48 protein-coding genes are annotated in these 46869 nt (G+C 33.2%); 19 read left to right on the forward strand and 29 right to left on the reverse strand.

Translation table 11 applies throughout. From position 1 onward, the window contains the following. The 7 genes from ACQY56_RS11675 to ACQY56_RS11705 all read right to left on the reverse strand — a co-directional run. Nucleotides 1–816: hypothetical protein (locus ACQY56_RS11675; RefSeq protein WP_428743769.1), on the reverse strand; the 816-nt coding region annotated here is incomplete at its 3' end. A 129-nt stretch (nt 817–945) separates the two neighbouring features. Then, nucleotides 946–1632, reverse strand: a complete 687-nt coding sequence (locus tag ACQY56_RS11680; RefSeq protein WP_428739335.1) for a TonB family protein — start codon at nt 1630–1632, stop codon at nt 946–948. Beyond that, nucleotides 1625–4708 carry an efflux RND transporter permease subunit gene (locus tag ACQY56_RS11685; protein WP_428739334.1) on the reverse strand — a complete coding sequence of 1028 codons (3084 nt, stop codon included), beginning with the start codon at nt 4706–4708 and terminating at the stop codon, nt 1625–1627. Before ACQY56_RS11685 ends, ACQY56_RS11680 begins: the two co-directional genes overlap by 8 nt. Nucleotides 4709–4722: 14 nt before the next feature. Then, the gene (locus ACQY56_RS11690; RefSeq protein WP_428739333.1) at nt 4723–5109 is read right to left on the reverse strand and encodes an ExbD/TolR family protein; all 387 of its coding nucleotides are present in this window, start codon (nt 5107–5109) and stop codon (nt 4723–4725) included. After that, nucleotides 5099–5542, reverse strand: coding sequence for a TonB-system energizer ExbB (exbB, locus tag ACQY56_RS11695; protein ID WP_428739332.1), 444 nt, complete (start codon nt 5540–5542; stop codon nt 5099–5101). Before exbB ends, ACQY56_RS11690 begins: the two co-directional genes overlap by 11 nt. Nucleotides 5543–5668: 126 nt before the next feature. After that, nucleotides 5669–6415, reverse strand: a complete 747-nt coding sequence (locus ACQY56_RS11700; protein WP_428739331.1) for a carbonic anhydrase — start codon at nt 6413–6415, stop codon at nt 5669–5671. Between the two features lie 82 nt (nt 6416–6497). Then, nucleotides 6498–7154 (reverse strand): tRNA-uridine aminocarboxypropyltransferase, encoded by a 657-nt coding sequence (locus tag ACQY56_RS11705; protein ID WP_428739330.1) that lies wholly within the window; start codon nt 7152–7154, stop codon nt 6498–6500. Nucleotides 7155–7180: 26 nt separating this feature from the next. On the opposite strand from ACQY56_RS11705, the gene ACQY56_RS11710 reads away from it, so the two are divergent. After that, nucleotides 7181–8428 (forward strand): NAD(P)/FAD-dependent oxidoreductase, encoded by a 1248-nt coding sequence (locus ACQY56_RS11710; RefSeq protein WP_428739329.1) that lies wholly within the window; start codon nt 7181–7183, stop codon nt 8426–8428. Nucleotides 8429–8430: 2 nt separating this feature from the next. Then, nucleotides 8431–8880 (forward strand): rhodanese-like domain-containing protein, encoded by a 450-nt coding sequence (locus ACQY56_RS11715; protein ID WP_428739328.1) that lies wholly within the window; start codon nt 8431–8433, stop codon nt 8878–8880. Here ACQY56_RS11715 and ACQY56_RS11720 read toward each other — a convergent pair. Continuing rightward, nucleotides 8877–9395 (reverse strand): thiamine phosphate synthase, encoded by a 519-nt coding sequence (locus ACQY56_RS11720; protein WP_428739327.1) that lies wholly within the window; start codon nt 9393–9395, stop codon nt 8877–8879. The two genes, ACQY56_RS11715 and ACQY56_RS11720, sit on opposite strands and share 4 nt — an antisense overlap. 83 nt (nt 9396–9478) lie before the next feature. Between ACQY56_RS11720 and ACQY56_RS11725 the strand changes: the two genes are divergently transcribed. From ACQY56_RS11725 to ACQY56_RS11735, 3 genes are read left to right on the forward strand one after another with little or no spacing between them, the layout of a single operon-like run. Then, nucleotides 9479–9838 carry a cupin domain-containing protein gene (locus tag ACQY56_RS11725; RefSeq protein ID WP_428739326.1) on the forward strand — a complete coding sequence of 120 codons (360 nt, stop codon included), beginning with the start codon at nt 9479–9481 and terminating at the stop codon, nt 9836–9838. A 15-nt stretch (nt 9839–9853) separates the two neighbouring features. Continuing rightward, the gene (locus tag ACQY56_RS11730; RefSeq protein ID WP_428739325.1) at nt 9854–10786 is read left to right on the forward strand and encodes a flagellar hook-length control protein FliK; all 933 of its coding nucleotides are present in this window, start codon (nt 9854–9856) and stop codon (nt 10784–10786) included. After that, a complete protein-coding gene (locus ACQY56_RS11735) occupies nt 10783–11031 on the forward strand; it encodes an EscU/YscU/HrcU family type III secretion system export apparatus switch protein (protein ID WP_428739324.1) in 249 nt (82 codons plus the stop codon). Before ACQY56_RS11730 ends, ACQY56_RS11735 begins: the two co-directional genes overlap by 4 nt. A 3-nt stretch (nt 11032–11034) precedes the next feature. Here the strand turns inward: ACQY56_RS11735 and ACQY56_RS11740 are convergent, their stop codons facing one another. After that, the gene (locus ACQY56_RS11740; RefSeq protein ID WP_428739323.1) at nt 11035–12825 is read right to left on the reverse strand and encodes a PAS domain S-box protein; all 1791 of its coding nucleotides are present in this window, start codon (nt 12823–12825) and stop codon (nt 11035–11037) included. After that, on the reverse strand, nt 12826–13197 hold the full coding sequence (locus ACQY56_RS11745; RefSeq protein WP_428739322.1) for a response regulator: 372 nt from the start codon (nt 13195–13197) through the stop codon (nt 12826–12828). 211 nt (nt 13198–13408) lie between these two features. On the opposite strand from ACQY56_RS11745, the gene ACQY56_RS11750 reads away from it, so the two are divergent. Continuing rightward, on the forward strand, nt 13409–15136 hold the full coding sequence (locus ACQY56_RS11750) for a sensor domain-containing diguanylate cyclase (protein ID WP_428739321.1): 1728 nt from the start codon (nt 13409–13411) through the stop codon (nt 15134–15136). Between the two features lie 4 nt (nt 15137–15140). On the opposite strand, the gene ACQY56_RS11755 is transcribed toward ACQY56_RS11750, so the two are convergent. The 6 genes from ACQY56_RS11755 to ACQY56_RS11780 form a co-directional block, all read right to left on the reverse strand. Next, complete coding sequence (locus ACQY56_RS11755) at nt 15141–16685, reverse strand: PAS domain-containing protein (protein WP_428739320.1); 1545 nt, start codon at nt 16683–16685, stop codon at nt 15141–15143. Between the two features lie 142 nt (nt 16686–16827). Further along, the gene (locus tag ACQY56_RS11760; protein ID WP_428739319.1) at nt 16828–17202 is read right to left on the reverse strand and encodes a hypothetical protein; all 375 of its coding nucleotides are present in this window, start codon (nt 17200–17202) and stop codon (nt 16828–16830) included. Between the two features lie 111 nt (nt 17203–17313). Further along, nucleotides 17314–18402, reverse strand: a complete 1089-nt coding sequence (locus tag ACQY56_RS11765; RefSeq protein ID WP_428739318.1) for a radical SAM protein — start codon at nt 18400–18402, stop codon at nt 17314–17316. Nucleotides 18403–18535: 133 nt separating this feature from the next. Continuing rightward, nucleotides 18536–19840 carry a 2-isopropylmalate synthase gene (locus ACQY56_RS11770; RefSeq protein ID WP_428739317.1) on the reverse strand — a complete coding sequence of 435 codons (1305 nt, stop codon included), beginning with the start codon at nt 19838–19840 and terminating at the stop codon, nt 18536–18538. 259 nt (nt 19841–20099) lie between these two features. After that, nucleotides 20100–20255 (reverse strand): hypothetical protein, encoded by a 156-nt coding sequence (locus ACQY56_RS11775; protein WP_428739316.1) that lies wholly within the window; start codon nt 20253–20255, stop codon nt 20100–20102. A gap of 75 nt (nt 20256–20330) precedes the next feature. Beyond that, nucleotides 20331–20744, reverse strand: a complete 414-nt coding sequence (locus ACQY56_RS11780; RefSeq protein ID WP_428739716.1) for a phage integrase N-terminal SAM-like domain-containing protein — start codon at nt 20742–20744, stop codon at nt 20331–20333. Between the two features lie 454 nt (nt 20745–21198). Here ACQY56_RS11780 and ACQY56_RS11785 point away from each other — a divergent pair, with 454 nt between their 5' ends. The 7 genes from ACQY56_RS11785 to ACQY56_RS11815 all read left to right on the forward strand — a co-directional run bounded on the left by ACQY56_RS11785 (nt 21199) and on the right by ACQY56_RS11815 (nt 25938). Continuing rightward, nucleotides 21199–22932, forward strand: coding sequence for an ATP-dependent nuclease (locus ACQY56_RS11785; protein WP_428739715.1), 1734 nt, complete (start codon nt 21199–21201; stop codon nt 22930–22932). Nucleotides 22933–23032: 100 nt separating this feature from the next. Next, the gene (locus ACQY56_RS11790) at nt 23033–23305 is read left to right on the forward strand and encodes a hypothetical protein (protein WP_428739244.1); all 273 of its coding nucleotides are present in this window, start codon (nt 23033–23035) and stop codon (nt 23303–23305) included. A gap of 349 nt (nt 23306–23654) precedes the next feature. Then, complete coding sequence (locus ACQY56_RS11795) at nt 23655–24008, forward strand: winged helix-turn-helix transcriptional regulator (RefSeq protein WP_428739243.1); 354 nt, start codon at nt 23655–23657, stop codon at nt 24006–24008. After that, on the forward strand, nt 24005–24556 hold the full coding sequence (locus ACQY56_RS11800) for an NADPH-dependent FMN reductase (protein ID WP_428739242.1): 552 nt from the start codon (nt 24005–24007) through the stop codon (nt 24554–24556). Before ACQY56_RS11795 ends, ACQY56_RS11800 begins: the two co-directional genes overlap by 4 nt. After that, nucleotides 24540–24872, forward strand: a complete 333-nt coding sequence (locus tag ACQY56_RS11805; RefSeq protein WP_428739241.1) for an EthD family reductase — start codon at nt 24540–24542, stop codon at nt 24870–24872. Before ACQY56_RS11800 ends, ACQY56_RS11805 begins: the two co-directional genes overlap by 17 nt. Before the next feature lie 107 nt (nt 24873–24979). After that, the gene (locus ACQY56_RS11810) at nt 24980–25411 is read left to right on the forward strand and encodes a hypothetical protein (RefSeq protein WP_428739240.1); all 432 of its coding nucleotides are present in this window, start codon (nt 24980–24982) and stop codon (nt 25409–25411) included. An 86-nt stretch (nt 25412–25497) separates the two neighbouring features. After that, a complete protein-coding gene (locus tag ACQY56_RS11815) occupies nt 25498–25938 on the forward strand; it encodes a VOC family protein (protein WP_428739239.1) in 441 nt (146 codons plus the stop codon). Nucleotides 25939–25949: 11 nt separating this feature from the next. Here ACQY56_RS11815 and ACQY56_RS11820 read toward each other — a convergent pair whose 3' ends face one another. The 3 genes from ACQY56_RS11820 to ACQY56_RS11830 form a co-directional block, all read right to left on the reverse strand. After that, the gene (locus ACQY56_RS11820) at nt 25950–26687 is read right to left on the reverse strand and encodes an NUDIX domain-containing protein (protein ID WP_428739238.1); all 738 of its coding nucleotides are present in this window, start codon (nt 26685–26687) and stop codon (nt 25950–25952) included. Between the two features lie 7 nt (nt 26688–26694). Beyond that, nucleotides 26695–27717: a GGDEF domain-containing protein gene (locus tag ACQY56_RS11825; RefSeq protein WP_428739237.1), complete on the reverse strand. Its 1023-nt coding sequence runs from the start codon at nt 27715–27717 to the stop codon at nt 26695–26697. A 198-nt stretch (nt 27718–27915) separates the two neighbouring features. Continuing rightward, nucleotides 27916–29151: a coproporphyrinogen III oxidase family protein gene (locus tag ACQY56_RS11830; protein ID WP_428739236.1), complete on the reverse strand. Its 1236-nt coding sequence runs from the start codon at nt 29149–29151 to the stop codon at nt 27916–27918. Between the two features lie 144 nt (nt 29152–29295). Between ACQY56_RS11830 and ACQY56_RS11835 the strand changes: the two genes are divergently transcribed. The 5 genes from ACQY56_RS11835 to ACQY56_RS11855 all read left to right on the forward strand — a co-directional run bounded on the left by ACQY56_RS11835 (nt 29296) and on the right by ACQY56_RS11855 (nt 36087). Next, entirely contained in the window at nt 29296–31149 is a 1854-nt protein-coding gene (locus tag ACQY56_RS11835) for an EAL domain-containing protein (RefSeq protein WP_428739235.1), read from the forward strand. A gap of 123 nt (nt 31150–31272) precedes the next feature. After that, nucleotides 31273–31845, forward strand: a complete 573-nt coding sequence (locus ACQY56_RS11840) for an EF-hand domain-containing protein (RefSeq protein ID WP_428739234.1) — start codon at nt 31273–31275, stop codon at nt 31843–31845. Between the two features lie 64 nt (nt 31846–31909). Beyond that, nucleotides 31910–32578 (forward strand): response regulator transcription factor, encoded by a 669-nt coding sequence (locus tag ACQY56_RS11845; protein WP_428739233.1) that lies wholly within the window; start codon nt 31910–31912, stop codon nt 32576–32578. After that, nucleotides 32565–33818: an ArsS family sensor histidine kinase gene (locus ACQY56_RS11850; RefSeq protein WP_428739232.1), complete on the forward strand. Its 1254-nt coding sequence runs from the start codon at nt 32565–32567 to the stop codon at nt 33816–33818. The genes ACQY56_RS11845 and ACQY56_RS11850 overlap by 14 nt, the downstream gene beginning before the upstream one ends. A 97-nt stretch (nt 33819–33915) precedes the next feature. Next, complete coding sequence (locus ACQY56_RS11855) at nt 33916–36087, forward strand: EAL domain-containing protein (RefSeq protein ID WP_428739231.1); 2172 nt, start codon at nt 33916–33918, stop codon at nt 36085–36087. On the opposite strand, the gene polA is transcribed toward ACQY56_RS11855, so the two are convergent. From polA to ACQY56_RS11905, 10 genes are read right to left on the reverse strand one after another with little or no spacing between them, the layout of a single operon-like run. After that, complete coding sequence (gene polA / locus ACQY56_RS11860) at nt 36079–38796, reverse strand: DNA polymerase I (RefSeq protein ID WP_428739230.1); 2718 nt, start codon at nt 38794–38796, stop codon at nt 36079–36081. The genes ACQY56_RS11855 and polA overlap by 9 nt on opposite strands. After that, complete coding sequence (locus tag ACQY56_RS11865; RefSeq protein WP_428739229.1) at nt 38796–39614, reverse strand: HDOD domain-containing protein; 819 nt, start codon at nt 39612–39614, stop codon at nt 38796–38798. The genes polA and ACQY56_RS11865 overlap by 1 nt, the downstream gene beginning before the upstream one ends. A gap of 52 nt (nt 39615–39666) precedes the next feature. Then, on the reverse strand, nt 39667–40374 hold the full coding sequence (locus ACQY56_RS11870; protein WP_428739228.1) for a sulfite exporter TauE/SafE family protein: 708 nt from the start codon (nt 40372–40374) through the stop codon (nt 39667–39669). Next, nucleotides 40375–40878, reverse strand: coding sequence for a hypothetical protein (locus ACQY56_RS11875; RefSeq protein ID WP_428739227.1), 504 nt, complete (start codon nt 40876–40878; stop codon nt 40375–40377). A 7-nt stretch (nt 40879–40885) separates the two neighbouring features. Continuing rightward, nucleotides 40886–41503, reverse strand: coding sequence for a TPM domain-containing protein (locus ACQY56_RS11880; protein WP_428739226.1), 618 nt, complete (start codon nt 41501–41503; stop codon nt 40886–40888). Beyond that, complete coding sequence (locus ACQY56_RS11885) at nt 41503–42348, reverse strand: TPM domain-containing protein (protein WP_428739225.1); 846 nt, start codon at nt 42346–42348, stop codon at nt 41503–41505. The genes ACQY56_RS11880 and ACQY56_RS11885 overlap by 1 nt, the downstream gene beginning before the upstream one ends. Nucleotides 42349–42351: 3 nt before the next feature. Continuing rightward, nucleotides 42352–42945: a LemA family protein gene (locus ACQY56_RS11890; protein ID WP_428739224.1), complete on the reverse strand. Its 594-nt coding sequence runs from the start codon at nt 42943–42945 to the stop codon at nt 42352–42354. Between the two features lie 49 nt (nt 42946–42994). Continuing rightward, nucleotides 42995–43822 carry a tyrosine-type recombinase/integrase gene (locus ACQY56_RS11895; protein WP_428739223.1) on the reverse strand — a complete coding sequence of 276 codons (828 nt, stop codon included), beginning with the start codon at nt 43820–43822 and terminating at the stop codon, nt 42995–42997. Then, on the reverse strand, nt 43822–44817 hold the full coding sequence (locus ACQY56_RS11900) for a hypothetical protein (RefSeq protein WP_428739222.1): 996 nt from the start codon (nt 44815–44817) through the stop codon (nt 43822–43824). Before ACQY56_RS11900 ends, ACQY56_RS11895 begins: the two co-directional genes overlap by 1 nt. 1 nt (nt 44818) lies before the next feature. Continuing rightward, the gene (locus tag ACQY56_RS11905; protein WP_428739221.1) at nt 44819–45415 is read right to left on the reverse strand and encodes a hypothetical protein; all 597 of its coding nucleotides are present in this window, start codon (nt 45413–45415) and stop codon (nt 44819–44821) included. 165 nt (nt 45416–45580) lie between these two features. On the opposite strand from ACQY56_RS11905, the gene ald reads away from it, so the two are divergent. After that, nucleotides 45581–46678, forward strand: coding sequence for an alanine dehydrogenase (ald, locus tag ACQY56_RS11910; protein WP_428739220.1), 1098 nt, complete (start codon nt 45581–45583; stop codon nt 46676–46678). Nucleotides 46679–46869 lie beyond the last annotated feature (191 nt).

Consider the following 46869-nt stretch of genomic DNA (forward strand, 5'->3'; position numbering starts at 1 on the left):
TAAATTATGATGTATATCTAAACTCCATCCACTTGCTAAAGAGGTGTCATCTAAATAAGCACTTTGGTAATGAAGTGCTATATCTGTTCCAACAAGTGCTATATCTTCATGAAATACTCCTGCTGTTGGGGAGACGTAAGAGCTAATATCCAATCTTCTAACTTTCTCACAACGATATGATTTCACACATCTATATTCTGTCTCACAGTTTACTCTTCTGCTTTGTACTGAACCTCCTAAATTGCTACATTCATTTGAGCGATCATTATCTGCTGTCCAACTAAATAGTTCTTTTTCATTCCCAGCCAACCATGGATAATTAGTACCTGTCTCTTGACAAGTGGTAGTTGAACTCTTATCATACCCATATAAATACCACTTACGCCCACTATTTTCACAATAATTTACCATACATTCTAAATCTGTAAAATTATCATTTAAAGAGATTTGTTCTTCACATTCATCAGGATTTTCATATATAAATATCAATGTTTTATTATCAGGTGCAGGCAAAACAGGGGTACAATTAAGATCTACAAACTCTCCATAACAAGTAGTATACTCATTAGTATATTCCATATGTGAATACTCAACTAGTTGAAATGTACCATATAATACTCCAGAAGAATTAGTAATACTACCATATATAAAATGAAAATACTCTTCAAATGCTTGACTACAAAATCTCTCAGATTCTGAAACAGTTGGTATTGTAGATGCGTACTTGTAATCCCAATTAGCATATTGACCTATCACACCAAAAAGCTGTATTTGAAACAATATTACACCAAATAATATACCCTTTAAAAACTTCATCAAAACTCCAATCAAAATAAACTAACTTGATAATATTAAAACATTGTTATGAGTTTTATATGAAATATATTTTTTCTTGTTTTTTATTGGTTGTAGTTACGATTATTCACACTTAATTAAAATAATTTATTATTGATTCACCAACTGATACACAAGTTTGATCTCAAACTCATGTGGCAAATCCAATAGAGTGTTTGAGACATCTACTGGAAAGCTATCTTTGATTGCTTTGAAAGTTGGTTTTTTAAAAATCTTTTTACCATCTAAAACTTTTATATCCCCTACTCCACCATCAGCCATAACAACAAACTTGACTGCAACATCACCCTCTATACCTCTTCGTCTTGCAGACATAGGGTAGCGTTTATTTTCATTGATTTTTTTGATGAGATGTATTGTAAAACGATCAAGCTCTTTTTCTTTTGCTATCTTCATCTGTTGCATTTTACGTTGTAGCTCTTGATTGTCTACAACCTCTTCATGTTCTACTACCTCTTCTACAACTTCCTCTTGAACTATCTCTTCAACAACTTCTTCTTTTGGTACCTCTTTTTTTACAACCTCTTTTACTACAGGTTTTGGTTTTGTTTTTTTCACAACTTTTTTAGGTTTTTGCTCTACCTTTTTTACCTCTTTTTTAGGTTGCACTTTTTTTGCATGACATTGTTGTTGAATGATGGCTATAGCAACTTTATTTACACATAAATTTTTCTCTACTATTTTTACATCATCTTCTGTTAAAGCCATCACAAAAGAAACTACAACAAAACAATAAACCAAAAAAGTTATCATAAAAGAAGATAGGTATCTACGCATTTTTTACTCCACTTACATAGTTATATAAGACTGGGACATAAAAAAGATTCAGTACAGTTCCCCATAAAAGTCCAAACCCTAAACTCACTGCCAAAGGTTGAAATGCTACTGCATCGGCAGTTGCAAAAAACATCAATGAAAACAACCCAACAATCGTTGTCACAGAAGTTAAAATAATTGGTCGTAAACGTCTTGAAGCAAGTCTAAATATATCTGCTTTTGTTTTTGCAACTCGAAGTGTTGCCATCATGATGATCCCATCATTTACGATAACACCTGCAAGTCCTAGTGCACCTATGAGTGATGGTAAAGAGGTATTTAATCCCATAATAAAATGACCAATATACACACCCAACAATGAAAATGGGATAACAGAAAGTACTATAAATGTTTCTCTAAATGAGTTAAACAAGTACAAAATAGCAGTAAATATCAATACTATTGCTACAACAGACGCAAGTATAAACTCTACTTGCATAGTTTTTTGTTGCTCCCTCTCCCCTTTAAAGCGTAGTTTTAATCCTGGTGTTTTTTTGATTTTATCTAGTGTTGGTTCTATCTTTTGAAGTACCTCTGAAGAGGTTATAACATTTGGATTTACATTTGCATAAACATAAAAATTTGTCTCTCCATCTTCTTTTACAAGCATCTCTAAAGATTCCACTTTTTCAAATGTACATAAATCACTAAGTTTTACATATTGATTTTTTACAAAAATTTCTATATTTTTAAATTTTTCTAAATCATTTTTATAATTCACTGACTTTACTTTGACGTCTAAAAGTTCTTTTCCATCAAAGATAGTTGCTATTTTTTTAGAAAGGTACAAGTTAGCTATAAAGTTACCAATATACTTTTTCGTTATCCCTAACTCTTGTGCGTAGCTATTGAGACTTATTTTGATCTCATCGATACCAACTTTGATATTATCTCCATAGTATTTAATCCCTTCAACCTTTGAAAAAGCATCTTCTATCTCTCTTACTGCTTGGAGTGCTTGTTGATGATCGTCACTCACTACACCTATGCGGATATCTGCTTTTGCATGACCCATTTTGTTTTCCACAACTTGAAGAGCACTTAGATGATACTTTTGTTGCAATCTCTCTTTTTTAAGCCACTTTCGTAAATCTCTTGAAATCTCTTGAGATGATTTATCACGGATACGGTCACTTTCATCATAATAAAAACTGAGATACGGTGTAATGTACTTATCCATAAAGTTCATAGGTTTGAGTCTATAAAGCTCCATGTTCAAATATCCAACATAAGGGTACATCTCACGATCTCCTGTAGCAGTCCTTCTGTACCCTGCCGTAGAGCTTACATGTTTGACAAAAAACTGCTCTTTTTGTTTGAGAATATCTTGCTCTAACTTTTGCACAATTGCCAATGACTCTTCAAGCGTTGTAGTTGGTTGTGCTTTAAAAGTGATGTTGATAGAAGAGGTATCAAAAGGTTGAAACATCTGAAATTTTGAGTACTTAGCCCCAGCGACAATGAGTAAAGGTACTACAATAACAAATACTGTAATAAAACTTTTTTGGTATCTTAAAAGCTTCTCTAAAGCAGTTGCATAGAGATTATTTATCTTTTCCCAAGAGAGTGTTTTTGAGTTTTTAGAGAGTGTATGTGAAGCATGGATAGGTAAAAATACAAACGATTCCACTAAAGATGCGATAACAAGTGCAGAAAATGCTATAGGGATAAGCTGGATAATCTCCCCTAATCTCCCACTAATCATCAAAAGAGGGATAAAAGAAAACAGAGTTGTAACAGATGCAATTGTGACAGGTTTAGCCATCTCTTTTGTCCCTAAAAGTGCTGCTTCTTTAGGTGAGTAGCCTTGCTCTATATACTGTTGAATATTTTCACTTACAACGATTGCATCATCAACAATAATACCAATGGCAATAAGCACCCCAATCAAAGAGTTTACATTGATACTATAAGGTGTAAAGTAAAAATATATCGCTCCTATTACAAACGATGTTGGAATACCTAAAGCAATGATAAAAGCCATACGAGGATTTATAAGTATGGAGATTAAAAATACAATAAGTAAGATTCCAAATAAAATGTTTGAGATAACAATGTTGAGGCTATCTTTAATAACTGAAGAGTTATCCATACGAATATCAACTATAGCACCTTTTATTTTTTCCTTTTCAACTAATGTTTTTACTTTATCCGAGATAATAATAGCATTGCCTATAGGATTTTGTGAGATAGATAAACTTATGGAGTTTTTTCCATCCATACTTGCTAATGTTGAGACGTCTTCATATCTCTTTGTGATTTTTGCAATGTCACTTATATTGAGCTGTTTATCGCCAACATTTATGACTGTTTCTTCTAACCTATGTGACTTTTCCTGTCCATTTTTTATTGAAAGGAAAAACTGCTCTTTTGCGTTATCGATTTTTCCAAGAGGGAAAATATATGAAAGCTCTGAAAAAACTTTCACAACATCATCTAAAGAGAGTCCATAAGCGCTTAACTTATCTTCATCGATAAGTATTTCATAATATAGATCAGAATCCCCAAAAATCGTAACATCTGAGATATTCTCAATTGACAATATTTTTGTTTTTAGCTTTTTTGCCAATGCTTGTAGATCACTACGAGAAAGCTCGGATGAGCGTATAGAGACCTGCATCAATCCTCTAGCATGGGCTACATTTCTTACATTTGGAATATCCATATCACTTGGTAAATCAGGTTTAACCAAGGCTATAGCATCTTCAACATCGCGTAATACCGTCTCCCTATCTGCCCCTTTTTCAAGTTCCATCGTAACAGAAAACTTCCCAGGTGTTATAACGGAAGAAACATTATCAACGCCTACAATATTTTGTACCTCTGCTTCAATTCCTACAACTGCCATAGTGTTTAAACTATCAACTGAAGCTCCACTGTAACTCCCTCTGATAGTAATCGAATCTGGTTCTATTGTAGGTGAAATCTCTTTTGGTATCTTTGTATAGGCGTAAATACCTATCGCAAAGATAAGAAAAAACAGAGTATAGTTCATTTTATAGTTCTCTATAAAGAACTTTAAAAAACGCTCAAACATTTATAATCTAATTCCTATGATTGATCTTTTTTTGTGATGATTCCCAAGTTTTTAAACTTGTTTGTTTCTAAAATATCCAGTATTTGTACAAACGTTTCAAACTCTGCTTTTTTATCACAATTTATAGCTATTACAGTATCTTTTTTATACATTAAGAGAGATTTTTCTATATCCTCTTTTGCAACAGTTTCTTTATCAAAAAGGATATCCCCATTTTTTTTGATAGTAATAATTAAGTTTTTCTTTTCATCTTGTTTTACAGCAGAAGATGCATCTGGAAGATCAACTGGGATAATCCCCTTGGCCACAAAAGATGCTGTTGTAAGGACAATAACTAAAAGCACAAGCATTATATCTATAAATGGTACAACATTTATAGAGTCAAATTTTTTAAGCTGCATTTTGTTTCTTTTGAGCTATATCCCATCTAGCAAGTAGCACTTCTATCTTTCTTGTTAAATGGTTATAAAAAATAATTGCTGGAATGGCTACAACAAGCCCCATCGCCGTTGCTTTAAGTGCTAATGCCAAAGAGGTCATAATCATCTTTGCATCCAAATCACCACTTTGCCCCATTGTATAAAATGTAACGATTATTCCAATTACAGTACCTAAAAGTCCAATATACGGAGCATTAGAACCAAACGTAGAGATAATGTTTATATTATTTGTCACAGCAATTTCAAGCTCTTCTTTGGTTTCAAACTTTTTTACATCTACCCCTTTGTAAAACAAAAGTCTTTCAACCCAAAACATCAAAGCTAAAAAGCTCATAAGCCCAAGCAATCCTATGATTCCATAATCAACAATATTCTTAACCAATTCTATATTCATCCCACTCTCTTTTTTTCTTAAGATATTTTTAAAAAATATTGTAAATATATCTTACAAGTGTTAATTTTGTGTTAATTTAGTTTTCAGAGATAGTTAAAACAGAGAGAAAATTCTCTGTTTTTTTGATTATTGAAGTACTTTTCTAGCGTATGTAGGTTGGATAGGTCGATTGTTTGGATGATGCATTATGTGGGCAAATTCATTCACTTCCCCAGCTGAGACTTCAGGGTTGTTTTTCATAACAAACCATCGTACACCTTCACTACATGGTGGAGTTGTTAATGAACCATCAAATCTATAGTATGTTTTATCCAAAGGAAGTATTTTATTAATCATTGCAGCACTTAATTTGAACTCGTTTTGTTTACCTGCTTTATGGGGCATTTTCTTCCAAACTTTGCTAATAATTGGATTTTCTACACCATCTTTAAAAAGCACTGCAACAACTGCTAATGAACCATCTTTTGCAACATGTACAAAATGTGCTTCAAGAGGAAAAGGTTTTCCATCTATATGGTTTTCACTTGGAGCATGGAAGTGGAACTGTTTGAGTTCAAAAGTTTTATCATCTATTGTGATTGTACTTCCATCTGCAATATTCACCTGAACAGTATGACCATTATTTACAATGGAAGTTGCTGCTGTTTTATAATCAAATTTAATTGCATCCAATCCAATAGTTTTAATCGTGTTTTGTGCATTGATATCGATTGGTGATTGTGAACCACCTAGTTTACACTCAGCATATTTTGGATCAATATTTCCCCAATGTTCAGGCCCTTCTTCACCACTATAGCCCCAATGTCCAGTATGAGTTCCTGCAAATAATGAAGAAGTTACTAATAATCCACTTATAATATATGATAATTTCATGTTTATCCTTTTTTTATTATTTTAATTGAAGGTTGTAGTCTATTCATATATATTTAATAAAAAGTAAATTTAGAGGCACTTTTTACCTAGAATATCGTTTAAAACGTACAGCATGGCTTCTAGGATTTGCTATCAACTCTTTTTGATACTCAATCATTTTAAAGAAAGGTTTGATGAAATTTTGCAATTGTTTCTCTTTAATCGCTTCAATTTTCCAGTTATTTAACGCTTCTAAAACCACCTGTGTTGACTCTATTGTTGAGAGGTATGCTTCATTTGGTTGTACTTTGATCTCATAGCATGAAGTTTTTGTTGTTGTGAAGCTCATATGTTTGAGTGTGTTTAGATTTTTGCTTAAAGTAAACATCTTTTTTGTACAAGCCCACGTGCTATCAATAATAAATATTGCCAAAGGTTTTGAGGATGTTTTTGGATTTGTTTTTGAGATATTTAACGCATCTACAGAAGGGAAAAGGATATAGCTCTCATGTGTAGCTATGATCTCATTTATACGTTGATTATTTGAAAAATCTATACCTACAAATAGCTCTGAATTTTTTAAACTCTGGTGAGTGAAATGCCCAGTATTGTTTTTGACTTTTTTAAACTCTTTTGGGTGCATGAGAACTACAAACTTTGTATCTGTCTGAATATCTTCACAATACTCACACATACACGAGCTCATAGGTCTATAACACTTGTAACATTTCTCTCGATCGCCGTAGTAGGTACATTTCATAAGTGCAATTATAGTAGAATAAGCTTATGAAAAATAGATACGATCTTATAGTTGTTGGAAGTGGTGCCGCAGGTTTGATAGCTTCTGTTGTCGCAGCACGGGAAGGCAAAAAAGTCCTACTTTTGGAAAAACTCTCTAAAATTGCCTCAAAACTAAAAGCAACGGGTGGTGGGCGCTGTAACCTTACAAATACACTTTCAAATGAAGAGTTTATGAGTCGTTTTGGTCGTGATGGTCGTTTTATGCAAGACGCCCTAAATGGTTTCGATCATAAAGAACTCATAAATTTTTTAAAGAGCATTAGAGTTGAAACACACGCACCTGATGGTTTTCGTATCTTTCCAACTTCACACTCATCCCAAACAATCATAGATGCTTTTTTAGATGAACTTACACGTTTAGGTGTAGAGCTAAAGTGTGAGCAAAAAGTTGAGAGCTTACTTGTTGAAGATGCGCACATTATTGGAGTACAAACACAAGACAACACTTATAAAGTAGACGCTGTGATCTTAGCAACTGGAGGGCTTGGTTATCCTACTCTTGGAGCTGAGGGAGATGGTTATGCTTTAGTTGAAGCATTAGGTCATAAAGTGACAGATCTCTCCCCTGCTATGATGCCTCTAAAAACAAAAGAGAGCTGGCAAGAGAGTTGTCGTGCAGATACGATCCCAAAAGTAGAACTGCGCGTTGATCTTAAAAAGTATAAAAAACTTCGTGCAAAAGGTGATCTTATCTTTACAAAAGATGGTATTCGTGGTCCTGTTGTGCTTGATTTTGCCAGAGAGGTGACACCTATTTTAAAAAAATATGATGAAGTTCCAATCTTACTTAATCTTACAAAAGGAAAAAATGAGGAGCAGATCAGAGAAGTTTTAAAATCTTCATCACAAAATAATCCCGACAAAACAATAGTAGAGCTTGTACACACTCTACTTCCTCTACCACTCTCTTATGAGTTGTGTAAATTAGCAGAAATTCAACCTGATATCACTTATAAAAACATAAATGGGCAAAAACGTGATAAACTTATACAGTTACTCGCATGGACACCATTAACTGTGATAGGACACGATGGCTTTAAAATGGCGATGATTACTAGAGGTGGTATAAGTCTTAAAGAGATCGATCCAAAAACGATGCAGAGTAAGCTTATAGATGGTCTTTACTTTTGTGGAGAGCTTATGGATTTAGATGGTCCTTGTGGTGGGTACAATCTACAATGGAGTTTTGCTAGTGGGCATTTAGCAGGGCAACTGAAAACTAAAAAGGAATAGATATGAGAAATTTAAATACTAAACTTGAAGAGTACGCTAAAAGGTGTGATGAAGTCTTTTTATCTGAGCATTTAAAAGCTGTTATAGAAGAAGCAAACACTCACGTTATCAATATAGATGTTGAGGAGTTGTATGATATAAGCAAAGATATCATCCTTATCGATGTTCGTGAGCCTGAAGAGTTTAGTTCTGGCTACATTAACGCTCATACAGTGCTCACAATTCCAAGAGGAAAGTTAGAGTTTATGGCTATAGAAAAAGTAGCAAAACAGTTTGGGCAAGATGCGCAAATCATCACTTATTGTCTGAAAGGTCCACGTGGTGCATTAGCAGCATACCAACTTCAAAAACTCGGCTTTACTAATGTAAAAAACCTAAATGGAGGGATATTAAACTGGCTCTCTAAAGGGAATACTATTCATAGCTATCTTGGAGAACTTTCTTTGGCTTAAAAAAAATAACGAATAGATGCAAAGCCATACGCTTTTGCATCGTCTACCTCTTTTATCTGCTCTTGGGTCACTATTCCACCTAAGGCAAACACTTTTATATTTACTTTTTCGATCAGATTTTTTAGGTCTTCTATCCCTTTTGGTTCACCTTTGTTTGGCGATGGGTAGATCGGGCTGTATGTAACATAATCAGCTTCTAAATTTTGTGCTTCTAAAACTTCAGCATGTGTATGTGTTGAGATGATCACTTCAACTCCAAACTCTTTTGCTTTTTGTATTTGATCGAATTGTTTAGATGTTAAATGTACACCTGTGCCTAACTCTCTTGCAAATGCTACATCTTGGTGTATAAATGGTTTAACTACTGGAAACTTTTGACACACTTCTACAAACTTTTGTGCTTCTTGCTTATAATGAGGTGTTTGTTTATCTCGATAAAGCACAAAATCAACTCTATGTTTTTGTAGCTGTTGTGCTAACTTATCAACCGAAGCAGTGATCAAGTAACTTTTCATCTATACCTTAGCCTTTCATTTTTCTAATTATAAAACAATATTCTTACAATTTTATTGATATAATGTGTAAAAAAAGGGATTTTATGTATTTGCACAAAAATATCAAAGATGTAGAAACAATGGCGCAAAGTGCCGGAAAAGGTGTTGGGATGAAGATGTTACTCTCACCAGATGAATCACCTAACTTTGCTATGAGAAACTTTACGATCGAAGCAGGTGGTTTTATGCCGCTACATACAAACTCTGTAGAGCATGAGCAGTTTGTGATCAGTGGAAAAGCACTTGTAACTATTGGCGATGAGAAGTTTGAAGCATCAAGTGGAGATGTTTTACTGATCCCTGCAGGTGTAGCACATGCGTACGAAACACTTGGAGATGAAACATATAGCTTTTTATGTTTAGTTCCAAAAGCAGAGGATACTATTACAGTTTTGAGCTGTTAATATGAAACTTTAGCTATGATAGAGTCAACATCGGCAAAACTTCAAAATATCTTTTTACCATCAACCAACAAAGCACTTGCTCGTGTGCTTCAAGATATTGCACCCGAGAAGTTTGCCCAGCTCTCTCAAGCTAAAGATCTCTCTTCGATTTTAACGAGTATTTTTAAAGACTCTGCAACCAATGAGTTGCAAAACCAAAAACTTTTAGAACTCCTGCAAAACAACCCTACTCTAAAGGAGCTCGGAAGCATAAAAACAAGCATGAAAGATTTTTTACTTCTTTTGCAAAATGAGAAACAAAATCTGCCTATAGAGAAAAACCTACAAGCTATGATGGGTGATATTAAAAACATAGATGACAAAGTGCTCAAAGCAAAACTCGAAAACTCGGGCATTTTTTTAGAGTCAAAACTCAAAAATCTCAATCCACAAGATGCTAAGATCCAAGAACTTTTATCGAACGATTTTAAAGCTGCACTTTTAAAAACAAAACAGGAGTTGCAAAACATTCCGTTTGAGAACAAAATACAACTGCTAAACATTGTAGACAAGCTCTCCTTACAGATCGATTACTATCAACTGCTCTCACATCTCTCAAACGGTTCAGCCATGTATATACCCTACCAGTTTGACGCGTTAGAAGATGGAAGTTTTAGCATAAAAAAAGATACAAATGATGCCTACTTCTGCGACATCGATCTTACCTTAAAAGAGTACGGCGATCTTCATATACGTCTTGGGCTTTTTGAGAAAAAGTACCTCAACGTAAACATCTCAACACCAAATAAAGAACTAAAACAACGTCTACAAAGTGCTCTTCAAGAGTTAAAAGAGCAACTAACTTCTACAGGATTATCTGTAAAAGATATTCGCTTTATCGATCCAATGCAGACAAAATATGCCTCAGAAGATGACGACATAAAACTAGGATTTGAGGTTAAGATATGAAGCCAAAAGCAGCCGCACTCAAATACGACGCAAGTAAAAACTCTGCACCTAAAGTCACTGCCAAAGGGGAAGGTAAAACTGCACAAAAAATCATAGAGATTGCAAAAGAAAACGGTGTCCCGATCAAAGAGGATCAAGACCTGATCGAGTTACTCTCAAAAGTTGAACTGGGTCACGAAGTACCACCTGCAATGTACAAAGCGATTGCAGAAGTTTTTAGTTTTATATATCGACAAACAAAGTAGACTCTATTTAGCGAATGCTGGAAGTACAACTTCAAAAACAGCACCTTTCCCCTCTTTATCGTTATTATGTACATCGATTGAACCATTATGATCTTCAACTATTTTTTTAGCGATATTGAGCCCTATACCTATACCTCCATACTCTTTATGCCCTACAAATGGATCAAAAAGCTTATCTAATATCTCTGCATCTATACCTTTACCACTATCTTCAAAACGGATAACTATAAAATCATCTTTATGCTCACATGTGATTCTTATAAAATTTTCATCATATTTTCCATGTTTGTCTAATTCATCAAGTGCATTATTTAAAAGTACTACCCAAATCTGTTCAAGTCTTTGTTTTTGCCCTAACACATAACAATCTATCTCATCTGTTTTCATTCCAAAAGTAAATGGTTTTCCTTGAACCTCAATAGTCGCTATTTGTTTTGAGCGATTATATCCTAATGTTATTGCCATCATAACTGTATCAAAAACATCTACTTTCTCTTTTGCTTCACCATTTTGTTGTGACATTTCACGCATAGAGGTAACTATCCCCTCTATACGTTTTAATCCCTCTGATATTTGTAAAAAATCGTTTTTAAAGTCAGTATTTTGCATTGATTCTAGTTTAATTTCTAAAATCTCTATATTTCCTTTAACATATGTTAATGGGGTATTTATTTCGTGTGTAATTCCAGCAGCAAGTTTTCCAATAACTGTAAATTTGGCATCATCCATACGCTCTTTATAATGTTTTCTTTGCATCTCCAAGTTTTTCATAACTTCTTGTTCCACACGCAAATTCAGATACAGCTCTTTTTCCTCTGTTTGCGTGATATCATTACAAAAACCGATATAACCTCTTAATGTATCGTTTAACATGATGGCATTTGTATAATACTTCAAAACCTTTGTCATGCCATCATCATTTTTTCTTAAAACATAATTTTGATGTAACTGCTCAATAAGTTCTTCATCTTTTTCTTGTATCTCTTGAGCAAATTCCAGGTCAAATATCTCACGATCTATTTTTCCAAAGACATCCTCTTTATTGAGTTTAAATAGTTGTAAAAATGCATCATTACACTCCTCATAACGAAAATTTTTATCTTTGATAAATATAGGAATTGGAGCAGTATTTATAAGTGTTTTTAAATAAGATAAATTTTCTTGAAGTTGTTCATTATATTGTTGGAGTAATTCAGCTGAATTCATCTCATCAGTCACGTCAATAATAGTCCAAAGAACTGTTTTTTCATTTTTTACACTACTATAAACAGGGATGCCAGAGATATCTATCCATATTTTTGAGCCATTGGCATGTAAAACAGGATATCTAATAACTATGACTTCATCTTGTTTCGCTTTTTTATATATATCTTGATTCCAACTTTCATAATGTGCTTTATCAAGATGAAATATAGCTGTACTTTTTCCAAGGAGATCTTCTTTAGCATAACCAAATATTTTACAAAGTTTAGGATTTACTTTTAAAATCTTTCTATTAAGATCAACAACTAAAAAACCAGCTGTAGCACTTTCAAAATAAAGTTGATTTTCTTCATTAAGTTCTTGTAACTCTTTTAAAGCATTTTGTTCGTTTCTTCTTACAGAGAAAAACCAAAATAAAACTGCTAAAAAAAGCACAAATGAAAGAAAACTCATCAAAACAAAAAAGCTGTGTAATAGCTTTATATTTGGGTAAAGTCTAGTCTCTTCTAAAAGATATACAAATCCAATAATACCGAAAAATAAAACAGCTAAAACACTTATAGAGAGCCAATAGGTAAACTTTGTTTTCATTTAAGATACTGTAGCTAAGCTCTCTATTTTTTCCTCTAAACCTTTTAAAGAGTCAAATGGTTTCATGATATAGTGAATAGCTCCACCTCGATGTGATTCTAAAACTTTATCTAACGTAGAATATGCAGTCATCATAATCACTTTAAGATCAGGATATTTTTGTTGCAACTTTGGCAACAACTCCAAACCATTCATTTGAGGCATCATAATATCTAGCAGTACTATATCTATTTTATGATCGATCTCTTCAAGAGCCGTTAAAGGATTTTGATACACTTTTACACTATACTTTAATGTATGGTGTAAAAACCCTTCTAACATATCCAATATTTGCTTCTCATCGTCCACAATTGCAACTTTTATCGTTCCCATAATCTTCCTCCTAACCACAAGAGTAACTATTATTTAGGTAACAAATTACCAACAACTAAAATAAACAGAAAAGGTTTATTTCTATATTATATAACTTATGCCTTAATTTAACTTTATTAGTGAGGATTAAGTTTCTTAAGTATTTTCGTTGTTTTCATTTTAAATTATGCTAAAATAATTACTAAACAATATGTACAAACTAAGATGAGATATGCAAACTTTTAATACCTACTACACATCAAAGTTCAAATTAGAACAGTTTGTTCAAAAGCACACCATAGAAGATTCTAAACATCTTTTAATACAAATATTTACTTCTTTAAATGATCTCAAATGTATACAAAGCATTTTAGATATTCTCTCAGAAAAATTTCCACAAGCATCTGTTATCGGTGCAACGACTGATGGTGAAATAAAAAATGGTAAAGTGACAACAGACACGACAGTGATAAGTTTTAGTATTTTTAAAAATGTTTCTCTACAAACGTATATCTCTGGAGATTTTTCTGATTATTTCCAAGCTGGACAACAACTTGCATCATCACTCATAGAAAATGATACACAAGTGATTATCTCCTTTATAGATGGTCTTGGAGCTAATGGGGAAGAGTATCTTAATGGAATCAACTCTATTGACAAAAATATACTCGTAGCAGGTGGTTTAGCTGGGGACAACGCAACTTTTCAAGGCACTTATGTCTTTGATAAAAAATCTATCTACTCTAAAGGAGTTGTAGGTGTTTCTTTAAGCTCTAAATCTTTAAAGGTTTTTACAGATTTTAGTTTTAGTTGGCAACCAATAGGAAAAACTTTAAAAATCACAAAAGCTGAAAAAAATCGAGTTTACACCATAGATGATAAAACAACAGTTGATACTTATCAATACTATCTAGGAAATGACATCAGTAAACAACTTCCTTTTATTGGTATAGAATTTCCACTTATCATCCAAAGAGATGGGTTAAATATTGCCAGAGCGCCTATATCTAAAGAAAATGATGGTTCATTGATTTTTGCGGGGAATCTCAAAAATGGAGATAAAGTAAGGTTTGGTTATGGTGAACTAGATGAAATTTTAAGTCAAACGCAACCTCATATCGATAAACTTTATGATAAAAGTATTGAAACAATTTTTATGTACTCATGCATGGCAAGACGAAGATTTATACCTGAAGATATCCAACATGAAACACTGGTATATAATCAAATAGCTCCAACTAGTGGCTTTTTTACATACGGTGAATTTTTTAGCACAAACAACAAAAAAGAGCTACTCAACCAAAGTTTAACAATCCTTGCGCTTAGTGAATCAAATGAATATAACAAACAAAAAATTATAGTCAATCCAACCGCAACAAACACAACAGCTATTCAAGCACTTTCTCATCTTATAAATGTTTCAACAAAAGAACTTGATGAAGCACATGCACAACTCAAACTTTTAGCTTCAACTGATCCACTTACAAAACTCTATAATAGAAGATATTTTACAGATATTTCTGAACAAATTTTTAAAATGTGTATGAGAAATTCTCAGCCATTAGCTACAGTTATGTTAGATATTGATAAGTTTAAAGATATTAACGATACATACGGACATGCTATAGGCGATCTTGTTTTAACCGAGTTATCAAATCTTTTAAAAAATTCTTGTAGAGATAATGATGTAGTGTGTAGATATGGTGGTGAAGAGTTTGTTCTATTACTGCCAAGAACAAATATAGATGGGGCAAATAAAGTCGCTCAAAATATTAAACAAAATGTTGAAAAACTTATCATTACAACTACAAAACATAAAACATTTAATTTCACTGTGAGTTTAGGTGTTTCAGAGATAAATTTTAGTGTTGAAAAAAGTATAGAAAAAAGTTTAAGTAGAGCAGATAAAGCACTCTATATTGCTAAAAATGAAGGACGAAATCAGGTTGTAGTAAAATAGCTTTTTATTGTAACATTGTTATATCACGTCCTGTTGCCATAGCACCTACAATAAGCCCGAAAACATCTTTTTCAGGGACAAAACGGATATGTCCTACCCTATGTTCTCCTGCCATATTTGTCCAGTGTAATTTCATCTCATCTTCTACGTCATCATTCATAACATGATGTAATTTATCGCTATACTCTTGCATCTGTTCACTACTTATATCTGAAAAAGGTTTTCCATTGATATCTTGATGCGTGAGACCAGTTTCTTTTAAAAACGTAGGATTAGCATATATCCTATTACCCTCTCTATCATATCTGACTATGGCATCTGGACTATTTTCAACTAAAGTTCTAAAAAGTTGCTCTTTTTCCATTAAAAAACGCTCTTTATGTTTGAGCTCTGTTAAATCTCTTCCAATAACCAAGAGACTTTTTACCTCTCCATGTTCATCTTTTTCTGGGATGATATGCTGCGACCCCCAACCAATCTTACCATTTGCACGAACAAATGCTTCTTTGATATCCATTGCTCGACCTGTTGCAATCACTTCACGCATTTTTTCTTCAAACTCTTGATTTGCCAACATCGCTGAGTATTCAGATGGTGTTTGACCAAGTAGCTGTTCTTTATCTCTCCCTAAAAGCTCTACACCTGCTTGATTTATGTATGTTCTACGACAATCAAGATCATATCGCACTATCATATCTTTTGTATTTTCTGCTAGATTTCTAAACATCTCTTTTTGTTTATATAATTCACACTCGTTATTTTTTCGTTGAGTAATGTCATATACAAATCCATACCAAATAAAATCATCAGAGTTGTAACGATATTTTGCATGGCTTTCCATCCACCTAACACCCTTAGTTGGATGGTTTATTCTAAACTCTTGATACCAGTCATTTTTTGCATATGTTGCTACAAATATACTTTTTTTTACTTTTTTTCTATCTTTAAGATGAACTGCTTTTAACAATAAAGAGGCATCTTTATAAATCTCTTCAGCCTCTATACCAAAAAGTTCAAAAATATTCTCAGAGATAAACCTAAATGAGCTCTTGCCATTCTTATCTATGTGAAAACTACTTATAGCACCTGGTGAGGCTTCAGCTATCATAGAAAACTCTTGCTCTTTTTCTTTTAGTTTTTTTTGTAAATTTGAGATATCTGTTATATCTTGAGCTATTGCTATACGAAAAGGAAAATTGTCATACTCAAAAACAGAACCAGATATATGTACTCCAACTAAATGCCCATCTTTTGCTTTATGTAATGTATTAAAAGTTATTTTTTCTTTCATTTTAGCTTGTTGAGCTATCTCTACATTAGAATATTTTGCTTCAATCTCTGAAACATTCATCTGTAAAAACTCTTCACGGCTATAACCCAACATATTGCATGCAGCATCATTTACATATAAAAATCTATAGTTGTTAAATTCATCGATGATATATACTGCTTCTTTTGCGTTATCTATAGCAGCTTCTAAGATATGTAGTTTTTTTTGAGTATCTTCATTTGTTAATGTTTTATCAAATTTTCTGTTAATACCAAACATACGGCCTCTTTTTGAATTCTATAAATAAAAACTATAAAAAATATTTTTAAACCTAATCACATAGTATAAAATTATCTCTTAAGTCTTACTTTAGTGAGACCAGTTTCTCATAGACCCACCGATTATCGGTAAGTCTATATATTTACATTTGTATAAATGTTTCTATTTGGTTAATATCTTTGATCTTATCTAACTCTTTAGCAGCAAGTTTTAGATAACTTTGTAATGCTTTTTTATCTAAAAGCACAATTTCATCATCTAAATGTAAATGTGCCCTTCTTATACCACCTTCAATCCCTTCAATAATTTTCCCTTTAGATGCTTTTACAGGTGCACTTTTTAAGACATAGCGAACTTGCCCTTTTGCTATCTCTCGTAATCTTTCTATTGGAAGAATGAACTGAGGTATAGGGAACACTCCTCTTATAATACGAGGGTCAATTGGTCTAATAGTTCTAAATAATGAAGGATCAACCTCAACTTTACTTATATCAATTTTTGTTAATTTTTTCGCCATCATTTGCTCCTTTTTTTGCTTATGAAACGATCCGCAAAATTCTTTGCAACTTAGATTGTGTTACCATTTTTTTTAAAATATCACACCTCCTATATATTGGATTTATCTCATTTAATTGGAATAGTTCAACATATGTTGTGCAAAAAGCTCATTATCTTGCAGAGATTCAAAAACATACTTTGCAGCTTTTATAGCATGTCTTTCACTATAACACATCATCGCACTTGCTTTACTTGCTGAACCTGTCATATGATAGTTTGTACATCCACACCAGTTCATACAGTACTTTTGTAACTCACACTCTTTACACTCTTCATTTTCATTAGCTTCTTTTCGCCCTATAACACAGCGATGTAGTAAGTTTACGCCTGTATGAACATTTCCCATGTTCATCTGCTCATCAGTATCATCACCAATGAGTCTCTCACATGGATATACATTTCCACTTGGTGCAAATCCAAACTCTGTTTCACCCATACCACACTTATCTCGCTCCTCATAACCACCTTTGAAAAAGAGAATTAGCTTACTATCAAGTAGGTTTATAGCTATCTCTTGACCTTGGTTAAACATCTCTATATAAGTATCTGCTATATTTTGATACCCATCTGCTATATCATCAAAGCTCTCTTCACCCCACTCTATCGATACATCAGGATTGAGATGGATGCGATAGAGCTCATTGTCAATCAAAAAGCGTACTGTTTCATCTAGTCTTTTTATAGTTAAAGGAGTAAACACAGAGTTCACTTGAAAATACTCTATATGATTAGCAAGATTTTTGATATTTTTACTAATGCGGTTAAAAGTTCCATTACCATATTTATCTTTTCGGAACTTATCATGGATATCTTGTGGACCATCAATGCTAACACTTATATTGATACCATGTTTTTTTATCAAATCTATTGCACTACTATTTAATAGTGTTCCATTGGTAGTGATACTAAAGGAGATGGGATGTGGAAGGTTTTTAGTATAAATGTATTCTATGATTTCATCTATAAGACCTAACTCCATTAAGGGTTCTCCACCAAAAAAACCTATGCTCAAGTCCTCTTTTGGCGGAGTGATTAATATGATAAAATCAATAATTTTCTTCGCTGTTTCTATATCCATAGTACAGCTACTCTTTTCTCCAGCATAACAATATTCACAGCGTAAATTACAATCATGCGTCACACTTAGTGATATCTTCATCTTATATCCTTTTAGTGTTATTTATTATTATTTATACATATAAAAAAACAATAGTTTTTTAATTCTACGCTTTTTTTTCTTAATTATAAATTATACTAAACTTGTTTTTTTATGTTTTATTGTAATCTATACATTAACGAATCATCTCTTCATAAATCCCTAAAATCTCATCACTGCTTATCTCACCGCCTCTTTTTTCAGAAATACTCTTTACTTCATCAGCAAGTTTTGCCTGTAACTCTTTGGGAACATTAATGTCATATATCTCTTTTAACACATACGCTACCCCACCTTTACCCGACTGAGAATTTATACGAATAGAGTTTTTATACTCTCGCCCTATATCTTCTGGATCGATTGGCAAATACGGTACCTCCCAAAAATTTCCCTCTTTTTGACGATGGATATCCATACCTTTTTTTATAGCATCTTGATGTGTGCCTGAAAAAGCAGTGTAAATCATATCTCCCACATAAGGGTGACGCTGGGGTACTTTGACACCTGTTATAGAGGTAATTTTCTCCAAAATAGCATCTACTTTTTCCACATCTAACTTCGGATCAATCCCTTGCGAATAGTAGTTAAACGCCAAAGTTACCAAGTCCACATTTCCAGCTCGCTCACCATTTCCAAGCATCGTTCCCTCTACCCTGCTCGCTCCTGCTAAAACTGCCAACTCCGCACTTGCAACTGCACATCCCCTATCGTTGTGAGGATGTACGCTTATAATGACACTCTCTTTATTTTGGATATGTTTAGCCATCCACTCTATACGATCAGCGTACACATTTGGTGTACATGCTTCTAAGGTATTTGGCAAATTCAAGATCATTGGTTTTGTTGGTGTTGGTTTATAGGCTTCAATCACCGCATTAGAGACTTCCAAAGCATACGCCAACTCCGTTTGCGAAAAACTTTCTGGTGAATACTCAAATACCACTTCCCCTACAAACTTTTCACTCTCTGATTTTATACACTTAACCCCTTGCAATGCTAAAGTGATGATCTCCTCTTTTGATCGTTTAAACACAACTTCTCTTTGGTTTGATGCAGTTGGATTGTATAAGTGCATAGTGATCCGTTTTGCACCTTGTAATGCTTCAAAACTTCGCTTTATATGTTTCTCGATCGATGGTGTTAAGATCCCTATAGTTACATCATCAGGTATCAAACCCTCCTCGATCAACTTGCGACAAAAATCAAACTCAGTTTGTGAAGCACTTGGGTATGCAACCTCTATCTCTTTAAAACCAAACGCAATAAGCGCTTTAAAATACGCTACTTTTTGCTCTATCCCCATAGGGTTTGCCAAAGCTTGATTACCATCGCGCAAGTCTGTACTTACCCATGTTGGGGCTTTTGAGGCAGTTTTATCTGCCCACTCTCTTTTTTCCAATGTAACCGTTTCATACGGTTTGTATTTTGTGTAATTACACATAGGTTTTTCCTTAAAAATTAACAATAAAAATAGGTGTATGCTTATGTGTAGACGTACTACGCCCTAAAAAGCAAAACTAAAAAAAATTACGAAATGAAAATATAAAGAAAAATTACAGCAGGTGCAGCAGAAGGAGAGAAGCTTTAGTTGCAGAACAACGTCCTGACATTGATGTTGAAATAGTAATGTATTGACTTTTCATAAATCTCTCCTTTATTTTTGAATTGTGTAATTATAGCACATTTAAAAATCTAAAGGGCTAATAACTTTTGACTTGTTCAACTTGTACTTTTAGCTCATCTTTGATCTTCAATGGAAGTGGCACCGTTCTGTCTTTTAATGATTTACTATCCCATATATAAACTTTATCAAAACCAAAATCTATATCTTTTATCCGAATATTTTGAACAGCCATCAGTGGTACCTTTGGTACAACACTTCAGGTTCCAAAGCTATAAATGACAAGCAGTTGTCATTTATTTTACGCTTTTCACATTCTAAGTCCACACCCGTACATAAGTTTGACCATAAGCTGATAGATACCGTTCATATTTAAAATGATGGTTTGCACTTCATCTTTTGTAAGCACTACGGGGATGTGCTTTCTTTGCTGTGCTCTTAAAGCTTGAACATTCCAAGTGCTGATGTCGATACCCAACACTTCTCTATATAAAAATAGCAAAGCGCTAAAAGCTTGGTTTTGAGTTGTCGGTGACACTTTTTTCTTTACTGCTAAAAAAGTTAAAAAATCTTCTATTTCCTTTTTGCCTAAATTTTCAGGATGTTGCTTATGATGAAAAAATATATAATGTTTTATCCAAAATATATATGTTTTTTCTGTTGAAATACTATAGTGCTTAAATCTGATCTTATCTCTAACGATGTCAAGTAACTTTTTTTTCATTTTAACTCCTCAAATTAAACATGCAAAATGTACATTTAACACTTTTTTTTAACGATTAAACGGCAAAATGCTCAAATAACGGCGATTATATTTTTAAATGTACATTGTAAATTTTGTCAATTCTAGTTCTTTTAACCAAAAAGAACTAAAATCATTGCAATTTGTCATATTTTTTCATTTAAACCGACATTTTTTATGTTCATTTATTTGGAAATACCGAGCAGTTTAATATATAATGTTCGTTGAATAAATAGATGCGACGTACCCGCTTCGCGTATACGTCGCATCGGTCGCGCTGAACACTGAACGTGCCACCTACCATTTGCTGATCTTCGCTACGTCCATCAAATGCCAGGAGTCACACACCAAGCCATCCTCCAGAAATCAGCAAGCTGATTTATGAAGTCTGACTTAGTGGTGCTCAGCGCGACCGTTATATTTAGAGGGAGAAACAATGCTATCAAAATTAAAAACTATTGAATCCCTCTTTTCAAAAGGAATTATAAAAGTAGAACTTGAATATCTGAAAGTAAATAAATTTAGACAATTTGAAGACAATTCACGTGTTGATTTCAATCATCCTTTAACTGTATTAGTTGGTAAAAATGGTTCAGGTAAATCTACACTTTTAAAACTTATAAAATCTATTTCAAAAGGTAGAAATGCAAATCACTATTTTTTTGAGACTGAATGGGATGAATTCAATGACAAAGGAATATCTGAATTTCAATATAAGATTTCAGAAAGAGAATTTAAAGAATCAAAAACAAAACACTTTGATTGGGTGTTCTCCCCAGTAAAAAGTGATTTGAGTAGTAACAAGTTAATTAAAAGTTACTTGGAAAATCCTGAAGTTAAAACATACACTAAGATCACAGATATTGAGTTCAAAAGTTTAATTGGATCATTTGAAAAGAATATATTTTTTGATAATCAAACAACCAAAACAGATCTTAAAAGTAAAGCGGATTATGCAAAAAGAGTTACAAAAAAAGTACAGCAGTCAATTGAAACTAAAACAAACTCTGGGGAAAAGGCTAGCATTTCATATATAAACAATCAAAACCTTAAGGCTATAAATAGAATTTTAGGTAAGGAATATGAAGAGGTAAAAATAATAAAGCATAGATTTTTTAATGGTACCTGGGGTACAAGTATAATTTTTAAGTCCGGCAATCAATATTCTGAAGCCAATTCAGGGAGTGGTGAGTTTATAGTTTCAAATGTTATTTATAAAATGTCATCGCTTCCCAAAAATTCAATCTTATTACTAGATGAACCTGAGCTATCTTTGCATCCAGGTGCTCAGAAAAGGTTACTTGAATTTGTTCTTGATTTAATAATAGAGAAAAAGATACAAGTAATATTATCTACACATTCTTCATCTTTTGTTGAGCTTCTACCTAATGACTGTATAAAGAATTTTGTTGTAAATACTAGTGGAAAAACAACTATCGAACAAAATGTTAACTATTTGAATGCTTTTAATAACTTGGAGATTTCTTATGATGTACCTAACATTATTGTAGAAGATTCGTTAGCAAAAAAATTAGTAGAAAAAATAATTGAAAATAAAGGCTTAAACAATCAGTTTAATGTTTGTTATTTTTCAGGTGGAGCTTCAAGTATTAAGACCTCACTAATCACAACATTTTCTAAAGTTAATGACAACAATTATTTTTTTATGCTAGATGGGGACATGTATAGGTGTAATGTTGTGGACTTATCAGAGATTCCAGAAGCAAAAAAGACAGAACAATACCTTGAAAACGAGATATACAACATTACAGGTGTAAATATTAAAAAATTTAATTTCAATGTTGATGGAGGAAAGGATGGTTCAAATAAGCAACAAAAACTGGATTTGTATACTAAATATATAAACTTTTATAGAGAAAAAGTATTCTTCTTGCCTCAGAAAACACCAGAAGATATTATATATGATGAAAGTTTTTTGCAGAGAATATTTCCATCAGTAAACTCCGAGTTGCTGAATCAAATTAACAACTCAAAGGGTAAATTTAAAAACATTTCTGATCAGCTGAACATTAATTTAGAGTCCCTATATGATGTTTTTGCAACGAACTTTATTACTAAAGAAGTTAATGAAAAATCATATCACTTAATAAGTGAACATTTAGAAAATATTTTGGCATTAAGTAAAAATATAACAAATCAGGGGAGCTAATAAATTACCCTGTGGGAAATTTATTAGCTCCCTTCAAACGTTATAGCTAGAAGGAGTAACTAGAAATGAAAAATACAAAATCCAATTTAAGGTTGAAATAATGGATATGAAAACAATTATGGCTAGAGTATTGGTAGGGGCGCTAGGAACATTTATCGCCCTACAAAGTCTCTCTTTCTTTGGGCACATGTTCAAAAACATTAACCTTTATACACAAGGATGGCATGGCGCTTTAATGAAAGGCATTGTCATGGGAGTTATCGGTCTATTGATTTTTTTAGTAGGTGCATGGATGGTGAAGGCTGCTATTATCCACAAAGAAAAAAAAGCTGATGACAGCGAGGAAGAAGTAAGTTCACAAACGGCTGAATAAAGTTGTGTTGCGTAACTGCTATAACAAGTCAGAGGAGACCAATCAAAAACCCGCAGGCGGCTTTTTGATTGCTCATTTTAAACGATGCGACGTACCCGCTTCGCGTATACGTCGCATCGGTCGCGCTGAACACTGAACGTGCCACCTACCATTTGCTGGTCTCCACTTCGCTACGTCCATCAAATGCCAGGAGTCACACACCAAGCCATCCTCCAGAAATCAGCAAGCTGATTTATGAAGTCTGACTTAGTGGTGCTCAGCGCGACCGTTAGCTATAGAGAGAGAAACAAGTAAGGTATATTAAAATATACTAAGGATAATTAAAGAAACTAAAAGATATGCTACTCTTATGATAAAATTCAATAGTAAACAATACAATTCTACATCAGAAATATTTTTCGATATATTTAACGATAAATCGAAACTTATGATTATTTGGTATTTAAAAAATAATCCTCTTAGATTTAAAGAGCTTTTTGAATACTTACAACCTATTACAAAAAAAACTTTATCTATAAAATTAAAAGAATTAGAACAACTTAATCTAATCCATAGAGAGGTATTTGCCCAAGTACCGCCAAAAGTAGAATATTCTTTAAATGAGTATGGCAATGATTTAAAACCTGTAATAGATGAAATACTCATTTGGTCACAAAAATATGCAAAAGCTTTTGCTCAAATAACAAATGAGAATCTAAAATGAAAATTTTAGCAATATCTGGTTCACTTAGATCAAAGTCATACAACAGTGCAATAGTTAGAGCACTAAAAGAGATAGACGAAAACGTAAATATTTACAAAGATTTGGGAAAACTCCCTTTTTTTAACCCTGATATTAATACTCATACATTAGAAGAAGATTTCTCACCAGCCTTAGTTCAAGAGTTTAGAAAAAGTATAGCTTCTTCAGATGCGATAATTATTAGCACACCAGAATATGCTTTTGAAATATCGGGAGTATTGAAAAATGCTCTTGATTGGTTGGTTTCAAGTGCTGAAATTGTAAATAAACCAGTAGCTATAATCAGTGCTTCAACATCTGGGATGGGAGGAGATAAAGCAAATATTGTTTTGATGAATTTGGTTAAAGTCTTAACAGGTAAAATCGAAAAAAACCTTACTTTAACAGTCTCTATGGTTAATAAAAAGATTAATGATAAGGGTAAAGTTATTGATAAAGTATTAATTGACGAACTGCACACTTTACTTTATAATCTAAAACAAGTAACCAAAAATGAAAACTATGTTTAACATTTCAAGTATATATACAAAAAAAGAAAACTATTATTTTGACTTTGATTATTATATAAATAATCATATGCCAAGGTCTATAGAGATTTTATCAAAAGCACAAGGTTTTATAAAAGTATCTGTTGAAAAAGGTATTGATATAAAAGAACAAAATATTGAGTCATCTTATATTGCAATGTGTCATTATTATTTTGATACACTTGAAAACTTTATGATAGCTTTTCTTCCTTATTCTGATGAGTTACAAAATGATATTAAAAACTATACAAATATTATACCTATTATTCAAATTAATGAAGTGAAACTTTCAAAGTAAGATTACTTAAATGGATATAATTAGCTAACAAATCAGTGGAGCCAATAAATTATCCTGTGGGCAATTTATTAGCTCATTTTAAACGTTAGGCTACAAAAGGAGCAAAAGTGAAAAAAGAAAAATCGGCTGCAAGTGTTGTCACACATCACATACTACACACAACAATTCTATTTCCATTCTTTGGATTACTGGCAGGGTACTTTGTACTCAAGTTTTTAGGCGATTCTCTTGACGCTACAACACTGAGAATTCTAAAAGATTTGGTCAGCATTGGTTTTGTCTTTCTTGGCGTGAAGTATTCACTTTCGTACATTGACAAAAAATACTCCGTTACAAATCCAGAAAAAAGCTCAAAAATCTCGATTATTGTTTTTGGCGTATTAGCTGCATGTGTGTGGGTGCTTAGTATTCTTAATGGTTTCAATATCATCGGTATTGTTTACAACACCGTATTTTTCGGAATTGTCTTTGCAATTTTCTTTGTAATGACAAAAAAGTATTTTTCGAGCTTGCAAGCTCCACAAACGACAGAAGCCTAACAAGGCTCTGCACACCAATATGAACCCCGCACGCGGGTTTCATATTGGTGAGTTTAAACGTTAGACCCAAAAAAGGAAACATACATATGCGATTTGCACATACAAATATAGCCGCAAGAGATTGGAAAAAATTATCAGATTTTTATATAAAAGTTTTTGAATGTAAAGTCAAACCTCCCCAAAGAGATTTAAAAGGCGAATGGCTTGATAAAGCGATTGGCATAAAAAATGCCAGACAGATGGGTGTACACTTGTCTCTTCCAGGGTATGAGAATCCACCAACATTAGAAATATTTAGTTACGAAAAATTTATAGATACAAATCCAATCATGGCTAATCAAATTGGTTTTACACATATCGCATTTGAAGTGGATGATGTAGACCAGGTACTCGCAAAAGCTATTGAACATGGAGCGACAACCTTAGGCGAAGTTATTGAAAATGAAGTTGAAGGTGTCGGCATGTTAAAGTTTACCTATTTGCGAGATATCGAAGGAAACATTATAGAGATTCAATCGTGGAGTTAAACTCCAACATCTCAAAAGAAAAGCTCATACTCCGTATTTACCCTTACTTGTAGTTCTAACTCATCATTTTTTATAAAACCTTGTTTAGTTTTGAGTGCAGTTTTTACTAGCTCTTTGTTGTAGGGGAGTACATCTTCACGCTCTAGGTACTCGTCTACATCTATCCATTTTGCATCTTCGATCTCATCTGTATCTTGGATAGTTATCTCCCAAGAAAGTGGTTTTGCTAAACACACCACATAAAGATTTGACTCGCCAAATTGTGCCGGAGTGAAGTGCCCAAGAGAAATGATGGAGTCAAACTCCACCTTTATGCCAGTTTCTTCAAACACTTCTCGTTTTGCAGCTTTAGAGATGTTTTCTCTATCGTCTATATAGCCCCCTGGCAGTTTATATGTTTGATATACTCTGTCTTTAATGGTTAAAAGTTTCTTCCCATCCAAGACCACTACACCAACACCAAGTGTATGGTTTTTTGCCGTGGGCATTGTAGGTTCTGTAATCAGTTTTTTTACTAGCATCAAAGAGTTTTCATCACAATGATGAAAAACAAACCCTTGCTTTGTAAGAAGTGGAATAAACTCTGCATTTTCTATAGAGAGTTTAATCCAAAGAAGTTTTTTATTTTCTACATTTTCAAGCAGTGCGACTAAAGCCTCTTCAAACTCTAAAGGTGAGTGCTCAATCGAACTGTTTTGTATCGTTATGCCACTGTATCTATCTTCTATAATTTCAAATGCTTTTTTCATGTTCATATTATAACACTTGTACTTGATTCCGTCCATTTGCCTTAGCTTCGTAAAGTGCTTTATCAACTCGTTTAAAAAGAGTATCTTTGGTATCTTGTTTTTTCCATTCGCTCACACCTATACTAACTGTTACAGTTTTTGAGATATTGAAAGGGTAAGCCGCTATAGTATTTTTGATATTTTGTGCCAACTCAATCGCTCCAGCAAGTGGTGTTTCAGTCGCTAAAATGATAAACTCTTCACCACCTAAACGACATAACAAGTCACTTTTTCTAATTCTTTCATTGATAACTTGACACAATTCAACAAGGATTTCATCCCCTTTATCATGTCCATATTCATCATTTATTGATTTGAAAAAATCAATATCTAAAAGTAAAACTGAAAAACCATAACCATAACGTCCACTTCTAATGATCTCAGCATATATCTCTTCATTATAAACATTTCTATTATATGCACCTGTTAATGGATCAATCCGTGAATGAATTTCTAGGTTATGACGTACCAAAAGATTTATAAGCCATATAATCCCAATAATAAGTAAAAAATCTATAAAAAATACAACAAACATAAGTTGAAATGTGGAGAGTTTATTTTCTGAAAGTGCTTGGGCTAAATACACAGTATGATTTGCATGTTCCCAAAAATGCTCACTCTCTGTCACAATTTTCTCTTTATTTTCTTGAGTTCTCTCATCTCTATATCTATAAATGAGTTCTTTTAAACTTATCCATTCAGCTTTTAAAGATTGGAGTTGTTGCAAAAATGCATTCATATTTCTATTGAGTAGTACTTCACCTTCTAAATCAATCATGATATGAAACATAGTATCTACTTGTTTTATATCTGCATCACTATTGATTTGATTTGTTTCTAATTTACAAACTTTTTGCACACCACCACGAATTACACCACTTTCATTTATTATCTGCGCATCAAGTTTCATTTGATTTACACCATAGTATGTGATATATCCATTCACACCTATGATAATAATATGTAGTGAAACAATAAAAATTAGCCGCATACTATAGCTAATTTTATGTCCTAATTTGTCTAATAAATATCCAACATTTTTCATGTGTATCCAATGTGATAAAATCAAGTATCTATCATTGTAACTAACACAGTAAGGATATTAGGGAATTAAAAGCTTATATTTTTCTAAAGTGTTTCATTTAGTAAAAATATTTAATATTATAAATTATTTACTAATATTAAAACACTATTTTACAATCAGTCCATCTTTCTCATCTAAACTTTTACGCATCGTTTCTCGAACATAATCCATCCCATTATAAAACTCTCGCATCATAACTGACATCAAATAACTTCCTTTTTGAGAAACATTCCCCTCTGTATCGTATACACCCAAACGTTTAAGTAAAAACTGCTCAATTTTTGGATGTTTGGAAGATGCGTGAAGTCCAAAAAGTTCAGTCACCATTCTATACTCTGCAATTGCACGTTTAGGAAAACTCACTGCATGAGTTATTGGAAGTTTTTCTTGCTTTAATAACTCAGCATATTTTGGAAGTGAAAAAGTATTTGCATATAAAGTATCTCCTATAAAACTAAAAGCACCACTCCCAACACCTACATATTCACTTCGCTCTATCACGTATTCATCGATGATATCATCCCCCTCTAACGACCATGCCCATGAGGAACGTTGTGTATATGCTTTACCCATACGCTTTTGAATGATCTCATACAATTTTTGCTCTTTTTTATCGTTAAGTTCACCCCACTCTTTACTCAAATGTTCTTGAATATTTGGTGCATACATCAGTGGATAAAAGGTAACTTGTTTTGGGCGTAGTTTTAAAATCTGATCTATCTCTTCATGTATCTGCGCCTCACTCTGGCTTGGATAGTTATAGATGATATCTACATTTACAATAGCAAAATCCTCTAAAATAGCTTTTACTTTTTCAAACTGCTCTTGTGCTGAGCCAAATTTATGATGCCTCCCCATCTGTATAAGATACTCATTATTAAAGCTTTGAATCCCTATCGAGAGTCGATCTATCTCTTTGTGAAACTCTGGAATGTTTATATCGGCTATATGCAAAGGATCGCTTTCACACGATATCTCTTTAATATCAAATAAAGACTTAGCGAGTTGGATTGTTTCTAAAAGTTTTTGGGGCAAAATCGTAGTTGTACCACCACCAAAATAGATAGAGTCAAATTTATATCCTAGTTGATGCACTAAACGTATCTCTTTATGGAGCAATTCAAAGTACTTTAAAGCACTTTGTTCATCAAAAGGAAATTTATGAAAAGAGCAGTAAGGACACAAAGTATGACAAAAAGGGATATGAATATAGAGTAATCTTGGCTTATCATCTGTAGCTTTTGGAAGTGAAAGTTTTGTTGGCTGTAAATGTAGAAAATGTTTTGTAGCATATCTCATCACTTGTGAAACTGCTTTTGCCGAAAAAGTACTACTAAGCATATTTAACTCTTTTTGATAGCATAGAAAAAATTATATTCTTTCCCACTTAAGTAAAACTTTTATACCCTTTTTTATTTAGTTTCATTTTATTTTAATTCAGATACAATGAGTAAATAAACTATTCTTATATATAAAGAGTGTCGTATGAGAAAAACACTAAACAAGAAGAGAATCTATACAACTTCTATCCTTCTCTCATTGGTGATAGTATTGTCATTTTTTTCTTTCCAAGTTATCTTTTTTATCGATAATTTCAAACTACAATATCTCTTTGTCCCTTCACTTTTAAGTATTGGTTTAGGAATTTTAGTTGGAAAAATTCAAATTCTTAGTAAGACACTACAAAGCCAAGAGAGAATTTTTCATACTATTGCTGATGAAGCAAAAGAGTTTTCTTACTTTAGAACAAATAATGGCGATTATGAATATATCTCTCCTGTAGTTGAAAAAATCACAGGCTACTCTCAAGAAGATTTTTACAAAGATAGAAACCTCTTTAATAATTTAATTAGCGAAAAAGATAAAGCCTTATGGTATGGACACCTTCACGATATAGAAACCCAAGAAGATGAATATCGTTCACTTGAACTTCGAATCACTCATAAAGATGGGCATGAAATATGGATTAATCATAGTTGTTCTGGAATTTATGAAAATGGACGTAAAATAGGTATACGTTCTGTAAATACAAATATCTCAAAGCGTAAACGTGATGAACAAGCTATCTACGAACTCAGTATCTATGATAATTTAACTACATTACCAAACAGACATAAAATCTTTGAAACACTTCATAGTTTCATAGACACACAGACACAATTTAGTGTGCTTTTACTTAATTTAAATCGCTTTAAAAAGATCAATGACAATCTTGGTCATAATGTGGGCGATCAAATTTTACAGCTAGTAGCTAACAATTTAAAAAAATGCTCTAAAAAAAATACATTTGTTGGTCGTCTTGGTGGGGATGAATTTTTAGTTGTATTAAAAAATAGAATAACCAAAGAGGAGATAACACCTTATCTTGACAGACTCTATGCTTTGATAGAAAAAGATTACCAAATAAACAACTTTACTTTTTTCATGGGTGTAAGTATTGGTGTAGCATCATATCCACAAGATTCAACCCATGTTGAAGATTTACTTGCATGTGCTGATAAAGCAATGTTTAAATCAAAATCTATATTATCGACACATACCATCTTTTATAATGAGATGGTTCAAGATTATAGTATGGATGATTTTATCATAGAAAAAGATTTAAGAGATGCCATTAAAAACAACGATCTCCTACTCTATCTACAACCAAAATACGATATGCAAACTAAAAAAATTGACTCATATGAAGCACTTATTCGGTGGGAAAAAGATGGGCAATATATCCCACCTGAAAAATTTATACCAATTGCTGAAGAAACAGGACTCATTAACGATATAACAAGCTTTGTTTTAGACGAAACTTTTCAACTTGCTAAAAAATGGTACGATAAAAAAAGGGAACCATATAAAATATCTATTAATGTAAGTGTAGTGGATTTTGTTTCTGATTATTTTCTCTCAAACATCCAAAAGAAACTTGAACATTATGCTGTAAAAGCTGAGTGGTTTGAACTTGAAATGACTGAAAGTATTTTTCTAGATAAAGATAAAAAGATAGAACAAAGAATCCAATCTTTAATTCAAATGGGCTTTAGTATCGCCTTGGATGACTTTGGTACTGGGTATTCATCTCTTGCATATCTCACACGTTTTCCAATAAACACTTTAAAAATTGACAAATCGTTTGTTGAAAATCTTACAACAGACTATACAAAATCATTTGCATTACTCAAATCAATTTTATCAATTGCAGATGCTTTAAAACTCAATATTGTTATTGAGGGTGTAGAAACTCAAGAACAACTCGATATCATACAGTCTTTAGGTTTGTATGTTATCCAAGGTTTTATATTTTACAAACCGATGTCTATTGATGCTATAGAACGCCTCGCTTCTTAAAAAGTAACTCTAAAGTAACAATAATTTTTTCCCTTTTAGTTACCCGAAAATTACCATTTCTTTTTTATACTGCCACTAAGCCAGTCTTTTTGTCTGGCAATCTTTACAAAAAAGGAGTCTGCTATGAATGTTAGTTCATCGTATAGTAACTATGCATCGTACAGTTCGATGCAAAGTACACAATCAGCTCCGCCACCGCCACCACCTGAGCAAAATATGGTTGAGGAACTTCTCAATGCTTATGATACAGATGGTGATGGTGCACTCAGTAGCGACGAATTTAGTGCTTACGCTGCTGAAAACGGTACAGATTCCTCGACTGCAGAAAGTCTATTTAACTCTTTAGATAGTAGTTCTGATGGATCTTTAAGTAGTGAGGAGTTGCTAAGTGCCCTTGAGCAATCTCGTCCAAAACCACCTGAGGGGATGCCACCTCCACCACCGCCACCTTCTGAAGAAGAGGGAGAAAGTCTTGAAGAGCTTTTTGCTTCTTTAGACACAGATGGTGATGGAAGTATCTCTTCAGATGAGTTTCTGACTGGTTTCTCACAAGAAACTGAGTCTACTAGTAGTACAACAGATGAAACACAAGAAGAAAGTATTTCAAATCTAGCTGCTACTCTACATAACCACATTTTTGAGAACTTATTGAATTACTTCAACACTTCATCAACCACATCTACTCTAAGTTCTTAAAATGAGTAACATGCCTTTTGCGCATGTTACTTCATTGTTACCGTTTTCAAACTATAATCTTTATATGATAAATATATTGATGATAGAAGATGATGTTGAACTTGGTGAACTCCTTTGTGATCAACTTATTAAAGAAAACATCTCAGTTACATTAGCAACAACACCCTTAAAAGGGCTAGAGCTTTTTAAACAAAACAGCTTTGATGCCTTAGTCCTTGATCTTTCTTTACCACAAATGGATGGGCAACAAATCTGTAGACTTATTAGAAAAGAGAGCGATATCCCTATACTTATCTCATCTGCTCGTGGTGATTTACACGATAAAAGTGAAGGATTTGCAGGTGGTGCTGATGACTTTCTCCCAAAACCATACGATCCACAAGAATTAGCATTTCGTTTAGAGGCTATTTTACGTAGAGTCAATCCTGGGCGCTTTTTAAGTGAACATCCTTTTATAATAGATGAAGTACGTCAAGAGATTACAAAAAATGGCTTACTACTTACACTCACCCCTGCTGAGTATGAAGTTTTAGCTTACTTTATAAAAAAAGATCGTCATGTCATAACAAGAGAAGAACTTTTACTCAATATCAACTCAATTCGCTATGAAAGTAGTTTAAAAAGTATAGATGTTTTAATGGGACGTATCCGTTCTAAAATCGGTGATAATCCAAAAAACCCAGAATACCTTTTAGCAATCCGTGGTCAAGGATATAAATTTGTCAATCAATAAAGACTCACTTATTACAAAACTAGCACTCTTTTTTATAGTGCTTTTTGTATCTATCAATTTTTTATTTTATTTAGATTATGATTATAGGAAATATAAAGAGCAAAATTCTTTGTATGAATATATGTCACAAATGGCGCATCTAATTAACGAAAGACGTGGTGACGTCAATCTTTCTGAGTTTCATATACTTATATCTTCTTTATCACGTGATACACTTAAATCTGAAGCAAAAGAGCTGCAAAATTCACCATTTGAAACTTTGTATCTATTCAAAAATAAACACTACTTTGTAGGTTGTAGACCACCAAAACCACCCCAAGATGATAAACATGATTTTGACTTTTTTGAAGATAAAAAGCCTCCAAAAGATTTTTTTGACCATGCAAATGAGTGTATAGTTTTAGAATCTTTACACGAGAATTCAAATCTTCAATTTTGGTTACTTATCGGGATGACAAATTTTGTTCTTATCCTCTTTTTTGCTTATTTCACAAAAAAACTACTTCGATTACATCAACTCGAAAGTGCTATTGCTCGACTTGATAATGATACGCAACCAATCCCTCTTCAAGTCGATACAAATGATGAAATAGGCAAAATTGCTCTTGAGTATAATAAAGTTCAAGAAAGACTTGCAACAATGAAAGAAGCAAGAACACTGTTTCTAAGAAATATTTTACATGAACTTAGAACCCCTTTTATGAAAGGAAGACTCTTAAATCAGTACATAGATGATATATCTTTAAAAAAAAGATTTGCACAACTGTTTGAGAGAATGGAATTTGTCTTAGGTGAACTAGGTAAAATTGAAAAATTAACAAGTGGAAATTTAGAATTAAATGCTCATCTTTACAGATTAGGTGATCTTTACGATCATGCGTATGATCTACTTTTACATGATGAGACACGTATAGTGCTTCAGGGGGATCGTTCTATTGAAATCAAAGCAGATTTTGAATATTTTGGTGTTGCATTAAAAAATTTAATCGATAATGCATTACGTTATTCAGATAATGAAGTACAAGTAGAACTTTTAGAAGATCGCATAGTAGTTTGTAGCAAAGGTGAAAAACTGAGTATAACTCAGGACTCTTTTTTACGCCCTTTTAATAGAGATTTTGAAGGTGGAGGATTGGGACTTGGGCTTTATATTACAAATACGATTTTAAAACATCACAATTTTGTTTTAATATACACAAATAAAAATAAGACCAATTATTTTAGTATTGTTTTTAAATAACAACAATATTTTTTAACATTTTGGTCCAATTTGCTTATTTATTTAAAAATTCTATGTTAAAATAGAGATATAAAAATAGTCATAAATGGATGTGTCGATGCCAATAGATCAAAAATCTTGTGGAAATTTGGAACTTATTAATGTTGATGAAGTGCCAATTTCAAAAGAGGAATATGATCAAATTATCAATATTCAAAGTGATATTCTTGGGATGATTGCTGATGGTGAAGATTCTGATCTCATCTTAGATACTTTATGTTTATTAGCAGAAAAACTTCTCCCTAACGCTGTTGCTTCAGTTATGTTTCTTGATCCAAAAACTGAACTCTTAAATGTACTTGCTGCTCCATCTGTACCAGAAGTTGGACATAAAGCATTAGAAGGTCTTCAACCTGGAACGGGTGGTGGTTCTTGTGGTAATGCAGTCTATAGAGATGAAGCTCAGTATGTAGTCAATACTTTTGAAGATGTCCGTTGGGAAGATTTAAGACAAGTGGCATATGATTTCAACTTATGCTCTTGCTGGTCTATGCCAATTCGTGACGAACATGCCAAACCTATTGGTTCATTTGCACTCTCATCATTTGAACATCGCTCACCTTCAAACTTTCATAAAAAGCTTTTAGAGACTGGTGCAAAAATAGTAAGTATAATTTTAAAAAATATTCAAAAAGAACAAACAATTAAGCTCTTTTCATTAGCGTCTCAAAATGCCCTAGAAGGGATTGTGGTTACAGATGAGCACAATAAAATTGTAGAAGTCAATCAAGCATTTAAAAATATATATAAATACACAGAAAAAGAGCTCATAGGTCAAGACCCAAAAATTTTAGCTTCACAAAAACAATCAAAAGAGTTTTACAAAAATATGTGGGAGAGTTTGGAGAAAAATTCTCAATGGGCTGGAGAAATTGTCAACCTTAATGCTTTAGGTGAAGAAGTTTTTCAGTGGTTGAGTATCAGTGTTTTAAAATCACCTCACAATAAAAACAATTACGTTGGAGTATTTACTGACCTGACAGAGCTCAAAAATGCTCAAAATAAAATAGAAAAGATGGCATATTATGATCCTTTAACATCTCTAAAAAATAAAACAAAACTCTCAAATATGCTTCATTCTCTCAAAAAAGAAGTTACACTTATCTTTTTGAATATAAATAATTTTTCATACATCAATACCTCTTATGGATACGATATAGGGGATCAGATTTTAAAAGAAGTTGCAGAGGTATTAAAACAAAACTTTGACCAGCATCATACTTTTAGAATTAATGCTGATGAGTTTGCTTTACTTTATGAGAAAAAAGTTGATATTAAAAAGGTGGTTTCAGAAGTTCAAGAATATTTTTATGGTTCAACTTTACTTGTAACTGATCTTACTTTTAATATCTCTTTTACATTTGGTGGAGTTTTTGGGAAACATCATCTCTTACGAAATGGAGCTTATGCTCTTAAACAAGCAAAAAATCGTGGAAAAAATTCTCTATTTATCTACAAGCACGATGATGATATTGCTTTAAATAAAAATCATACAAAAGCATTTATAGAATCAAATAGACTCTTACATTTAGCTTTGCTTGAAAATAGAGTTATCCCTTATTATCAAGGTATTCGAGATAATAAAACGAAAAAGATAACAAAATTTGAAGTACTCGCAAGAATCCAAGAACTTGATAAAGTACTGCCACCTATTGTGTTTTTAGAAGCTGCTAAACTCTCAGGACTTTTAATCGAGATTACAAAATCTATTGTCGATAAAAGTTTTCAAGAGATGGCAAAGAATAACTACGATTTTTCTATCAATATAACAGAAGAAGACCTTAACCAGTACTATCTTCAAGAGTTTCTTTTGAAAAAAACAAAAGAGTACTCTATCGATCCTTCGAGAGTTATCTTAGAGGTGTTAGAAGGTATAAGTGCTACAGGAAAAACAAACCATATCGATCAACTTATAAGTTTAAAAGAGTGTGGATTTAAAATAGCAATCGATGACTTTGGTTCTGAATATTCAAATTTTGAACGTATTTTAGATATGGATATAGATTTTCTAAAAATTGATGCACGTTATATAAAAAATATAGATCACGATCAAACAAGTTATGAGATTACTAAAGCGATTAACTTCTTTGCTAAAAATGCAAAAATCCCGACAATTGCCGAGTTTGTTCATTCTCAAGGCGTTCAAGATAAACTTGATGAACTCGGTATTGAGTTCTCTCAAGGGTATCTCTTTAGTGAACCTTCTCCTAAACCTATACCCTTATTTTAACTCGCTCCAGTTATCGCCTATGTTAAGCGATGCTTTTAGGGGGATATGAAGTGTAAAGATATCCTCCATAATAGATTGAAATTTTTTTCCAAGTTCATCTGCAACATCTGCATCCACTTCAAAGATCAATTCATCATGAATTTGTAAAAGAATCTTTGCTTTTAGACTCTCTTTGTGTATCGTTTTTTCAATCTTATTCATCGCAAGTTTGATGAGATCACTTGCACTTCCTTGAAATACACTATTGACACTCTCACGCTCATATGCTGCTTTAAACATAGGTGTTGCATTTTCATAGTCAAAATAGCGTCTTCGCTTAAGTAGTGTTTCTATATACCCATTTTGTTTAGAACTATCAACAATTGAGCGAAAATATGTTTTTACCGTTGGGAAAGATGCAAAGTATTTTTCTATGATATCTTTAGCTTCTTTGGTTGTGATACCTAATGTTTCAGAGAGTTTTTTCTGCCCCATTCCATATAAAAGTCCAAAGTTTACAGTTTTTGCAACATTTCTTTTTTGTGTAGCTTCACTTTCTCCAAAAAGTACCGTAGCAGTTTGTAAGTGAATATCTTTATCGTGTTTAAAAGCATCCACAAGTACTGGGTCTTGTGAGAAATGTGCAAGTAAACGCAACTCAATTTGTGAGTAGTCGATCCCTATAAGTTTTTTACCCTCTGATGCTATAAAAGCTTGGCGAATTTTTGCTCCAAGTGGTGTACGTGTTGGGATATTTTGCAAGTTTGGATTTTTTGAACTTAAACGTCCTGTTGCTGTTCCTGTTTGTACAAACGAAGTATGTACACGAGCATCTTCACTCTCACGAGAGAGTTTTAAAAGAGGCTCGATATATGTAGAGTAGAGTTTATAAACCTCTCGATACTCTAAAAGTTTTGGAATGATTTCATGTGCATCATACAAAGAATTTAAAACTTTTTCATCTGTTGAATATCCTGTTTTTGTCTTTTTCCCAACTGGAAGTCCTAAGGTTTCAAAAAGTATAACCCCCAATTGTTTTGTAGAGTTAATGTTAAACTCTCCACCAGCTAAGGTATAAATATCTTTTGTAAGTGAATTTAAACTCTCTTGCACCTCATCTAAAAACTTTTCTAAAAATGCACTATCAACCTTTATACCATTTTCTTCCGTAGTTAGGAGTGTTTGCATAAACGGTATCTCTATTTCACTTGCTTCATCTATAAGATGATCTGCATTTTGCAGTTCAAGTTTTTTCAGAAATAGATTATAAAGTCTCAGCGTGATATTGGCATCTTCAGCTGCATATTTACACGCCTCTTCTAGCTCAACTGAAGCAAAAGTTTCCCCTTTTTTCACTGTGTCTTTAAAAGAGAGCATTGTGTGATTGAGCAATTTTTCGCTGAGTTTATCAAGTGAAAGTGCTGCTTCTGAGTTGATAAGCCATGCTAAAAGCATACTATCACCATATACTTTTAACTTTTCACCTACAAATTTATTTAAAAAGTGAAGATCAAACTTAATGTTATGACCAACTATTAAAGAGTTAAAAATCTTTTTGATTGCTGTTTTTGCATCATCTTCACTGATTTGATCTCCCACTCCTAAATAAAAATGCCCAAATGGAACATAGTAAGCTTCTTCATCATCAAAACAAAAAGAAAAACCAACAAGTTTATCTGTTTTATAATCTAGCCCTGTTGTCTCGGTATCAAAAGCTACAACTGTAGAATTATCAAGCTTTTCAATTATACGATTAAGTATATTTATATCAGTTATGAGTGTTGTTTTAAACTCTATACCGCACGTTTCCTCTTTTATCTCTTCACTTACCCTTTTAACAGCTTCCTCTTGCTCCTCTTTACTCACCATATTTTTAGCATGAAGTGTTCGAAGTACTGCATTTTGTTCATATTTTACAAGCTCATCGTAGATATTTAAAAATGGGTGCTCGACATCCATTCTATACTCTTCAAAATCAAAGGTCTCCAGTGCATCATCTTTAAGAGTTACAAGCTGTTTTGACATGTATGCACTCTCACGTGATTCAATTAGTTTTTTTTGATTTGCACCTTTAATCTGTTCAACATTTGCATAGATATTATCCAAACTTCCATACTCTTTTAAAAGTTTTTCAGCTCCAACTTTTCCTATCCCTCTTACACCTGGAACATTATCAGCACTATCACCTAAAATAGACTGATAATCTATAAACTGTTTTGGTGTAACACCATACTTCTCATAACAAGCATCTTCATTTATACTTTTTCGTTTTATCGCATCTACAAGTACAACTTTATCATCATCTATAAGTTGATACAAATCTTTATCGTGTGATACTACACGAACAATATACCCCTGCTCTTTTGCATACTTTACAACAGTAGCGATCATATCATCCGCTTCAAAACCTACACGCCCTAAAGTTTTGTAGCCCATTTTATTGATCCACTCAATAGCAACTGGTAACTGCATTGTAAGTTCAGGTGGTGGTGCTTGACGATTTGCTTTGTAGTTTGGATCTATATCATTTCTAAAAGTGGGACCTTTGCTATCAACTGCAAAGATAAGATAATCACTATCATGTTCTTTTTGTAAGCTAGAGATGAAGTTTGTAAAACCTGTTAAAAGTCCTGTAGGAAAACCATCTTTTGTTTTTAAGTGTTGTGGAAGTGCATAAAAGCTTCTAAAGAAGAAGCCAAAAGTATCTATAACTGTAACTACTTTAGACATTAATCTTCTTCAATAACATCTAACATATCATCTATACAATCTTCTAGTACCTCATATTTATACCCAGCGTCTCTTGCTTTACGAAGTGCAAAGTTAATCGCTTGTTCAGAAAATGGTTTATTGATAGGTAGGGCAGTTTTTACAATATTGAGTGCTGTAGCATACTCTTTTACTTCATCTGGTGCTGCTGCTGGGTTGTCCGCATATTTAATCATTGCTACAAACTCTTCATCAAATCCCCAATGCTCAAATACCTCTGATGTAACTTCCGAGCTTGTAACACCTACATAAGTTTTTTCAACTTGTGCTAAATTATTTGACATCTCAATTTCAGATTGAAAACTTACATCTTCATCTTCATTGATAACATCACTTGCTATAAGAATTTTTCCTGTCTCTTGTAAAAAAGCTGCTAAATGAAGCTTCTCAGCTTTTGCTCTATCTATTCTTGAATACCATTTCTCCATCAAAGTTGCTTGCATAGAAGATATCTCAGCGAACTCTTCACTTGTGATACCATAAGGTTGCATATCTACATTGAGTAGTTTTCTCAGTGCATTTCCAAGTGCAATTGAGCGTGTCATACTCATACCAAAGAGTGACACAGCTTGTGCAACACTCGTGATCTCTTTTCCAAACCCATATAGAGGCGAATTTGCAGTTTTTAAAAGGTTTGCTACAATCATCGGATCATGTTCAATAACTTTAACAAGCTCTCCAATCCCTGCTTCTTCATCTTTATAAACTGTTTCTATATCTGCTATAGTTTTTGAAAGGGGTGGAAGTGATTTAATACTATCTATAATTGAGCTTTTCATAACTCTAAAACCTTTTTTTGATTTATTATATCCAATTCTAAATTATCTATACTTAATGGCATTGCTGCACAGTTCGTAAAGGGTTTGTCAAATAATCATAACCATTATACAATGTAAAACCACCATATAAAATAACAGCAACGCTTGATAAACTCATCATCATATTTCTAAAACTTGTTGCACTTGCCATAGAAGATAAAAATCCTAACCCAAACATCGCTGGGCTTGTACTCACGCCAAAAATAAACATCACAAGCGCACCATAAAATACACTTGCAGTTGCAGCAGCAGTGATAGCAAAAAAGTAAACAAATCCACAAGGAAGCAAACCATTTAACATCCCAAGCACAAAAAAACTATAATTCGACTTTGAATTGAGTATGCTTTTAAAAGCATTTTTATACGTTTGTGAAGATGAAAAAGTATGCTCAATAACTGTCAAAAACTTGATCTTTCCCATCAATGAAAGTCCGGCAAGTATCATCATGATTCCAGCAAAAATAAGTAATGCCCCATTTGCTGTATTTGAAAATGTCACAACACCACCAAGTGCTCCAAAAATAGCCCCTAAAATCGTATAAGTAAAAATACGCCCAAAACTATAAAGCAAATGTGCAATACTTTTTGAAACTTTAGAACTTTGTGGCTCAATCTTTATACTGGAATATGCCAGAACAATCCCACCACACATACCTATACAATGCCCAAATGAACCTAAAAATGCTATACTTATAATCGCTAAAATATTGACTGTATCCACTTACTTATCCGTTAACATTTTTTTAATTTTTGCATCTTGCATTGTCTCACCACGAAGTGTAAAAAGTTGCATCTCATCAAACCCTATAAGTCCATCTTTTTTCTTCTCATACGCACCAAAACCAAATCCCATAGGTGTAACTTCATCTCTTGAATAGTATGCCATTTTTCCATCAATCCATTGATGGGTATCTCGACTCATTACCCAAATTTTTGCATCATTTTTAAAAGGTTTATTTTCTAACCAAAGTACAAAATCTCCATGATCGTGAAAAAACCATGTTTTTCCATCTGGAGCAATTATTTGCGAAGCGTACTCAAGATCATCTATAACCATCCCACAATAACTGTCTTGATATTTATGCAGTTCGATCTTAAGTGGAATTTGTTTTAAATTTCCCTCTTTAATCACCACCATATGCTGTGTTTTTCCAAGTGAGAGGAAGATAAAAACTATAATAACTACAAACAATAAAATAATTAAAAGAGGTGCTATTTTTTTCATGGCTGTATTATATCAAAATAAGATGGTTAGGTAATGTGTCTTTATCCTCTTTTGTTTTTGGGAAAAGCTCTATAAGTAACTCACTTGTTTTTGCGATAGTTTCAAGATAACCTTGTGCAATCCTGCCCTCTTTTACATGTGCTATAAAACTTTCTACCATTTCACTCCAGAGTGCATTATCTACTTTTTGTAAAATCGTTGCATCTGTTAAAATTTGTACATATTTTTCTGCTTCACTTACATACAACATTACGAGTCCATTTTGTTGTGAATTTTGCCCCAATAGTTCGACAAATTTTGCGTTTGCTCTGTTTGCACTTCTTTTTCTTTTTATAGACGCTGGTACAAGTAACATTTTTATAGGTTTCAATCGCGTAATAATTGCCAAAATAAAAAATGAAAATAACTGCACAAGTGCAATCTCCTTTTGCGTTAAACTTCCAAAAAACAGGTAGATATATGGCAATGCAAATGCTATAACTCCAGCCCACAGTGTCGGAATGTAGAGATACTCATCGCTTTGTTTTGCAATCACTGTTACAATCTCGGCATCGCTTTTACTTTCAAATAGCTCTATGGCTGATCGAATCTCATTTTGTTCTACTTGTGTTACTAAATACTCCATTACCAACTCCCCGATGCTCCACCGCCGCCGAAGCTTCCGCCACCGCCGCTAAAACCGCCAAAACTGCCTCCACTACTAAAACCACCAGAAGAACTATATCCTCCTGAACCTGATTCACCAAACATCATCTGAAAAAATGATATTATCCAAACAACAATAGAAGCCATCAAACTCAAAAATAAAAAATACACTATTATTGCTAGAACTGTTGAAATAGTTACTGCTATTTTAAAACGAGTACTTTGACTTTTACCAGATAAGAACGCTTCAACTACAATAGAGAGGAAGATAATAGCTATAATGCCTACTGTTACTATACTTGAACCCTCTTCATTTTGCGTTTTATTACTCACTTTTGTTATTTCATACTCACCATCTAAAGCTTGTAAAATTGCACTCGTTCCGTTTTCTATTCCTTGCACATAATTTTCTCGTTTAAATGCTGGAAGAATCTTCTCTTGGATGATGTCGTGTGCTATTTTATCTGTAAGAGTACCTTCTAAACCATACCCAACTTCTATACGAACTTTTCGCTCATTTGGAGCAACAATAAGTAAAACACCATTATCTTTACCTTTTTGTCCAATACCCCAATAACGACCAAGTTGATACCCATACTCCTCAATCTCATACCCTTGGAGTGTTGCAAGTGTTACTATCACTACTTGATTAGAAGTTTTTTGCTCGTGTTGTGCTAAGATTTGTGTTAATCTTTCCTCTTTATTTGAAGTAAGAAGTGACGCATCATCGACAACACGACCTGTAAGTTTTGGAAAAGTTGGCTCAGCTATTATCAGTGAGCTAAAAAAACTTAATAGTAAAACTAGTTTTAGCAACACTCTCATAGATTAGAACTCAACTTTAGGTGTAGCTTGTTCTTGTGGTGTAGCTTTAAAACTCTCTTTGATCTCTGCTTCTGGATAAAAAATAGCAGCTACCCATCTACCTGGAACTGTTCGTAGTTCAATATTATATTTTTTCACTGCTGCAATATAATCTTTTCTTGCAACTGCTATACGATTTTCAGTCCCTTCAAGTTGCGACTGTAACGCTTGAAAGTTTTTATCTGCTTTAAGTTCCGGGTAGCGTTCAACTACAACCATTAAACGTGAAAGTGCTGAACTAAGTGCCCCTTGATTTGCTTCAAACTGCGCTAAAGTATTAGGATCGTTTAACATATCAGACGAGACATTCATCTGCCCTACTTTTGCTCTTGCTTCTGTAACCTCTGTAAGCACCTCTTTTTCGTGTGAAGCGTAACCTTTTACAGTTGCTACAAGGTTTGGTATCAAGTCTGCACGGCGTTTGTATTGGTTATCTACTTGTCCCCAAGCCGCTTTTACACCTTCATCAAGTTTTGGAACATTATTGATATGTGAAGCTATCATTATAACCACAAGTAAAACTACAACACCAATTGCACCTAAAATAATATTTTTCATATATATCTTCCTTAATTTTTAAGTTATTATAACTTATTTTTTACCTCGTTCAAAAAGACTCTTTAGCCATTGGATGACATACATCCACCGTATCTTTTAAATCTTGTTTTTGTATATGTGTGTATATCTGTGTTGTAAGTAAAGACGAGTGCCCCAAAAGCTCTTGTACAACTCTTATATCTGCGCCACCACGTATAAGTGAAGTTGCATAAGAGTGTCTTAAAACATGAGGAGATACACCCAAATATTTTTGTGAAATTTTAAATGCAGAGATTCGAGAGAGTTTAGTCCCTTTATAATTACACCACACAAACTCTTTATCAAAACTCAAAGCATCTAAGTACTCTTGTATAACATCACGTGCAACTTTTGCCAGAGGGACTATACGCTCTTTTTGCCCTTTTGCATGGCGGATGTGTAGCCACTCCCCTTCTATATCTCCTAAAGAAAGCTCTAAACACTCACTGATCCTCGCACCACTCGCAAATAAAAAAAGGATTAAAGCGTAGTCTCGCTTTCCAATCCAAGTTGATCTATCGATCAAAGAAAGACCACGTTGTATATCTTCATACGATAAAAATTTTGGAAGCAGTTTTGGAGTTTTTGCAGATTTTATTTTTGTAAACTCCTCAATAAACTCCTCTTTATAACAAAAGTCAAAAAAAGCATTGATCGAAGAGAGTTTACGATTGAGAGTTCGTTTGTTTTTATAATTACTTAAAAGGGTTAAAATTGTTGGGGTATCTAAATTTATAAGAGGTTTTTGAAACTTCTCTTCGAGTTGTAAAAGATCACTTTTATACGCTTCAACACTCTTTTTACTGAGTGTTTTAGTGACTATTATATACTCTAAAAAAGCTTCAAGTTCACGAGACATTACTCAACTGATATCTGCGTATCATCCACATAAAAAACTTTATCACCTACAAATACAAAACCATCATCAATATCGGCTTCATATATTTTATAGCTAAAAGTATCTTTTTGAATCTCTATGAGATATCCCTCTTTTTCAAGAAGGTAAAGTTTATCATCAGCACTAATCATCCCTAAGATATGTGCAAAAGGAAATTTAGCTTTCTTTACAACTTGAAGGTCAGGTGTTAAAGAGATAACATTACCTTGCTTTGTTGCAAGATAGATCAGTTTTCCATCGTCGATAATACTTCTTATCTCATACTTTCTTCGTGTCTCTTTTTGTGCGAGAGAGAGTATTTTTGTTCCAGTTGCTGCGATAATTTTATTATCAAGTATATTAAAATAGATTACGTTATTAAACTTGTCTGCTGATGAGATGATAGCTGTACGTAGACGTTTTTTTGTTGTTGTGTTAATGATTACAATTTTTCCATCAAGTGTTGAAAAAATCACAAGATCATTCATAAAATAAGGATTTACTATCTTCATATCAACAGCAAGTGCTTTCGTCCCTTGCTCTTTTAAAAGAAGTTCTTGTGTATTAAGATCATATAAAGCCATATCATTTGTTGCAAAAAGAACTGCTAAAATATTATCCTTTACACTTGCAGCTGCAACTGTATTTTTGAGGTCAAAATATTTTGTGACATTATGGTCATTTGTTGAGGTGAGACTCACATTTCCATCTATAGATGTTGAGATAATCCACCCATCACTTACAGAAAGTATTCTTTTATCTTCATCTATATTTATATCGTAGATACCATGTTTATCAAGAACTTTTCTATTGTCTAAAAGAGCTGCATTGTATGCTCGATCAACGATATCTGATCCTATAGTGCTCTTTTTACCCCAATCATTCTCAACAACCTGAGGCTCAAAAACTTCTTTTGTACTACAGCCACCCAACACTAATGTTGCAATTGCAACAATAAAAAATAAATAGTTTTTCAAACTATTTTACTCCATAGTGCATTAATGATTTTGCTACGTTTGCCATAGGTGATTGTTCAGAAATCATACTTAAATTTGCATGTGCTTCATCAATTCTGCCATCATTCATAGCGATAATTGCAACTTCTACAAGTGCTAAATCTTTATAGATTGCATCTTGTTTTTTTACATAACTTTGTAGCATCTTCTCATCATTGTTCAATTCAGCAGCTTCATACTGTGCCATATCACCAACAAGGAGTGCTTTTGAGTTAGAAAGCTTTTCAAGCTCTTGTGCATTTTTATTTGCTACGGCTTGAGAGTATAACCATACATCATGCAACTCTGGACTCAACGAATTTAATCTCTCCATAGCAACAGTATCTAAAGGGTTTGCCTCTAATTCTTTTAATGTTTGATTTGCTGTATCGATAGTGTTTTGTTTATTTATCCCATAACCAATATCTGCAGCTACAATTAAAACAATCGCTACTACAAGTCCTATAAGTGGCTTTTTATATTTTTTTATAAATTTTTCTGTAATAACAGCTTTTTCAAAAAACTTCTCCTCAGAGTTAAGTTCCTCTTTTACCATATCTATATTATCTTTTAAGCTCAAAATAATCCCTTACATTTATCAAAGTACAAAATATTATCGCATAGTTTGTTAAATGTTTATTATATGACCTATGATTTTTTATTGGCATAGATAATGTATGGTTTGTTTTAGGAAGAAAAATTATTGGAGAAAGTTTGCAAATCTAATAAGTTAAAGGAGATACAGATGAAAATCGGTATACCAAAAGAGATTAAAAAAGATGAATATAGAGTAAGTGTTACACCTGCGGGAGCTGCTGAGCTTGTTGCTCTTGGACATGATGTATATGTAGAATCAACTGCTGGTGAAGGGAGTGGTTTTAGCGATAAAGAGTACGCAGATGTAGGAGTATCTCTTTTACTTGAGGCTACTGAAGTGTATGAAGTTGCCCAGATGATTGTAAAAGTAAAAGAACCTATTGAACCTGAATATCATCTGTTTAAAGAGGGGCAAACACTTTTTACCTATCTACACCTTGCAGCAGATGAAAAACTAACTCACTTTTTGCTGAATAAAAAAATAAAAGCTTTTTCGTATGAGACATTAGTTGTTAATGGTAAACTTCCCCTACTAGAGCCTATGAGCGAAGTTGCGGGGAAAATGGCATCACTTATGGGTGCTGTGCATCTTGGAAAATATCAAGGTGGCTTAGGTTTACTAGCTGGTGGTGTCGTTGGTACCCAGCGTGCAAAAGTGATGATACTTGGTGGTGGAATCGCTGGAACATGTGCAGCTGAAATAGCGGCAGGTCTTGGTGCTGATGTGACAATATTTGACATCAATTTAGAGAGACTTCGATATCTGGATGCTACACTTCCTGCAAATGTAGCAACACTCTATAGTTCAAGCGAAAATATCCGCTCACTATTACCATCCATTGATATAGTAATAGGGACTGTTCTTATCCCTGGAGCAAAAGCACCAAAGCTCATAACCAAAGAGATGCTTAGTATTATGAAAAAAGGGAGTGTGCTTGTAGATGTTTCTATCGATCAAGGAGGATGTTTTGAAACTTCCCATCCAACAACACATACGGAGCCTACCTTTATAATAAATGGTGTTGTCCACTACTGTGTAGCAAATATGCCAGGTGCATATCCTCGAACTTCAACTTTTGCACTTACAAATGCAACTCTTCCATACATCAAAGCACTTGCAAAATATGGGGCGCAAAGTGTTTGTGAAGAGATGCCAGTTATGATAAGTTCATTAAATACTTATGATGGTGTTTTATACAATAAAGCAGTTGGTGAAGCACATGGCATTGCAAGTTCAAATAAATAAATTAAGTTTTCTATGATAGAATTTAACATAGACTTCTTGCAAAACTATACAAAGTATGAGCAAAAAGAGAAACAATTTAATCAAGGCAGATGTTCTTTAGCATAGTGAGCTATGCTGAAGGTTATCTAACGCAGAGTAAAGCAGTTTATCTTTTTGCCCTACGGGAAGCATAAAAAGAGGCAATCTTGCAT

This window comes from Sulfurimonas sp. (assembly GCF_050296975.1).
In the GTDB taxonomy this organism is placed as follows: domain Bacteria; phylum Campylobacterota; class Campylobacteria; order Campylobacterales; family Sulfurimonadaceae; genus Sulfurimonas.

Bases quoted from the DNA above. Each gene is read 5' to 3' on its own strand.
- polA (WP_428739230.1), bottom strand. From the start codon at position 38,796: ATGTCTAAAGTAGTTACAGTTATAGATACTTTTGGCTTCTTCTTTAGA.
- ACQY56_RS11825 (WP_428739237.1), bottom strand. From the start codon at position 27,717: ATGCGGCTAATTTTTATTGTTTCACTACATATTATTATCATAGGTGTG.
- ACQY56_RS11815 (WP_428739239.1), top strand. From the start codon at position 25,498: ATGCGATTTGCACATACAAATATAGCCGCAAGAGATTGGAAAAAATTA.
- ACQY56_RS11745 (WP_428739322.1), bottom strand. From the start codon at position 13,197: ATGGGAACGATAAAAGTTGCAATTGTGGACGATGAGAAGCAAATATTG.
- ACQY56_RS11890 (WP_428739224.1), bottom strand. From the start codon at position 42,945: ATGAAAAATATTATTTTAGGTGCAATTGGTGTTGTAGTTTTACTTGTG.
- ACQY56_RS11795 (WP_428739243.1), top strand. From the start codon at position 23,655: ATGATAAAATTCAATAGTAAACAATACAATTCTACATCAGAAATATTT.
- ACQY56_RS11845 (WP_428739233.1), top strand. From the start codon at position 31,910: ATGATAAATATATTGATGATAGAAGATGATGTTGAACTTGGTGAACTC.
- ACQY56_RS11740 (WP_428739323.1), bottom strand. From the start codon at position 12,825: ATGAAAACAAAGTTTACCTATTGGCTCTCTATAAGTGTTTTAGCTGTT.
- ACQY56_RS11790 (WP_428739244.1), top strand. From the start codon at position 23,033: ATGGATATGAAAACAATTATGGCTAGAGTATTGGTAGGGGCGCTAGGA.
- ACQY56_RS11785 (WP_428739715.1), top strand. From the start codon at position 21,199: ATGCTATCAAAATTAAAAACTATTGAATCCCTCTTTTCAAAAGGAATT.
- ACQY56_RS11765 (WP_428739318.1), bottom strand. From the start codon at position 18,402: ATGAAGATATCACTAAGTGTGACGCATGATTGTAATTTACGCTGTGAA.
- exbB (WP_428739332.1), bottom strand. From the start codon at position 5,542: ATGAATATAGAATTGGTTAAGAATATTGTTGATTATGGAATCATAGGA.
- ACQY56_RS11680 (WP_428739335.1), bottom strand. From the start codon at position 1,632: ATGCGTAGATACCTATCTTCTTTTATGATAACTTTTTTGGTTTATTGT.
- ACQY56_RS11725 (WP_428739326.1), top strand. From the start codon at position 9,479: ATGTATTTGCACAAAAATATCAAAGATGTAGAAACAATGGCGCAAAGT.
- ACQY56_RS11800 (WP_428739242.1), top strand. From the start codon at position 24,005: ATGAAAATTTTAGCAATATCTGGTTCACTTAGATCAAAGTCATACAAC.
- ACQY56_RS11700 (WP_428739331.1), bottom strand. From the start codon at position 6,415: ATGAAATTATCATATATTATAAGTGGATTATTAGTAACTTCTTCATTA.
- ACQY56_RS11755 (WP_428739320.1), bottom strand. From the start codon at position 16,685: ATGTTTGGTATTAACAGAAAATTTGATAAAACATTAACAAATGAAGAT.
- ACQY56_RS11855 (WP_428739231.1), top strand. From the start codon at position 33,916: ATGCCAATAGATCAAAAATCTTGTGGAAATTTGGAACTTATTAATGTT.
- ACQY56_RS11835 (WP_428739235.1), top strand. From the start codon at position 29,296: ATGAGAAAAACACTAAACAAGAAGAGAATCTATACAACTTCTATCCTT.
- ACQY56_RS11685 (WP_428739334.1), bottom strand. From the start codon at position 4,708: ATGTTTGAGCGTTTTTTAAAGTTCTTTATAGAGAACTATAAAATGAAC.
- ACQY56_RS11875 (WP_428739227.1), bottom strand. From the start codon at position 40,878: ATGAAAAAAATAGCACCTCTTTTAATTATTTTATTGTTTGTAGTTATT.
- ACQY56_RS11770 (WP_428739317.1), bottom strand. From the start codon at position 19,840: ATGTGTAATTACACAAAATACAAACCGTATGAAACGGTTACATTGGAA.
- ACQY56_RS11730 (WP_428739325.1), top strand. From the start codon at position 9,854: ATGATAGAGTCAACATCGGCAAAACTTCAAAATATCTTTTTACCATCA.
- ACQY56_RS11780 (WP_428739716.1), bottom strand. From the start codon at position 20,744: ATGAAAAAAAAGTTACTTGACATCGTTAGAGATAAGATCAGATTTAAG.
- ACQY56_RS11885 (WP_428739225.1), bottom strand. From the start codon at position 42,348: ATGAGAGTGTTGCTAAAACTAGTTTTACTATTAAGTTTTTTTAGCTCA.
- ACQY56_RS11775 (WP_428739316.1), bottom strand. From the start codon at position 20,255: ATGGCTGTTCAAAATATTCGGATAAAAGATATAGATTTTGGTTTTGAT.
- ACQY56_RS11710 (WP_428739329.1), top strand. From the start codon at position 7,181: ATGAAAAATAGATACGATCTTATAGTTGTTGGAAGTGGTGCCGCAGGT.
- ACQY56_RS11705 (WP_428739330.1), bottom strand. From the start codon at position 7,154: ATGAAATGTACCTACTACGGCGATCGAGAGAAATGTTACAAGTGTTAT.
- ACQY56_RS11880 (WP_428739226.1), bottom strand. From the start codon at position 41,503: ATGGAGTATTTAGTAACACAAGTAGAACAAAATGAGATTCGATCAGCC.
- ACQY56_RS11805 (WP_428739241.1), top strand. From the start codon at position 24,540: ATGAAAACTATGTTTAACATTTCAAGTATATATACAAAAAAAGAAAAC.
- ACQY56_RS11865 (WP_428739229.1), bottom strand. From the start codon at position 39,614: ATGAAAAGCTCAATTATAGATAGTATTAAATCACTTCCACCCCTTTCA.
- ACQY56_RS11715 (WP_428739328.1), top strand. From the start codon at position 8,431: ATGAGAAATTTAAATACTAAACTTGAAGAGTACGCTAAAAGGTGTGAT.
- ald (WP_428739220.1), top strand. From the start codon at position 45,581: ATGAAAATCGGTATACCAAAAGAGATTAAAAAAGATGAATATAGAGTA.
- ACQY56_RS11895 (WP_428739223.1), bottom strand. From the start codon at position 43,822: ATGTCTCGTGAACTTGAAGCTTTTTTAGAGTATATAATAGTCACTAAA.
- ACQY56_RS11820 (WP_428739238.1), bottom strand. From the start codon at position 26,687: ATGAAAAAAGCATTTGAAATTATAGAAGATAGATACAGTGGCATAACG.
- ACQY56_RS11830 (WP_428739236.1), bottom strand. From the start codon at position 29,151: ATGCTTAGTAGTACTTTTTCGGCAAAAGCAGTTTCACAAGTGATGAGA.
- ACQY56_RS11840 (WP_428739234.1), top strand. From the start codon at position 31,273: ATGAATGTTAGTTCATCGTATAGTAACTATGCATCGTACAGTTCGATG.
- ACQY56_RS11750 (WP_428739321.1), top strand. From the start codon at position 13,409: ATGCAAACTTTTAATACCTACTACACATCAAAGTTCAAATTAGAACAG.
- ACQY56_RS11735 (WP_428739324.1), top strand. From the start codon at position 10,783: ATGAAGCCAAAAGCAGCCGCACTCAAATACGACGCAAGTAAAAACTCT.
- ACQY56_RS11690 (WP_428739333.1), bottom strand. From the start codon at position 5,109: ATGCAGCTTAAAAAATTTGACTCTATAAATGTTGTACCATTTATAGAT.
- ACQY56_RS11720 (WP_428739327.1), bottom strand. From the start codon at position 9,395: ATGAAAAGTTACTTGATCACTGCTTCGGTTGATAAGTTAGCACAACAG.
- ACQY56_RS11760 (WP_428739319.1), bottom strand. From the start codon at position 17,202: ATGGCGAAAAAATTAACAAAAATTGATATAAGTAAAGTTGAGGTTGAT.